The organism is Candidatus Tisiphia endosymbiont of Myopa tessellatipennis, assembly GCF_964031105.1.
In the GTDB taxonomy this organism is placed as follows: domain Bacteria; phylum Pseudomonadota; class Alphaproteobacteria; order Rickettsiales; family Rickettsiaceae; genus Tisiphia.
Genome location: NZ_OZ035005.1, coordinates 749,728 through 807,398 on the forward strand (window position 1 = coordinate 749,728; position 57,671 = coordinate 807,398).

Here is a 57,671-nt window from a genome sequence, read left to right on the forward strand (position 1 = left end):
AGCAAATTTATTCCACTATGTTACTTTTCGTATTGGACTTGCCATATTATTTAGTTTGACCCTTTCTTTTTTAATAGGGTCTAGATTAATTAGATTTTTACAAAATTTACAAAAATATGGTCAACCAATTCGTGACGACGGACCAGAAACGCACAAAGCAAAAGTAGGAACACCAACTATGGGGGGGATAATGATTATCCTCACCGTTTGTTTTTCCACTCTATTATTCTCTGACCTTACTAATAAATATATATGGATAGTGTTATTTGTCTTTGTTAGTTTTGGTGTACTTGGTTTTATGGATGATTATGCTAAAGTAACAAAACACCACTATAGAGGCGTTAGCGGAAAGAAGAAATTATTATTTCAGTTCACTATTTGTCTAATTGCCTGTTTACTATTAAGAGATTCCAATAGTCAGGGAAACAATCTTCTCACTATTCCATTTTTTAAAAATTTATTGATTGATTTAGGTTTGTTTTATATACCATTTAGCATGTTTGTTATAGTTGGTGCATCAAATGCGGTGAATCTAACAGATGGTCTTGATGGTCTTGCCATAGTACCTATTGCTATTACTGCAGGTTCTTTTACCTTAATTATTTACTTGGTTGGTAATAGTTTCTATGCAAATTATCTACAAATTATGTATATACCAAATATTTCTGAATTAACTATCTTCTGTGCTTCAATTGTTGGTGCTAGCCTAGGATTCTTATGGTTTAATGCACAGCCAGCAGAAATTTTTATGGGAGATACTGGAAGTCTAAGTCTTGGTGGCGTTCTTGGTGTTATTAGCGTTATAACCAAACATGAAATTGTACTAGCAATTATCGGCGGATTATTTGTTATTGAAACTTTATCAGTAATTATTCAAGTATATTATTTTAAAGCTACTAATGGTAAAAGAATTTTCAAAATGGCCCCGCTGCACCATCATTTTGAGAAACATGGCTGGCCAGAATCAAAAGTTGTGATACGCTTTTGGATTATAGCCATAATATTTGCTCTAATTGGTTTATCTTCACTAAAACTACGATAGAAAAGCTATAGTCAATTCAGGAGGATTGGGTAGCAGGAGCGATCGAAGACGGCACTACCTACTTCTCATCAATTGACTATATATATTAGACTTCTTTCGAAACTCTACTTCTGCTGGTGATTTGTACGTCGATGCGGTACTCGAATCCTCACGTACATTAGAGTACGCTACGGTTCTGCGTTCCGCGTCTCCTTCAAATCCCTCAGCATAAGCGAGTTTCGAAAGAAGTCTAATATCGTTGCCACTCAACAGTTTCACCTGCAGTAAATGATGTTGGTTCAGAAATTACCGTAAGATATAATTCGAAATTAAAAAAACTTATTGTTGATTTTAGCTAAGTGATAATTTAAAATTAAAAATGAAGTAACTGCAAAGTTACTTTGGGGTGTCGAAACCTCCATTTAAGAGCGGTAAGCATCAACCGATAAAATGATGCTCTTCGATTTGCCATGGTCGGGGAGATGCTAGCTATGTTCAAGGCTTGGGGTGTAAACTTCAAGCCTAAAGGCTATCATAACTGTCTCTTAAAGGTTTTTCGAACTCCCCGATCGCCAAGATATATATAACCTATAAAACTTTTTTTTATCATTTTATCTTTGGCGATCAAAACTCTTAATTATTAAAACATTAGAGAAGGGGGCGCATATGAACAACCAACAAGCCATTATCTTATTATATTCATCACATGCCCGTTTTGAACTAATAAGGCAATTTTTGTAAGGAAAATAATTTTACAATAATAAACATTATCGACGCACCAAATAAATACGATGACAGTATACTTCGCGAATTAATTTATACAGTAAGCAAACAAAACAATTATAATAGTTCTATCAATCTAATCATCGATGACAGTATATTTATTTCGTAACTTGGGTGGTAATTACTACTTTATTAGAAGCTAAGCTGATTAATAGGCTTTATATTCAAGAAAATATATTGCATACTGCCAATATTGAAAAAGATAATTCTTCTTGGAATGAAAATTTATGTTAAGTTACTATTTTTTTATTGACTTCTATTACGGATGCTCAGGTTATTTAAGAGGTATATTTTTAAAACCTAAAGAAGTAAGCATATGCATGGTTTCCAGTAGTGGTAATCCCATAATATTTGAGTAAGATCCATATATGCTAGGAACAAAGGCTTCGGCATATCCATGAATTCCGCAGCCGCCTGCTTTATTGATTCCTTCATCTAGGCTACAGTAAAATTCTATCTCTTGCTGGCTCAATCTTTTAAACTTGACTATGGTTTGCACTAATTTTTGTCGCAGTAGCACTTGTTCGAGAGTCTTTTTTATTATACAGATACCTGTATAAACCCTATGACGCTTTCCAGATAAAATATTAAGGCAATATCTAACATCTTCACTTGTTAAAGCCTTGGGTAGTATTTTTCTACCGTGAACCACAACAGTATCAGCTGCTATAATTATAGCTTCACCACTTATTTTTTTGGCAACAACCTCGGCTTTTTCCTGTGCTAATCTTGTTACCAATTGGTTTGGTAACTCTCGTAAGTACTCTGTTTCATTTATATTAGCGGGAATAATTTGTGTAGGAAATACCTTTATTCTTTTTAGTAATTCAAGCCTTGCAGGTGATTGTGAGGCTAGAACTATAGGTATATTCTGCTGTTCTAAAAAAGTGGATTCTATATTTGACATAAAATATGAAAGACTCTAATGACGGTGGATAACACGACCTTTTGTTAGATCATAAGGCGTCATTTCCACTGTGATTTTATCTCCGACAAGTATCCTAATACGATTCTTACGCATCCTACCAGAAGTATGGGCGATAATAAAATGACCATTTTCCAACTTCACTCTAAAAGTTGCGTTAGGCAAAAGCTCAAGGACAACGCCTTCAAAATTAATTAGCTCTTCTTTGCTCATTACAACTTAACTAAATTATAATTTTTAATTTCTAAAATGGCTTGCCATAGTGGACAATTTCAGAACCACGCTTGACATAAAATTATAATTATTCAAACGCTTATACACCAATATTAAAGAATCTACATTAATATAAAAAATTTGCAAGTAATATCAGGATCACCTCATGAAAAAAGATGTAGAAAATAAAGATTTATAAAAAACTACAATTTTTATTGAAAATATGATAAAGATTTAATCTTAAGAATTTTTCACATTTTAATAGTAAACTAAAGAGATTTTAAATGGCTTATATTATTGGTAATACAGGTAAATGGGAATATGTTATAGGTGTGGAGATACATGCTCAAATTTCTTCAAAATCCAAGCTTTTCTCTGCTAGTTCTGCCGAATTTGCTGCTCCTCCCAATTCACAAGTATCGTTGATTGATGCAGCAATGCCTGGAATGTTACCAGTATTAAATGAATATTGTGTCCATCAAGCAATTAAGACCGGTCTCGGACTTAAGGCAAAAATTAATCTTAATTCAAGATTTGATCGTAAGAATTACTTTTACCCTGACCTACCGCAAGGGTATCAAATCTCGCAATTCTATAATCCAATTGTCCAAGATGGTTATTTAGACATAGTAACTCAGCAGGGAGCAACCAAGAAAATTAGAATTAATCGTTTGCATTTAGAACAAGATGCGGGCAAATCTATCCATGATCAATCTCCGTATTATAGCTTCATTGATTTAAACCGGGCTGGTGTAGGATTAATGGAAATTGTTACTGAACCAGACCTTAGCTCACCGGAGGAAACGGCTGAATTTATTCGTAAACTCAGGACTTTGTTGAGATATATAGGAAGTTGTGATGGTGACATGGAAAAAGGCTCGTTACGTTGCGATGCTAATGTTTCAGTAAGGCTGCCTAAGAATCCACTTGGAACAAGGTGTGAGATTAAGAACATAAATTCGATTCGTAATATTATGCGGGCAATAGAGTTTGAAGCAAATAGGCAAGTAAGTTTAATCGAAAATGGTCAGACAATAATACAGGAGACTAGATTATTTGATGCCGAAATTGGTGAAACTAGGACAATGCGTTTAAAAGAAGAATCTCATGACTATAGATATTTTCCTGATCCAGATCTATTACCAATAGTTTTATCTGAGGAGCTGATAGAGCAATTAGCTCGGGAGCTACCGGAACTTCCGGATGCAAAAATTAAAAGATATATTGCAGAATATAGTTTAAATACATATGACGCTGAGGTTCTTGCGGCTGATGAACAGGTAGCATATTATTTCGAAGCAGCAGTGACCTTATGCAGTCCTAAGATACTTGCTAATTGGATTATTAGTGAGTTATTTGGTCAGCTTAATAAAAATTCCATTAGCTTAAATGAGTGTAAAATTACCCCGAAAATGCTTGCCCAAATGGTCAAGCTAATAGAAGATGGGGTGATTTCGGGAAAAATTGCCAAAGTAGTTTTCGAAACTATGTTTGAAACTGGTGAGCAACCGGAAAAAATTATTAAAGAAAAGGGCTTAGTGCAAATGTCAGATAGTGGTATACTATCTGCTATAATTGACGAAATATTGTCGGAGAATCCTGATTCTGTTGCTGCTTATAAAAGCGGTAAGGATAAGTTATTTGGCTTTTTCGTAGGACAAGTAATGAAAAAAACTGAAGGTAAGGCCAATCCTAGCCTAGTGAATGATTTATTAAAGGAGAGATTACAATAATTAAAATATTGGGTATTGAGTCAAGTTGTGATGATACTGGCGTGGCAATAGTCACCTCAGATAAAGAAATTTTGTCAAATATTGTTATTTCCCAATATCAAGAGCATAAGCTATTCCAAGGGGTAGTACCGGAAATTGCCGCTAGATCACATTTGCAGAATTTAGAAAAAGCAGTTAGATATGTTTTAGATGAAAGCCATCTTGAGTTATCTGATATAGATGGAATCGCAGCCACTTCAGGTCCTGGCTTGATAGGAGGAGTAATAGTTGGATCAATGTTTGCTAGGTCCATTGCTAGTGTCTTAAAGAAGCCTTTTATTGCAGTTAACCACTTAGAAGGACATTTACTTACTGCTAGATTAACCAATAAGGCTGAATATCCTTACTTACTTCTATTAGTTTCCGGTGGACATTGTCAATTTGTTGCCACTTCCTCCCTTGGCAAATATAAAATTTTAGGACAAACTATAGATGATTCGGTTGGAGAGTGTTTTGATAAAGTAGCTAAAATGTTGGGTTTGCCTTTCCCTGGAGGCGTAGAAATTGAGAGAAGAGCAAAATTTGGCGATCCGTCTAAATATATTTTACCAAAACCTATTATTCATCAAACTGGCTGTAATATGTCGTTTTCAGGTTTGAAGACTGCAGTACGCATATTAATATCCAAATTAGAACCTATAGGTGATCAAGAAATTAATGATATAGCAGCCAGCTTTCAATATGTGGTTGGAGAAATCTTGTCAGTAAAAATGCTTAATAGCTTTAGAATGTATGAAGAATTTATAGGTAAGTCGCTATTGCCACAAAAAACTTGCGTGCTTGCCGGGGGGGTTGCTGCTAATGATTATTTGAGGTCTATACTTAAGTATCAAGCTGCAACCCAAGGATATGCACTTTTACTACCCCCAGCACATTTATGCACTGATAATGCTGCTATGATCGCTTATGCTGGGCTAGAACGTCTACAAAACAATCTTACTAACCGACTCGATTTCTGTCCTAGAGCTAAATGGAGCTTAGAGGATTTATAAAAATGGGTAATCTATTAATTATTCTTCGCCATTTGCTGCTTATTAATAACAATATGAAACACTAACATCATACTAATTGAAGTGATCAGCATGAATAATGGTAATTGTGTCAATGATCCGTTATGCATATATCCCATTAATGCTGTAAAACTTGTGGCAATTACATAATATATAAAACCAAAAAGCGAAGCTGCTGTGCCAGCAAATTTGCCATAATTTTCCAAAGCTTGACTTAAGCAATTTGTAGCTATCATAGTTATACCAGTAATAATCATACCTAGCCATATTAAAGTTTGTACTAAAGACCCTGTCACATTATCTGTATTAATTAGATTAAAATAGCTAGATAAAAAGAATAGTAGAGATCCTAAACACATAACCTTAATAGCTGCAAAAATAATATTATCAGAGGTTCTTTGCAGTTTATGCATCTTTTTGGATATAAGCCCACCTAAAGCTAAGGGAATACATATAAAAAATGATATCATACCAAATGATGAAGTTAAAATATTTAGTCCTGAGATAAAATAAAAAGGTGCTTCAGTAAAATAGCCAAATAAAATACCATTCACTGCTCCAATTAAAAATGCTAAACCAAGCAATCTTGGATCTTTGATCATTTTACCAAAACATTCTTTATAAAGTGGAATAACCAAACGTTCAGTTCTAAGATTTAGGTTAGTTTCTGGAAGTCTGACTGATATTAATACCATGATAAATATTGCAATCATTATCAGAACAAGAAATACCGCCGACCAATGATAAAATTTTATAACAAAACCACCGATAACTGGTCCTATAGCAGGAGAAAACGCCATGGCAATAGATATCGTTGAGAACATTTTACCACGCTCTTTTGGTTTTACTGCATCTCTAGCTATGGCTTGCCCTAATACCGATCCAACACTAACTCCAAAAGCTTGCATAAATCTTGCAGCCAGTAATATATTAATATTATCTGCGAAATAACAAATGAAGCACGATAAAGCATAAATCAAAAATCCTGTAAGTAAGCAAGGTTTACGCCCATAACAATCAGATAAATTACCCCATATTAAAATACCAACAGCCAAGCCAAGCAAAAAAATAGTCAGAGTGTATTCTGCTAAATTAGCACTAATTGCTAAATCTTTGGCTAAGTCAGGAAGGGAAGGAGCATAAATAGTCTCACTTAATTGGGGTATTGCAATAATTAATATAATAATATATAGTGGCGCGACTCATCTTCGAGATAAATATGAGCAGAAATTATGCTATAGAACGTGAGTATTATGCGACGAGTGGAGTGTAGAATTAAATTCTCGTTACTGACTACATGTATGGACCTCCTGTAAAATGCAAGAAAAAAATAACATCTAATAGCAAAAATGCAAATGCATACATGTATCCGGCTTATAGTTAATAAATTATGTATAATTTATCCTACAGCCCTGATGGAATTCGCTGGCTTACAAACTATATACTTATCATTTTATCGGCTTCAAAGAGCCATTGTAGTCATCAGTTTCTTTGTAAGCTAAGGTTTGTCTTATTTACCATCAATATTATTATCTCACGCATATTCCGGGTTGGAATCTCTTACATATTCTTTGTTTACCTATTAATTAATAAACCACTATTTATTTTATGTTAATTATAATAGCTCTGTGCTACAAACTTTACTCTCTACATAATCATCCCCTGACCTTAGTACTGCAAACACCACTCTTGCCAGTTTATTAGCTACAGCAACTACTGTTTTATTATGTCCATTTCGCTCAGATAAATTAAACATCCACTGCGTAAATTTGCTAAAATCTTTTTTAGATTTTTGTTCTTCCGATGTAAATCTTATCTTGGCATTTAGTACAGCTCTAGCTCCTTGGATCAATAGAGTACGCAAGTAAACATCACCTCGCTTGCTAATTCCAAGCAACTTATCTTTCCCTCCACTGGAATGCTGCCTTGGCACTAATCCAAACCATGCCGATAATTGCCTGCCATTCTCAAAACTTGTAGCATTACCTATTGATGCTATTAAAGCAGTAGCAGTAATTAAACCAAGACCAGGTATAGCTGTTAATCGTTGATATTGAGTTAAGTTGCTAGCTATTATTTTTAATCTTTTTTCTATCTCTTTTATTTTTTTGTCATTATCCAAAAATTCCTCTTTCAGTTCACTAAATGTTTGGTAACCTAGCTGACTCAAATTTCCTTCATCTAAAATCTCAGTTAATTTTGTTACAACCTTATTGATCCCTTGAGGAATAATAAAACCAAATTCATGTAATAATCCTCTAATTTCATTCGCAAGTGCCGTACGGTTTTTTACCAATCTCTCTCTTACCCGATGAATTGACAAAATATCTTGTTGTTCTACAGTTTTAATTGGTACAAACCTCATATTTGGTCTTGTTACCGCTTCACATATAGCTTCTGCATCAGCTTGATCATTTTTATTAGTTTTAACATACGGTTTGACAAATTGTGCTGCCATTAGTTTTACTGTATGCCCCAATTTAGTTATTTCTCTTGCCCAGTAACTAGCTCCGCCGCAAGCTTCCATCCCTACCAAACATTTTGGTAAATTAGCCATAAATGTTAAAACTTGATCTCTCATTAATTTTTTCTTTAATACCGTCTTACCATTTTTATCTACACCATGAATTTGGAAAATTCTTTTTGCAATATCTATACCAATTGTGGTAACTTCCATCTTAGCCTCCTGATTGTTATTTTAATATTTAATATTAACTTTAGAAGATTAGCAACTGCTTTTCATTCTGTATATCAGGAGGTCCATACCATTATTTTTTCACCTGTGGAATTTTATAATAAAGAAATACTGATAAAAGTGTACTTTAATGACAAGAGTTTTTATTTGAAACAAAACAATGGTAATACACATAAGAAGCATTATGTTGACTAATTTTTAGTATGTCAAGTAGAAAAGTGATGTTTACATGACTACAAACTTCATGCCAAAACCACTGCGAACCTGATTCTTTAGACGTTTCAAGCACTTTTTCGTCTCGAAGATGAGGCGCGACTATGATATTCTCAATTTTATCTAGTTTCATTAATAACTCCCATTAGTTGCAGATATTGTCCTTTATACATTAAAATTTTGGAACATTACACAAAATTTTTGGATGCTAAATGATCTCAAATATTGATGTAAGATATTGGTTTAATAGCCTAGGGTGTCCCTGCACCTTCGGATGTCACCCCACAACTGTTGAAAGTTTACAAATACCTATACTACAGCGTCTATTAGCGAGCGTAAGCGACTCATCTTCGAGATAAATATGAGCAGAAATTATGCTATAGAACGTGAGTATTATGCGACGAGTGGAGTGTAGAATTAAATTCTCGTTACTGACTACATGTATGAACCTCCTGTAAAATGCAAGAAAAAAATAACATCTAATAGCAAAAATGCAAATGCATACATGTATCCGGCTTATAGTTAATAAATTATGTGTAATTTATCCTACAGCCCTGATGGAATTCGCTGGCTTACAAATTTACTATATACTTATCATTTTATCGGCTTCAAAGAGCCATTGTAGTCATCAGTTTCTTTGTAAGCTAAGGTTTGTCTTATTTACCATCAATATTATTATCTCACGCATATTCCGGGTTGGAATCTCTTACATATTCTTTGTTTACCTATTAATTAATAAACCACTATTTATTTTATTTTATGTTAATTATAATAGCTCTGTGCTACAAACTTTACTCTCTACATAATCATCCCCTGACCTTAGTACTGCAAACACCACTCTTGCCAGTTTATTAGCTACAGCAACTACTGTTTTATTATGTCCATTTCGCTCAGATAAATTAAACATCCACTGCGTAAATTTGCTAAAATCTTTTTTAGATTTTTGTTCTTCCAATGTAAATCTTATCTTGGCATTTAGTACAGCTCTAGCTCCTTGGATCAATAGAGTACGCAAGTAAACATCACCTCGCTTGCTAATTCCAAGCAACTTATCTTTCCCTCCACTGGAATGCTGCCTTGGCACTAATCCAAACCATGCCGATAATTGCCTACCATTCTCAAAACTTGTAGCATTACCTATTGATGCTATTAAAGCAGTAGCAGTAATTAAACCAAGACCAGGTATAGCTGTTAATCGTTGATATTGAGTTAAGTTGCTAGCTATTATTTTTAATCTTTTTTCTATCTCTTTTATTTTTTTGTCATTATCCAAAAATTCCTCTTTCAGTTCACTAAATGTTTGATAACCCAGCTGGCTTAAATTTCCTTCATCTAAAATCTCGGTTAATTTTGTCATAACCTTATTGATCCCTTGAGGAATAATAAAACCAAATTCATGTAGTAGACCCCTAATTTCATTAGCAAGGGCAGTACGATTTTTTACCAATCTCTCTCTTACTCGATGAATTGATAAAATATCTTGTTGTTCTACAGTTCTAATTGGTACAAACCTCATATTTGGTCTTGTTACCGCTTCACATATAGCTTCTGCATCAGCTTGATCATTTTTATTAGTTTTAACATACGGTTTGACAAATTGTGCTGCCATTAGTTTTACTGTATGCCCCAATTTAGTTATTTCTCTTGCCCAGTAACTAGCTCCGCCGCAAGCTTCCATCCCTACCAAACATTTTGGTAAATTAGCCATAAATGTTAAAACTTGATCTCTCATTAATTTTTTCTTTAATACCGTCTTACCATTTTTATCTACACCATGAATTTGGAAAATTCTTTTTGCAATATCTATACCAATTGTGGTAACTTCCATCTTAGCCTCCTGATTGTTATTTTAATATTTAATATTAACTTTAGAAGATTAGCAACTGCTTTTCATTCTGTATATCAGGAGGTCCATACCATTATTTTTTCACCTGTGGAATTTTATAATAAAGAAATACTGATAAAAGTGTACTTTAATGACAAGAGTTTTTATTTGAAACAAAACAATGGTAATACACATAAGAAGCATTATGTTGACTAATTTTTAGTATGTCAAGTAGAAAAGTGATGTTTACATGACTACAAACTTCATGCCAAAACCACTGCAAACCTGATTCTTTAGACGTTTTAAGCACTTTTTTGTCTCGAAGATGAGCCACGAAGGCAGAAATCTATAGTATTTAATAGCCTTTTAGGCTATTTTGATCCCTATTTCAAGAGTAGTTTGCTAAGTTTATTTTAGTTAACATAGTATCTGCCCTTTTTTCAAATGCATCAACCATTTTTTCAGTAGCATCAGTAAAAAATATATTAACTAACTTGTCAACTATTGCAAATTTCATCTTAAAATCAATAAAGAACTCTATCTTACTACCAGTATCTTCTTTAGAAAATTGCCATAAGTTTTTTAAATATTTAAATGGTCCAGAAACTGCTTCTACTTCAATAGAATAGCTTTGTTTCGTTAAATCATTTGAGTATATAATTTTTGATTGATATTTGTCTGTGAAACCTTTCAACTGAATTACTAATTCAGCTATAATTTGATTCTCGCTCTCCGAGATAATTCTAGCAGCCTTACACCATGGCAAAAATTCAGGATATGACTTTACATCAAGAACTAAGTAATATAATTCTTGTGCATTATATGGTAGAACTTTGATTTGATGAAAACTTGGCATAAATTTTTTAAAAATCAGTTACCCTACCTTTATGCTGCCAATCTCCGTGGATAGTGGGTTCTTGACCCTTGAAACCACCTATTTCCTTTGGCTTTTCTTTTTTATCTTCTAATAGACTTCCTGCATAAGTCAATCTAGTTGGTAATTTTGTCGTCGAAACTGGTCTTGCTCCGTAACAATCGTCTATTGTATACCCTTCGCCTTTCAAGTGTTGGCGTTGTGGCACGATGGGACTTCGCGTAGGAATAACGGTTTGACTACGCTCCGTTCGCTCGCCACTTGTACGCCTAGCCAACTCTTGAAATTCATCTAGTATACTGCTTACGGTATACGGCTTCGTTTCTTCTAAAAATCCCGGGGCTATCTTTGACTTATGCAGAAAGTCTATTATAGTATCTTTTTTGTTATCCATAAATGTACCTAAAATTATGAAATTTTCTCGTCTTCACAGAATATATACCAATATCAAACTAATTGAAAACTATTCGTTAAATCTTGCAGAAGATCATAGTCACTACCTTAAAACAGTATTACGACTAAAGGTTGGCGATCATTTTAGAATTTTTAACGGCACAGATGGTGAGTTTATAGCACAAATTACTGGTATGACAAAAAATAATTTACATGTTGGACTTACTAATATTTTAAGAAAAGCAACAGTTGAACCTGAACTTACTTTAGGAATATCCATTATTAAAAGTGATAGAATGTTGGATGCCATAGATATGGCTGTACAGCTTGGGGTAACAAAAATTATTCCACTAATAGCAGAAAGATCTCAATTTCGCACTGTTAATACTCAAAGATTGATGAAATGTATTATCGAATCTACAGAGCAGTCCGAACGTTTAATACCCTGCATTCTTATGCCAGTAGTATCACTTAGTCTTTTCCTAGAACAAACTCTAGGTAGTTCTATAATATATGCCAATGAAAATGAAGATGAAAATAATACTTTATTAAAAATCATGCCTATATACTCATCAGATATTTCGGCAAATCTTTCAGTTGTTGTTGGTCCAGAAGGTGGTTTTTCACAAAATGAACTCCAAATTCTTTCATTAAGACCCAATACTTTATCAATAAGTCTAGGGTCAAATATCCTCCGAACTGAAACGGCCGTAGCAACATGTCTAGCACAAATTAAATTACTCACAGCTAGTTGCGTTGCAACTAAACCAATCCTCCTAAATTGACTAATAGTAATGGTGATAGCCTGATGTCTTTATCAAACTCAGGTTATTTCAGTTGATATTTAATAGTAACATTTAAAGTTCCTCCACCAACTATTCCCACACAAGTATTAATATTATTTTTACCATTTTGTAAATGTGGCATAAGATTAAGTTGTGCTAGGTCATTAGCTCTACCTATGTCGGATGCTTTTACAAAATTGCCATTTTTAGAAATGTAAACATTACAGTGAGTACGGTCAGCATTGTAATTTCTACATTCCATAGAGTTAAAGTTATCAGGGTCAGTATGAATAAGCTGATTATTAACTTTAATCATTATGTAATCGTCATAATATGAGCCAGTACCACCTATGGTGAAAGAGCTTAGCATGTTAGTATTTGGTATATCAAACTCATAATTTACGCAATAAAATGTATTAACAGCATGTGCTGCAGAATCGTATGAACCACCAAGTACAAAAGTTCCAACCTTAGTGGCATTATCATAACTATTTTTAACAGGAAAATCTTTTTTATCGCTTGCATATTTAAAATTAAGACCAGTATTCTCTTTACATCCTACACCATCCGGTAAGCCTTCAAAGGCCACTGTTTTAGTATCGATATTTGATAGACAATAACGTTGTAGTGGTTTATTCGGATCAATTAGTACCCAACCAGGTTTACAAGTACCTAGTGCCAAATCACCTATTTCTGTACTAGACCATGTTGCGTTACCACTGGCATTAGTCGGGGTGGTAATTGCTTGACATTTAGGGGCAGGAACTGAAGTACAAAAACCTAATTCTTGTGGGGTTTTATCTCGGATTGCAGCAGTCTTTTCAATAGAAGTACCATCCTGATAAACAAGAGTACCATTCTTCTTATTGACAAAAATACCATTTTCATTGACAATAACATCATCCTTATCTACAGGGATCCCATCTTTATCGACAAAAGCACCATTCTTATCAATAAGAACACCATCCTTATTAAAAGTAGCAGTGTAATACTTTCCATCAGTGTTTATTGTAGGGCCTAGTGACGGGGAAGGATCGATTCTATTATTACTATCTACAGACACTTTACATACTTCAACATCTGGCTTACGATTATTTTTATAACAATACGCAGAGTTAGCACATTTATAAATCGTAATACCCTTTGTCTTAAGATCATCTATAGTCTCCGCAGAATTACAACCAGTATGAGTATCCTGACAGATTTGCAGGCCTAGGTATTGCATACTTTTTGTCTTAAATTTTGAGCAATCAACTGTATCTGATTCAAGTAGTTTTGCTAGTACACAGTTAGTATTATTTACTCCCGGAACACATTTGTCTATATCTTTTAATTGTAAACAGCCATGCGTTGCACCTTGAATATATTTACCATTTATATATTCAAGACCCTTTAAATATACCACACCTGTAGTAGGAATTCCTTTAACATCATAAGGGGTCTTGTCGTCTTTATAGTTACCATATATAGTTAAAGGATTCATAGATTTTTTGCCAGAAAATGGCATAGCAGTATATATAGTTGGGGGGGTATTAGAAATATATGCCATGAAGGAAGTAAAATTAAATCCTGCTAAATTTATTATTTCTTCTGTCTTATTGGCTATTGGTATTGGATTACTAGCAGATAACGGTGTAATAACAGTACTAGTTGAATCAACAATATTCCCTTTATCGTCTGACACTCGTATTGACGCAATAAATTGAGGGTTATAATAGCTATTATTATGGCAAGTAATTCTAGGAAATCCTTCACACTGGTAGGTTAGGATTTGGTAACCATCTGTTACCCTGTCTTCACAACCAACCAAGCTATCTCCTTCTGCTACACAAATAGATTTTGGATCACGACTAAGATGAGGGTTTAAGGTAGTATTTCTAGTAATTGAAGCAACAAAAGACCTGTCATCAACATTATCTCTGAGCTTAAAGGTTTTCTTGAGCGGTAGTAAACTTGTACCATCTTGACCTTGTATACTAGGAAATGCAAGATTAACATCAATAAACTCGCCAATATTTATGCCCCATATTTCTTGACAAGTAATCTTACCATTTGCTCCTTCGCTATCACAATCAGGTAAATCATCAACATAGTAACTACTTGGTGTAGAGATATCACCTACTTTTTGTGCGTAGACTATCCTAAATCCATCTTCGCAACCATTCTCAGTAATACTACATTTAAAGTCAATTTTCGTGTTAACGCAAAGTTTTGTATCACCAGCTGAGCATTTTTTTATTGCATCGCGTTGAGCGGTAGCAATATGAATTCCTTTAGCTGAAGAAAATGGATCAAGATTGTTTATTCTTACACATTTATCGGTTTTTTGAGGATCTTCATTTTTACAAAGAGGCACAAGATTGTCTAAACTAACACGTACGACATTATGAATAAGATTATTTCTTAATTTAGATACTACGCATGGTGCATCTGAAGATTGAACAAATAAACCATTTTTCTTTTTACTGCATACAAGCTTTGTAGTGGGAGTAATAATGAATTGTTCTAATTTAGGGCAATATGGTGGTGGAAAAGGACCAAATGGTAATTCAACGCAACCAAATTGGTAGTCATCAACAGAACGATTTAGTGCACCAAGTGCTTCTACTATTTTTTTTGCCACCTCATACATCCATTGTTGTTCAAAAATATATCCTATCCATTTAACTATTTCTTTTATAACATCAAGACTTGGTGTATTGTCAGAAGCAATCATGTCTAATAACTTACCTAATAGTACTGATATACTCATACTAGACTTAATGTCTATTAAAAACTTTAGAATTTTTGCAAAAGGGTGTAACTCATCTGTTTTATGAAGAGGTTGTCTTATTGGATTCCAGTCCATCGGATCTAAGTGAACTCCGGTAGCTGAAACAAGATTTACCAAGCCAGGATCACTATATGCGCATAGCTTTGGTCTATTAAACGGTTTTCCGTCATCTCCAACAATCGGTTTTCCATCATCTCCAATAATCGGTTTATCATCTTCTGTAGAGCCAACATCATTCAAATGTTTTCCAGGTGTATAACCAGGGTCTGCTGGCGTTCCTTTACTATTCAAGGCTGTTGGTGCAACTGCAGGAACAGCAACCCTAGCACAAATTCTGAGTAAGGGTAGGGCATAAGCCCTAGGCCATATTACACATTCACCATCCCAATTCAAAGTAGTGGATTGATTCCAGCATGCAAATGCATTACAACTTTGAGTTCTTATACGAATCTTTGGTGCAAAATAGGAACTTTCTGTGGTATGTTCTGCACAGTGATGAAGATAAAATCCAATAAAATTCTCAGGAGGGTTAAATTGAATCAAGCAATTATCTGTATCACGTCCATCCCGCTTATTCCATGGTGGGCACATAGGATTTGGCTCTATTCCTTTTCTTGCGCTAGTTCCGTTCCATATTTCATCTATCGTGTCATAACCACAATTGCAAGGGTTACTGAGACATTGTGCAACTCCATCCCAAAATGATGCATAACTCTTGCTAGAGTAAATCAACAAAAAAAATGCTAGATAATATTTTTTTAGCACCAAACTCCTCTTACAACTAAATATGATTTAATGCTATATACAAAGGATTAATCCAATTATCAGGATGTCCTGGATATTGTTGTAATATTTCTTGATATATTTTCAATTCCTCGGTTCTACAGGATAGAATCTTGATAATGCCAATTAAACTTCCTATACTTAACTCCAAATCAATAGATTGATTATTTTGATTTATTAAGAACATTCTAGAAGCAATTGTAAATTTCGATAATTTATTTATTTCTGATTCATTTAATCCTAAAATTTGTTCTAAATACTGTAATTTTATTTCTGATGGTAAAATTATTTTAGTGTCTGTTAAATCCAACCAATTCTGTAGCACCTTTGTTTTTATCGACTGTAGATAACTAAAATTAAAATTACTAACCATTATTCCATTATTACTCAGCAATCTATCAGAAATCATTTGTGATATGTTATCAAAATTTTCCGGTCTATACAAGGAATCTAGATTATCTATTACTAATATTTTTGGACTCTTCCCTATAATAGTTAAGTGATAATTAAAAGCATATATTAATCCTACACATAAACTATTATGCTTAGTCAAATTCATTGAAAAATCTTCTAGAAGTTTTCTATCTGTTGGATAAAAACGTTCTGTAAAAGACTTCTCAGAGAAAGGGTACAAATTAAATCCGATTATGCCACCTTCAGATAAAGGGAATTTATCACTATCAAATATACCATCATATAATCCTCCTTTTGTATAATCAGTCAACCTTAGTTTAATTAAATCTCCACCTTCTATAGAAAAGTCCATTGTTTTTAAAATGGAGGAAAAATTACGATCTTTATTATCTAAAGTCCAAATTTTATCAGCGAAGTTTTCTAGAAAAGCTAATTCTGCTTTGGTTAGAGGGTAAAAAGAATGATTACAAATTATCTTAAGAAATTCGGTAACGAAATGCCTTGACTCTAGAGTATCATCTAGTAGAAATGGATTTATTAGGTTCTTCTCCTTTTCAAACCACTGCCCTTCAATTGATTCAACAAAAATCTTTGAATTATTATTATTGGAAAGATATAATATTGTTGGCTTGTATTTAGTGGCTTCAGAAATTAAAAAATTTGTTAGTACAGTCTTACCAGTATTAGCTGTGCCAAAAATACAAGTATTCCCTCTATTATTACTTTTAGCATGAAAATTCATAAAGTAAGGAGTTCCTTTTTCTGTTCTAAGCAAAGTCACCGCTTTACCCCATATGTTATTTTGGCTTCCGGTCGGGAAATTATGTAATGAGGCCAAAGCGGCGGTATTTTCTATAATTGTGGGAGCGAGCCTCCTAACATAGGAAAAGTTCCCTGGGAGTTGTGCCCAAAATGTCTGCTCTAAGTTTATATCTTCTCGCACATGGACAATGCCAATTTTAGCAAGTTCCTTAGATGCTTGGGCAATTGATTGATCCAATTTTTCCAAGTCTGACCCTATAATAGCAATAGAAATTTGTTGTTTACAAAATTGGTTCGGGATTGAAGCATCAAGGTTCATTATTTTATCTATTCCTGTAATTTCAGCAAGTTTAGTATCCTTACTAACTTGTAAAATATATGCCTGTTGTTCAAATGTTTTAGATACTTCTTTTTTATCAACGAAGTAAAATATTTCTGTTGCTATTAATTCTACAGGTAATTGTAGGAATCCATCAAGTGCAGCTGATGATACTTCTTGATATTCCTTTATTGAAATAATGGATGCAAACTTTTTATCATGCCTACTTATTACTTCAATCTTATCGTTACCAACTGCATATTGATTAGAGGATAAAGCATTAGATAGATTTGCAATCGGTACTAGGCAATATTCTTCGTTGAGATGGATTATTCTACGATATAAAAACATCAGATCAGAGTAAGATTCTTCCCCTTCAAATCTTATTCCTAACTTTACTGCACCGAAATCTTGTAAATCCAAAAGTATTGTATCAACAGTGCTATTTAGTATTTCAAAAACACTACTTAAGTACTTATTTTGGAGACTGATAACTTTATCAAAAAACAAAGATGTTATTAAAGAGTTGAGATTTTTAACTTTAATTTCAGCAGAATCATAAATTATTGAGATATATAAGGTGTTAACAAATTTATCATCCCAGTAATTCTTTTTTTGCCATAAATTGTGAATATTAGCTGGTAACAATTTATTGTAAGGAGTTGGGTCATCTAAGTTTGTCTTACGTCGTACAGTATGTATCCAAAATGCAAAATTTTTATTACGAACATTTTTCTTAATCGCATTACGCACTACTTCTCGTAAATTGAATAACTTAGTGCTAATATTTTCTGCATTGATACCATTTATTTGGATAGTTTGGAGTAGTTCACCATTCTTAGTTAACAAAGTATTCTCATTATAATGACAAGCAATTGGAATGAAATCCTCTGCAGAATTATTATATAAATCCTTATCAACTTTTCTTGAGTTGCTAGCTATTTTGAACACCAATGATACCTATCAAATACATGTTATTTATACTACTTAGTGGTATGAATTCGCTCCAACCCACCCATATAACTCACCAAAACATCTGGAACTGTTATTGAACCATCTGCATTTTGGTAATTTTCTAGAATTGCGATTATTGTCCTACCAATTGGTAAACCAGAACCATTCAAAGTATGGACAAAAGTGGTTTCGTTGCTACCAAATTCTTTATATCTAGCTTTCATCCTTCTAGCCTGAAAATCTCCACAATTAGAACAACTTGAAATCTCACGGTATAGATTTTGACCAGGCAACCATACTTCCAAATCATAGGTTTTCTTGGCAGTAAATCCCATATCTCCAGTACAAAGCAACATAACTCTATATGGTAGATCAAGTTTTTTTAGAATGGTTTCAGCTGCATTAGTTATATATTCATGTTCACGCTGAGATTCTTCTGCAGTAGTTATTGTAACCAACTCAACTTTACCAAACTGGTGCATACGTATCATACCTCTAGTATCTCTACCACTACTTCCAGATTCTGATCTGTAACAGGGTGTGTAAGCAACATAACGTATAGGCAATTCTTCCCTAGCTATTATGGTATCGGCTACCATATTAACGAGAGGTACTTCGCCTGTTGGAATTAACCTGTAATTATTCACCGTTTCAAACGACTCTTCTGCAAATTTTGGCAATTGACCACTATTATACATAGCAGCTGGTCGCACCAAAGATGGAGGAGATAGTTCAGTAAAATCAAATTCTTGAGTATGTGTATCAATCATAAAATTAATCAATGCACGTTCTAGCTTTGCTAAATCTCCCTTTAGAGTCACAAACCTACTACCAGACATTTTAGCAGTACGGACAAAATCCATCATACCTAAACTTTCACCAAGTTCAAAATGCTGCTTAGGTAATGGAGGAGATGGTTTTGTTGTAATGTCTCCTACTGTTTTAAGCAGTTTATTCATACTGCCATCAGTGCCATATGGTACATCAGGATCAGGAAGGTTTGGCAATACCTCCAACATATCGTTTAACTGGTGATTACTATTTAATTTTAAATTCAGTTCTTCCAGTTTCTCATTTATGTGATCCACATCACGCTTTATTTCTTCAAATTCTTTACTAAATTTGTTAGGCATGTTGCCTAGATCCCTAGATTTTTTCCTTCTTGCATGCTGAAATTGCTGAATAAGATTAGTTAGCTGGCGCTTGCTTTCATCTAGTTTAGTAATTTTATCGGACATTGGGGAAATTCCCCTTTTGATAAGTAGATCATCAAATTCCTGCTTATTCTCCCTAATCCACTTTATATCTAACATTTAACTTCCTCGATTTTCTACAAATTTACACATAATAATTGAAGTTTCATATAATAAAAGCATTGGTATTGCAAGGGCAAATTGGCTAAGCACATCCGGTGGAGTTAAAATACCAGCAATAATAAAAATAATTACTATAGACGATCTTCTTTTGTCCACTAAGTCTTTTGCTGTTAATATTTTTAATAAATTTAATATTAACATAATAATTGGTAATTGGAAAGCTATACCAAACGCAATAATTAACTGAATTACTAAGTTTAAATATTCACTAATTCTAGCTTCTAGAATTAGTGGAATAATAGCGTTATTATCTTCAAAGCTTAGAAAAAATTGCCATGCACGCGGCATAACAAAATAAAATACAAAGATGCTCCCACACCAAAACAAAACAGGCGACATAAAAAGAATAAAAGCAGCATATTTCTTCTCACCTGAGTATAACCCAGGTCTTATAAATAAAAAACATTCTATAGCGATAATTGGCATAATCATGACAAAAGAAACAAAAGCTGCAAGTTTTATATAAGTAAAGAATGCTTCAGTAAGACCAGTATAGATCACTTTCCTTATATCAGCATGATCTAATTCTGCAAGTGGCTCTAATAAAATGTTATATATATCGCTACTAAAACAATAACAAATAATAAAACCAATAATGAATGCAGCAAATACTCGTAAGAACCTAGCCTTTAGCTCTAAAAAATGCTCTTTAAAAGTATATGACTTCATAAATTAACCAAATGTACAAGTTTAAGTAGGTATATAACCTTAGTTTGATGTAAGACATCGGTTTAATAGCCCAGGATGCCATATATGGACGTTCCTGCTTTCGTGAGGAGGTATTACTAACGTGGATAGTCAAAATAGGTTGTTATGAACCTAGAAATTGAATAGAATGATAAAAAACTCATCAAAAGTATAATCATAGTACCCTACATTTTCCTACAATCGTCATCGCGAGGCATCTTTAGATGCCGTGGCGATCCAGGTAAACAGCGAAGCTGTTTTTTCTAGTACGTTGCGTATCCTAGATTGCCGCGTCGCCGCTTTTTCGCAACTCCTCGCTAATAGACGATCAGCAGCCATTTTAATAGTGGCTATATAAAAAATGTAGGGTACTATGGTATATAATATACTCTAGAATAGAAAACCAAAAATTGCGTCGTCATTATCCAAGACTCTAGCGGTATACTCAAATGATCCTACGAGTAGTATACCATCTATAAAAAAGGTTCGTAACTGGAATGATTATAACAAAGCTTTAAGAAAAATGGGAGAAATAATCCTTAGTTTTAATGAAAATTATATTAGGAATCCTAGAAGTTTTGCTATTGTCTTTATCTTCAAAGCAAAATAGTATAATCCCTATAATATGTCATAAAAGTTTATTAGGGAAGGTTCTTCACCCAACAGTTCTAATGTACTCTCTGTTAACTGATCAAAGTTAGTCTGTATTTGATTTTCTTTTTGTTCTTGTGCTGCAACTATCTCAGAAGCCTCATTTAAATACCCAATACCCTCTTCTTCGGTAACATGTATCCCCTGCATACCATTTTCCTTTGCAATATCTACATTATTTTTATCATCATCTATTAAAACAACCTTCTTATTCTCAGAAACACCAAAATGACTCTTGGCTTCCTCTATATGCTCCTGTTTGCCTTCATAGCCATTTCTACGAGGATGCGACACTACATAAATTTTTTCCAATAGAGTAGACCTATATTCTGAAGCAAGTTGCTTAAGAGCGTATTCGATCCACTCAGGATATGAGCCAAAAGATACAATAGCTATATGGCATCCTATAGTTAATGCTTTTTGCAACAAGTCTACTAATAGCTCTTTATTTTTCCAATTTTTTGTTTCATCTGCTAGAAATTGATCTACACAATCCTGATAATTGAAAGTAGTACTAAGAGCATTGTGTAGGGAGCCTTTTACTATTGTTCCATCCCAATCAATACATAATAACATCTTATCAGATTGAGTTTCTTTCTCCAAAAAACCCTTTTGCTGTTTAACTTCTAGTTGTTCAGCATCCGGAGTATTCATTACCTGTTTATCTTTTGCTATGTTAAAATCTAAAGGGGGAAGGCTTAATCTTGCCTGTTTTATTTTTAACATCTGTTGTTCTCTTATATTTATTTTTTATTCTTCTTGAACCCAAAAACTCAGAACCTAATAAATTAATTTTAAAATTTTTGCAAGCAAATTATTAAGATTATTTAAGTAAAATGAAATAGATTCATCGCTGTTATTAGCGTATTGTATTGCTTATTAAAATATGATAAACTAGTTAAGTTAACTGGTTTATTAAAGAGGATTCATGAGAATAGTTGGTATGTTTAAAACAAAAACTCACTTAACGGAGCTAATAAAAGAAGTAGAAGCAGGTGAAGAATTATGCATAACAAACAGAGGGAAAGAGGTAGCTTTTGTTATATCTGTAGCTAAATATTATTCCCAAAGATTTGATGATCTATTTAAAAAACTTGCTGAACTTAAAAAACGTAGTCCTCTTGGCTCTACAGATGATGTTATTAAAATGAAAAATCTTGGTAGAAAATGAATTTAGTAGTAGATTGTTCATTCATCATGTCATCGATTTTACCGGATGAGCAGCAGCTTAAGGTCGATAACATTTACCATCATATTTCTAACAAAGTATATAATATATTTGCCCCTGCTGTCTTTTTTTTAGAATGTAACAATGTGCTTATATCATCCTTAAAAAAACAACGTATTACTAAAAGTAATTATGAAGAGTATTTACACCTCTTAAATACTCTTCCTATTAATATTGATAAATTTTGCTCTAGCCCTGAATCTCTACATATAATAGCAAGGATTGCAACTAAATATGGTCTAACGTCTTATGATGCTTCTTACCTTGAATTATCCCTACGCCTTGAAGCAAGCATTGCTACTCTAGATAGTAATTTGGCTAATAGCTGTAAGATAGCAAATATAGAATCTATAATTTAAAATACCAATTACTTCAAATATGCACTTATAGTTAATTCAGTTGAATTATGTCAAAGAAATCTCCACTCGAACTTTTAGGTTGTATTAAGTACTAGTATATTGTTACACTAATAGTTTAATTATTTTAGCCTACTATATCATTTTTTCTTGCTATTAATTAACCAAATCATCAATATTTATAGTACTATTAAAATTATAAGGTAAATAAATGATAGGATATCAGCAGGAACAAAGAAGCCTAACGAAAGAGCAAAAAGAAGCGGTTGGATTGCTGTCCATAGGGACTTTTTTAGAATCTTTTGACTTGATGCTTTACATTCATATGGCAATATTGATGAATGAGTTGTTTTTTCCTCAAAGTGATCCGCATACTACAGCAATTTACTCTGCTACGGCTTTCTGTTCTAGCCTTATTTTTAGACCTGTTGGAGCGTTAATTTTTGGCTATATAGGTGATAATATAGGGCGTAAGAATACCGTTATTATAACGACTTTTATAATGGCTTTATCATGTATTACCATGGCTAATCTCCCTACTTATGCCCAAATAGGTATTACAGCCTCTTGGTTGATCACCATATGCCGTGTACTACAAGGAATGTCCGTTATGGGAGAGACAGTAGGAGCAGCACTTTATTTAACTGAATCTATAAATCCACCAGCCCAATATCCAGCTGTTTCGTCAGTTGCGATTTTTAGTACTTTAGGAGAAGTTGGCGCTTTAGGAATAGCATCTTTAGTGACCTCCTATGGATTTAATTGGCGTATAGCCTTTTGGATGGGAGCAGGCGTAGCATTGATCGGCACAGCAGCTCGAAAGAGTCTTAGAGAAACACCAGAATTTGCTGATGCCAAACGTCAACTAAAAAAAACTTTTCAGCAGCCTTCAAATGTTGGCAGCATAGATCTCAAAAAACTAGAAAATAATCCAATATGGAAGGAAAAAGCTAATAAAACAACAATTTTAGCATTGTTTTTAATAGAATGTATGTGTCCCGTATGTTTTTATTTTGCTTATGTGCATTGTGGTAATCTTTTAAAAACTTCTTTTGGCTATAGTGCTGAACAGGTCATTCATCAAAATTTTATTCTCTCAATATTTTCCTTCTTAAGCACCTTGGTATTAACATATTTAAGTTATAAAATATATCCGTTAAAAATTGTAAAAACTTTGTTATTAACATTTTGTCTATTTGCTTTAGCTTGCCCTTATTTATTAAATAATCTTAATAGCTCATTTGATGTATTTTTAATGCAATTATTCGTTATGTTATTTGTACCTACCGGTCCTAGTCTAGGACAGCCAATATATTATAAACATTTTCCTGTCTTTAAACGTTTTAGCTGTGTTAGTCTTACCTTTGCCATATCTCGTGCCTTAATGTATGTAGTTACCCCTTTTTCAATTGTTTACTTAACTGAATATTGGCATCATTGGGGGATAATGATTATATTGCTTCCAGTTTGCATAGGTTTTGCATTTGGGATATTTCATTTTGAAAAGTTGGAGAAAAAGACTGGGAATTATCCACAAAAGCCCCGTGTAGACACATAGGCGTCAACTTAAGAGCGTAATGATTGAGCATGTATAAACAAATTAAACACAGCCGTCATAGCAAGGCTCGTTAGATGCCGTGGCGATCTAAATAAACAGCGAAGCTATTTTTTAGAGTAATGCTTCGCGTATCTTAGATTGCCGCGTCGCCGCTTGCAGCGGCTTCTCGCAATGACGTTTAGGTTTGATTTACTTATACCTGCTCAATCATTACGCTCTTAAGTTGACGCCTATGCGCCACTTTGTGGCTCGCGATGACAACTATTTATTTCTATAATTTAGTATTTTCTATCATTAGTTGGGACTTTTAAACTGCCCTGCGTGTAGAGGTATAGATAAATGTTGACAACATAATGTAATAATTTGTTTTGTTACTGTTGGTATTTTTAAATGCATAGCTAAAGTTAAAAAATGTATTACAGTTTCTTCTACTATTTTTTTAATTTTTTCAGGTGATTTAGTTCCTAGAGTTTCTAACGATGAGCAACGTTGTTGCTAATTCAACTGAATTCACTATAACACAAGAACTCTATTCCAATTTGATATATTTTGCTCTATAATGCACATCTAAAAATATATTAAAGGTTTTTGATGTTTGCTATTCGCAATATTGCCATTATCGCCCACGTTGATCATGGTAAAACTACTCTAGTTGATAATATGCTTAAACAAAGTGGGACTTTCCGAGAAAACCAAGCAGTAGCAGAACGTGCTATGGATTCAAATGACCTTGAACGCGAACGTGGTATAACTATTTTAGCCAAATGTACCTCCCTTATGTGGGAAAATATCCGTATCAATATAGTTGATACTCCTGGTCACGCTGATTTTGGTGGTGAGGTAGAACGCATTCTTACTATGGTAGATGGAGTTGTATTACTAGTTGATTCTTCTGAAGGTACAATGCCCCAGACAAAATTTGTGCTGTCAAAAGCTCTAAAACTTGGTTTGAAACCAATTGTTGTTATCAATAAAATCGACCGTCCTGATAGAAGAGTAAGTGAAGTAGTTGATGAAGTATTTGAATTATTTATGGCATTAGAGGCAACTAATGAACAACTAGATTTCCCAATTATCTATGCTTCGGGACGTAGCGGTTGGGCATCGCTCCATCTAGAAGATCAGCAAAAAGATCTTTCTCCTCTTTTTGATTTGATAGTATCTCATGTACCTGCTCCTGTTGCTGATAGCAGCCTGCCTTTTTCTATGCTTGTTACTACTAGAGAATATAACTCATATTTTGGTCGTGTATTTACCGGTTTAGTGCAGAGCGGTACGGTTAAGATCAACCAAAATGTTAAAGTACTTAATCGTGATAATATGGTAATTGAAAATGCTAGAATAAGTAAAATACTGTCATTCCGAGGATTGGAACGCGTAGCTGTCGATGTAGCATATGCAGGGGATATCATTGCTATTGCTGGAATTCAGAACGCTACGGTAGCTGATACTATCTGTGACCCTGAAATAATGATAGCACTCCCTTCCTTACCTATAGATCCACCAACATTATCTATGACCTTTGGAGTAAATGACTCTCCTCTTGCTGGACGGGAAGGATCAAAGCTTACATCAAGAGTTTTAGGTGATAGATTGATGAGAGAGATCGAAAGTAATGTGGCAATACATGTCAGTCAAACGGAAGAAAAAGATGCTTTTCAAGTTGCAGGTCGTGGTGAGTTACAATTAGGAATATTAATTGAAACTATGCGACGTGAAGGTTTTGAACTATCAATCAGCAGACCACGTGTATTATTCAAAGAGGATGAACAGGGAAAAAGATTAGAACCAATTGAAGAAATCCAAGTTGATGTTGATGATGATTTTGTTGGAGTTGTTGTTAAATCCTTAGCAATACGTAAAGCAGAAATGACTGATATGCGTCCATCTGGTGGCGGTAAAACTAGAGTCACATTTTTAGGACCATCACGCGGTCTTATTGGTTACCACGGTCAGTTTCTAACCGAAACTCGAGGTACAGGTGTTATGAACCGTGTTTTTCATAGTTATGGTCCGTATAAAGGGCTTATTGAAGGAAGACGTAATGGAGTGTTAATTTCTAATGGGGATGGTGAATCTGTTGCCTATGCTCTATGGAATCTTGAAGAGCGTGGAAAAATGTTTATAAACCCTAATGAACTAGTATACCAAGGAATGATTATAGGCGAACATAATCGGGATAATGACCTAGAGGTAAATCCTCTGAAAGCCAAACAATTATCAAATGTCAGAGCTTCTGGCAAAGATGAAGCTATGCGTCTTATCCCACCAGTCATTATGACATTAGAGCAATCTATCAGCTATATCCAAAATGATGAAAGAGTAGAAGTTACTCCTAAATCAATCCGGCTTCGTAAGGCAGTATTAAACCCTAATGACCGAAAGAGATCAGAACGACGTAATGAGGACTAATTGCTATAGTTAAATCTTTGCTAAAATAGCATGCTCTTTCGTCACTACTGGGAAAAATTGCTTATTAAAAGGAAATAATTCTACTTTTTTATTGCTGACAAACTCGATTTCAATGATATCGCCTGCTTTAAAATTAAAAACATTTGTAATTTTTCCTATAGCCACCAAATTGGTATCTAGTACCAGTAAGCCTCTTAAGTCTTCAATATAAAATTCATCTTCACTTAATGAAGGGAAATCGTGCCTATGACAAAAAAGCTTACATCCCTTTAATCCTTCAGCTAATGTCCTATTATTAATTTTGTTAAATCTACATATTATATCACCTTTAGAATTTTGACTAATGAGTTTAAGGATAATTTTTTTTCCTAATTCATCCACCAAATTCATTTTAATGATATTAGTATTTGGCATAGTAAAAGATTTGACGTAAACATTACCCTGCACTCCGTGTACTGATGATACTACACCAACAAAAATTAAATCTTTTTTAATAGACACCACCTAATTCATTAAGAGAAACCATTTTTTCTTTTTCGGATAGTTTCCAGCTGCTTTCTCTAATTTTTCAAAATGCAATATGCCAAAGCTATATCCTATCATGACTGGAATTATAATAATCAGCAATCCATAATTACCTAAATATTTTGTTAAATAAATAAGCCCAAAAGATGTGATAATATACATAATAGTATTAGATATAGCATATAAAAAACTAACATATGTGAAGCGTTTAAAAACAGGGAAATATATAAATAAAATTGAATGGGCTGGTGTTAAACTAGGTATAATCAATATAATAAATGCTTGGAACAGGAAAATATCAAAAGGTGTTTTAGCATGATTCAATAAGTATAGGCAAACTAGAATAAGAACCCAAAAAATTACTATTCTAATTTTTAAAATCATTAGGGGGTACACGTAATAACCTAAATATATCAATGATAAATTCCCTAACATTTCTACTATTGAAACAAAGAAATTTTGATAAATAACTTGTTCAACCGTATAACCAAAATTATTTCTAAGAATCTCTCCGCAATGAATAAATGCTAAATAAAAACATACTGGCCAAGCACAGTATATTAAAAACAAAGATAAAGCTGTTACTTTATTAACTTTTTCTATCCAAATAGGATTCTTTTCCAATATACTAGAATTCTCATTAATATCTGCAAAAATCATTTTCATTCGTCGTTTTGCGTCAGCAAATTCTAGTGTTTCTCGTAGAGTTGTTCTAGCTACTGAACCAATTAACGCAACCAATGCACCAAACCCAAAAGCATAACGCCAATTGAAGTTGCAAGAGGTAGAAATAAATGCTACGCCCAAAGCAAAGGTCCCCCCTAATACAGCAAAAAAACTTATTAATGCTACAGACATATATTGTTGTGGACGTTTTATAGTTTCAGTCAAATATAATTCTGCCCCTATTCTTTCTCCCATGGAACTCATACCTTGCACAATACGACATATTGACACAATCACAGCAGCAGTAATACCTATTTCAGCATAAGTTGGCAAACTAGCAATAATAATACAAGACAATGCCATCATAAAAGTGGTAATAATAACAGTTACTTTACGTCCTATAGTATCACCAATCCATCCAAAAATTAACGCCCCAATAGGTCTTAATAAATATGTGGTACAAAGAGCAAAGGCTGAAAGTAATTGTGCTGCATAGGGATCATATTTCGGGAAAAAAAGCTCATTAAGAATTACCGCCATATGTATATAGAGCATCAGATCAAAATACTCTAGAAATGTACCGATTGAAAGTAATCCGACAGCCTCTTTTTGTTCTCTAGTTAGACGAGTTTGAGACACCTCATCTGCTTGTATTAATCTATTCATATTGGCTTATATCTTCCTTATTTAATACCAATTGTCTTTTATGAAATAGCTTACATTTCAGATATTAGTACACATTTGCAGCACTTTAATTACTAAACCCTTAATACCTTTATGTATTTGTGTTAAAGGAGCATTTAACATAAAAGCAGGAGTAGTAACCAATCTATTATCTTCGTCCACGACTATATCTTGAGCATTACAAGTTTCTCCTGTTGCTCCTAGCTTATTTATCAGATCATTTGATTCTCCAAGGGTAACCTTAATTTTTGTATGATTTCTTAAGACTATAGCAAGTAAAGCAGGAGCAATACATATAGCTCCAATTGGTTTTGATAAATTATAAAAGTCTAATATTATTTCCTGTAAGTCTTTTGGTACTGTAGCATTTTCATTTTTAAGTCCTATATCAGACAAATTTAGTGCAGCACCAAACCCACCCGGTAATATTAAAGCATCAAAATCTTCAGCACGTATTTGATTTAATGGTTGGATTTTACCACGAGCAATGCGTGCTGATTCAACCAATATATTACGTTCCTCTAACATTTTTTCTTGAGTTAGATGGTTAATCACATAATATTGATTTTTATTAGGAGCAAAAATTTTTACATTTACATTATGCTTATCAAGTTCCAATAATGTAAAAACTGTTTCAAAGATTTCAGCCCCATCTAAATATCCACAACCTGAAATAATTACAGCAACATTTTTCATAATATTTCTATAGTTTTTTTCTGTTTCTTACTTTAAGATTTGTAGCAACTTTAGTTGATTTTGTTTTCTTACCATATGTTCTTGATGGTACTGTTGTCTTGACTATCAATTTATCAACCATAGTCTTATTATTTCTAGGCTGGTCAAAATGGGTATCTAATAGTTTTACCATTTGCATATTTCTAGACTCAGCAGATTTACCACCAGTAACAATAGCAACCAAAGATTTATTTTGTCTAGTTGCTGCAGTAATCAAGTTATAGCCGGCTGGAATGGTATAACCAGTTTTCAACCCTTCAACTCCTTCATAAGTTTCATTTACTTTATTATGTCCTCGTACAATATTGCCTCTAAAAACAAAGTTGTTTCTAGAGAAGAAAGCATAATATTTAGGGAAATCTCGCTTAATAGCTATAGATAGTTTAGCAAGATCTCTAGCCGTAGTTTTCTGACAAGGATGATGCCATCCAGAAGCGTTTTTAAAATAAGTATCTTTCATACCAAGTTGTCTAGAACGAATATTCATCAAACGAGCAAAATTTTCTTCAGTACCTTTAATATTTTCAGCTACTACCATAGCTGCATCGTTTGCTGATCTAATAATTAGAGCTAAAATAGCTTCTCTTACAGTAATAGTTTCTTTTTCTTTAAGCCCTAATCTGCAGGGCAACATTTTCTCTGCATTTTTTGAAACATATAATCTTTGATTCATTGATAACCTGCCAGATTCTACCGCTTCAAATAACAAATACAAGGTCATTAATTTTGTCAATGAAGCCGGATATATTCTAGTAGTAGAATTTTTATCGTGCAGTATTCTACCAGTATTGTAATCTACGACAAGACTTGTTTGAGTTGGCGAAGACACAAGTTTTTTTGCAGCATAAACAGGACGTAGGTTTGTACTGAATGTTATTACACAAGTAAAAAATAGCAATAATCGTATTAACATAATTTTACGTTTTAGAAATCTTTTTATTAAGATAGAACAATATTATAAGTCCTGGCAAGGCTAGAATTATTGTTAAGATAAAAAAATTATCCCAACCCAACATTTTTACTAGACTACCACCATAAACGGTGACTGTGTTATTAAATAAACTAGCACTACTGCTGAGCAAAGCATATTGCGATGCAGAATATTGTTTGTTACACAATATGCTAACATACCCAACAAGAGCAGTAGTCCCCATAGCTCCAGCAAAATTTTCTATAGTAATAGCAATGAAGAGAGCTTCAGAACTTACTGGTTGATGATTTAACCAAATAAATGCGAAATGCGTGATACTTTGTATAATTCCCGTTATAATCAGTCCTCTAAAATTTCCAAGTTGGTATACAACTATTCCACCAGCAAAAGACCCAGCAAGTGTAGCTAGTACCCCATAAAATTTAGTAATCAGTGCTATCTGTCCCTTTGTATAACCAAGTTCCATATAAAATGGCATACATACTACACCAAGCATAGCATCGCCTAATTTAAAGAATATTACTGCTAGTAAAATAGTAACGGCATATTTCCTAACAAGGAAGTCCTTAAAAGGGTTAATTACTATTTTTGTTAGTGACAATAAAGATAAAATATCAACACTTTCTCGTAATAATGTAGGTTCATTGACAGTAATTATAAAAATTGTTGCTACAACAAAAATTATACTCATAGCCACAAATGTAGCTGACCAATCACTTGTGGCTTCAGCAAAATACAAAGCCCCAGCTCCAGTAATCAGCATGCCAAGTCTATAGCCTAATACTGCCGTAGCACTCGCTATAGCTTGGGTTTCCTGATCAAATTTATCTATCCTAAGTGCATCAACACTAATATCAAATGTTGCTGACAAGAAACCAAGGCAGATAGTAAGAAAATATAGTAAAGTTAATGATTCATTAGGTAAAATTGTACTCATAGTGAATAGTACTAAAGATATTAGTATAGTACAAAGTATCAGCCAACTTTTTCTATGACCAAATTTCTTTAATAATGGTATATTAAAATAATCTACCAAAGGAGACCAAAAAACTTTTAGCGAATAGGATAGTCTTGCAACGGCAAAAGTGGTAATAATTGCAATATCAATATTAGAATCTTTAAGCCAAGCAACTAAGCTAGTGAATAATATAGCTAGTGGCATGCCACTAATTGCCCCAAGAACCAATATTTCGAATAGCCTATAATCTTTTAGAATTCTTAATAATAACATTTATTCTCCTTTAATTGTGGATTTTCTTCTGTTCTCTAAAGCCTTTCTTAGTTCAGTCTCATCTGACGTTTTTATGGGATCTAATATAGTGCCTGAGGTTTTTATTGTAAAATTTATAGGAGTATTTTGATTACTAGAATTATTTATATTAGGATTTAAGTCTACTATATAGAAAGATAATATTGAAGATAATACCATATCCAAATTATATATATTTATAGCTAATGATGCAACTCCGCTAGCATATTTTGTATTAAATACTAAGTCTTTCATTGTAACTATTCCATTTTTTAACTGAAGATTACCACGCAAACTATTCAATTCAGTTTGCCCCTGATACATAGATTTTGCTAAATCATCTTTTAAATACTTTAGACTATAGTCTTTATTATTAATTTTTTCTATCAATGAATCAACAGAGAAGTTACTAATCTTGGCATTTTTTACTACAAATTCTGATTGAGTGTTAAGCTCATACAATAATTCTTTTAAACTATTGCCATGAGTAGCAACTGTTCCATTTATGCTCATTCCACCGTAATTGTCTAGTAATCCTCTTGGCAAAACATTAGATAATTGAGCTAAATCAATAGAATTAAGTGCATAAACAAAGTTCAGAGTATATGGATTTAATAAAATATTACCTTCTGCTTTTAATTTACCAGAAAGTAGATTTGCTTCAAGGTTATCGATCTTAAATAAAGCATTATTATTTGCTAAAGCAAGTTTAACATTTTGTAATACTAGATCATTCTGAATTATTTTTGATAATGCACAATTTAATTTTAACTCTATTTTTTTTTCTACGTCAAATTCATTCAATAAGTTATTTCGCAGATTAAGTAAAGATTTAGGGGTTAAAAAGTTAACATTAAGAGAGCCATCATTTATTGTAACTGTTAATTGCGGTTTAATGTTACTTGCTAACAAACTAGCACTAAGATTGATGTAATCACTATTGCTTCTTATATCAAGATTACTAATTCCAATATTACTTGGTGAGACATTTGCTAAAATATATGCTTTGCCAAATGAATTATTTCCTATAAGCAGATCATTTATAGTAATATCAAAATTACCTAAATAATCAGCTGTCCTAATTGGAATATATTTAGTTAAGTATGAGTCATCTTTCATATTCTCTGACAAACTTTTAGCAAATTTGATCATTGGTGAGATTATCGGGTAATCGTCTCTATTTAAATCAATCGAGGAAAAGTCAAGGGTCGCTATAAAATGCGGCATAGAACCAATAAATCTAGCAGTAATATTACCTGTAACTTTAGTGTTGTCAGTTTTTAACATAAGATTTTGTAAATAGACATCTATTAAAGTTAGTTTTAAATCTGAAGATAAAATAAAAGCTGTAGGTTTTTTACTAGCTGCTTGTTTGTAACCTAAAGTATTTAACACAGAATTAAGGTCATTATGTTGCAAGTGAATTGTGCCATCAAATATACTTCGTACTGAGTTTTGGGTTACATTACCTATCAATTGAAAATTTCCTCCGGATTTTATTGTACCAGAAAAATCATTGACCACTAATACCCCTTTATCTAAATTAAATGAAAGTTTAGTATTATTTAATATCTCATCGTTACCTAATATTATTTGGTCAACTAAAACATTCGTCATGATTGATTTATTATCAAAGATAAGTCTTAATCCAAAAACTGAATCACTAAATTGGTTAATATTGTTTGATGAAGTGATAAGTGATTTTACGTCTATTTTAGGGAAATATAATTTTATTATACTAGTAACATTGTCACTTCTGCTCAAATATACCCCTCCATTACCTACAAGCGAATTAGAGTCTATGGTTACATTTTCTAGCTTGAGCAGTTGTCCAGTAGGTAAGATATCAAATTTTATATTTACCTTTTCATTCTGATTAAATCTTCTAAATAAAGAATCTAAATCTGGCACTAGAATATGTAATATATCAGCTAAATTTTGTATTAAATATTCTGCTTTGCCATTTATTAGTTTAGAGTCTATATAGGTTTCTAGCAAGTGAAAATTATAATCATCATTAGAGATAGTAAGATCGAAATTTATTTGGTTGGTCTTTTTTTCAAAAAACCCAAATAATTTTCCTACATATCCTCCATCCCCTTTGAATGAAGTGCTATTAGCAATAGAGTTATTTTTAAATAAAGAGCAATTATTTAAAGTAAGAATAGGTTGGTTATTTTTATTTAGAATACTCAGATTTTTAACATTAAAATTTATATCCATTATATCATTTGTTATAAATGCACTAACTAGCCTATCATGGTTTATAATGTCAAAATCTTGTTCATCTGAATATATTGTGGCACTATATACGGTTACAGCACTAATTCTTGGTCTGAAAATTAATAATGACCATGGGATAAAGTGAATTTCTATATTTTCTAATTCTAATTTCCCTTCCTCTTTTATGTGATCAATAATCAAATAAGGTATGGGAAATTTAATTATTTTAATTTTTTTTAGATTCTGAGGAGAAATTTTTAATTCATTAACAAGACTATTACTAGCGGAACTATAATCAACAAAGTTCACCGCAACTACTATAGTACATACTAACAACGAAATAGCAATAACAGTAAATATAATTACTTTTCTTATCATAAAATTATTATCTTCCAAGAACCAATATTACTAGGTATATATCAAAAACGTTAAAAATAAAAACTATATAATAAATATCTAACACGACGGGGGTAACAAACTAAGGGGTAAGGGGACTAGGTGTATATTTTAACACTTTTGTAACATTTCCTCCCTCAAAACACTCGTTAAAGAGAGAAATTTTTTATACTCGTATTCCGGCAACTTTAGTGAAAAAACGGCATGCGACGGGAATACAGACTTTTTATTGCAATTTATTGCAATGATAAAAACCCTGAAATCCGAGAGATATATGGTGGGCGATGAGAGACTTGAACTCCCGACCGTCCCGGTGTAAACGGGATGCTCTACCAACTGAGCTAACCGCCCCTTCTTTCAATTTAACGCAGATAATGCCCTATCTCCCCAAAAAAATCAAGTTATTTCTGTAAATTATTTAGATTCTATAGCTAACCTAAAGTAAGGTCTATCTATTAGAGTATCTTAGATAGACCTTACTTTAGGTTAGCTATAGATGAACTACATGAGGTACAAGTACGTACATTCTTCGCAAGTATTTGTGATAGCTCTTCTTCAAAGCAGAAGAGTATATATTAATCTTCAAAATTACTATCTTTAATCTCTTTCCAAGCCTCGAGAATTTCTTTTAACACTTCTTTATTTGTTTCAATTTCGTGGTCATCAAAATCACTCAATGATTTTATTAAGTCCTCAAGATCTTTTAGTGTTAATTCAGATATATCCTCATCGGAATAATTTTTTTCTAAACTTATAGCAATTTCGTCAACATCATGCCAATGCATTATTTTTACCTAATTATTTCCATAGGCAATTACTATTACCATCTAACTATCCCTCTACCAATTAAATAATATATTAGTGCAGGCTTATATATAGTATATTATTAAAGGGGGTGAGATTATTATGCAACTATATCTGTAAATTAGATATATAATTGATTTGTATAGACTTGTTTTTTCGTTTAAGATGATAGTCATTAGATATGATGACTTTGGAGTATGTATGGCAAAAACAGGTAAAAAAGAAAATAAGGTAAGGTTATTTAATATTAATGGTCATGTAGGTCAAGATACTCAGCAAAATATTATAGTGGCTAATTCTGACTTAAACATACCAACTAGGGAACTTAAATATAACATTCAAAATGGCAAACTAAATAAGGATAATATAATAAGTGAAATATTGTATGAAGTTAAACAAGGAGAAACGCCTATACTTAATATTCAATATAATTCAAACATGGAAAAACCTATAGTTGTTACAGATGATTTAGCAGCATTAAAAAAATCAGGTATTCAAACTTGTTTTACCTTTGGTAATTATAATGCACATAATCAAACTTTGCCATATTATAACTACTGGTCACCTCTTCTTGCACAGGTCAATCACGTGTTTTTTGCAAATGCTAACGACCGAGCTAATGCGGTAACTCACAGACATGTAGAGCAAAAAAGAACTTCTTACATTCCCTATATCCCAGTTACAAATTTAATAGAGTCGAAAATTCTAAAAAGGTCTCCTAACATATTAATGTCAGGGAAATTGCCTAATAAAGAAAGATTGACTGAGGTTATGCTTGCTACAAAAGAACTAGGCAAAAATACTAGAGTTATAGTAGCCAGCAATCCTTCATCTGTAGATGATGTGGCTAATATTATTGCGACCAAATTTGGTATCAACGACCCAAACCAACAATTAGGTATTAAGCTGGAAGTTGAGGAAATTTTAAAAGATAAAATTGGTGGGGCTAAAAAACTAGAGCATTACGTGTCACAATTATCTCAACAATTCAAGAAAGATCTTAATACAGCAGAAATAAACCCTATTGATATATATTTTGATCTATCTGATCCATTGAGACTTCAGAATATTGCCAAACAGGCTAAATATACTATAACTCAAGGAGGCTCGGTCGAAAATTTGACTAATGGTTGTATCCCATTAGCTCAAGGTCATGGGAAAAGGGCTGATATTGTTGCTGAAGTTAAACAAAGGGGAACTGTTCTTGGAATCAACAGCTTAACTATTAAGGATATGCAAGAGAATTTAAATGAGTATAAACAAGAAAATGCTAAAAGAATTACTAATACCCTTCAGCAAGTAGCAAATGAAAGGGGGGTATCAGCTAGACAAAATAAGGTAGAACATGCATTGCCTGAGGGTAGCAAATTAACTAAACTAGATTATTTATATGACGAAGATGATATTAGCAATGTATTAAAAGCGGCTGTAGATCAAACAAAGGTTTCTATTATTACTCATGCTTCTATAGAAGAAGAAAGTTTATTAAAGGAAACTCTTGATCAAGCTGTATATAGTGATTTAATAGCAAATAACAAGGAAGCGGTTATTATACCCCTTAATACTGGACACGAACATTGGGTTAGTTTAGCAATCACTAAAGACAAGGAGGGGGGTATAGTGTTTACCTATAATGATCCTATGGGAACAAATATAGATCCAAGAGTGGATTTAGTAAATATGATTAAAGAAGTTTGTCCTAGTGCTAAAATAGTAGATTTACACACTAAGCAACAACAAAATGGTAAAGATTGTGGAGCTTTCGTTGTGGATAATTTAATTAAAATGGCAAAAGGTGAGGCAATTCTTACCGCTGAAGAATCTAAAAACATAGGAACAACATTACGCCAAGCTCATGCAAAAACAATGGATCTTGAGGAAGTCAAGCAAAAAGTTAATACCATTAGAGAATCAATAAATACCTATCCATCTCGTCCTGCTATTAGGAACAATAGCCGTCCTAGAGAAGTTTGTCCTATCAGATAGTATTAAAGTTTTGGGGTCATACCCCATCAGGATAAGAATTAGTTAATTCTTATCACGAATTGGCTTTAATATAAGGAAAAATGCATTCTTAAAGTGCTTTTGCGAATGCATTTTAAACCTTTCTAAAGCTAAAAACATGATTTTAAAAGATTAAAATCATGTTTTTAGCAAAATGGATTGCCACGCTCACATACGTTCGCTCGCTAATAGACATATACGTCTATAAAACGTCATTGCGACTCATCTTCGAGATAAATATGAGCAGAAATTATGCTATAGAACGTGAGTATTATGCGACGAGTGGAGTGTAGAATTAAATTCTCGTTACTGACTACATGTATGGACCTCCTGTAAAATGCAAGAAAAAAATAACATCTAATAGCAAAAATGCAAATGCATACATGTATCCGGCTTATAGTTAATAAATTATGTATAATTTATCCTACAGCCCTGATGGAATTCGCTGGCTTACAAACTATATACTTATCATTTTATCGGCTTCAAAGAGCCATTGTAGTCATCAGTTTCTTTGTAAGCTAAGGTTTGTCTTATTTACCATCAATATTATTATCTCACGCATATTCCGGGTTGGAATCTCTTACATATTCTTTGTTTACCTATTAATTAATAAACCACTATTTATTTTATTTTATGTTAATTATAATAGCTTTGTGCTACAAACTTTACTCTCTACATAATCATCCCCTGACCTTAGTACTGCAAACACCACTCTTGCCAGTTTATTAGCTACAGCAACTACTGTTTTATTATGTCCATTTCGCTCAGATAAATTAAACATCCACTGCGTAAATTTGCTAAAATCTTTTTTAGATTTTTGTTCTTCCGATGTAAATCTTATCTTGGCATTTAGTACAGCTCTAGCTCCTTGGATCAATAGAGTACGCAAGTAAACATCACCTCGCTTGCTAATTCCAAGCAACTTATCTTTCCCTCCACTGGAATGCTGCCTTGGCACTAATCCAAACCATGCCGATAATTGCCTACCATTCTCAAAACTTGTAGCATTACCTATTGATGCTATTAAAGCAGTAGCAGTAATTAAACCAAGACTAGGTATAGCTGTTAATCGTTGATATTGAGTTAAGTTGCTAGCTATTATTTTTAATCTTTTTTCTATCTCTTTTATTTTTTTGTCATTATCCAAAAATTCCTCTTTCAGTTCACTAAATGTTTGATAACCCAGCTGGCTTAAATTTCCTTCATCTAAAATCTCGGTTAATTTTGTCATAACCTTATTGATCCCTTGAGGAATAATAAAACCAAATTCATGTAATAATCCTCTAATTTCATTCGCAAGTGCCGTACGGTTTTTTACCAATCTCTCTCTTACCCGATGAATTGACAAAATATCTTGTTGTTCTACAGTTTTAATTGGTACAAACCTCATATTTGGTCTTGTTACCGCTTCACATATAGCTTCTGCATCAGCTTGATCATTTTTATTAGTTTTAACATACGGTTTGACAAATTGTGCTGCCATTAGTTTTACTGTATGCCCCAATTTAGTTATTTCTCTTGCCCAGTAACTAGCTCCGCCGCAAGCTTCCATCCCTACCAAACATTTTGGTAAATTAGCCATAAATGTTAAAACTTGATCTCTCATTAATTTTTTCTTTAATACCGTCTTACCATTTTTATCTACACCATGAATTTGGAAAATTCTTTTTGCAATATCTATACCAATTGTGGTAACTTCCATCTTAGCCTCCTGATTGTTATTTTAATATTTAATATTAACTTTAGAAGATTAGCAACTGCTTTTCATTCTGTATATCAGGAGATCCATACCATTATTTTATCATTTTGCAGATTTTGTCATTTGGGGCATCGTTAAATCAAATAAATTGAATAAATTTTGTTGAAACTCGCTTAATTTTGGTAATCTTGCAACTTTGCAACCCTTGATTGTGTAATATAAAAAACATACTTTATCCAGCTCTCTTAATGCTTCCTCAATGGTCACATTATATTTACCATCCTTGGTTACGCCACAACCTTGTTTCAACTTATTTTTCATATAGTGCCATATTTTTAATGCCAACATGCAAACAAATACATGTCCCTTCGTTCTGTTGCTTTTCCTTAAAAAGATCGGTCTTACCTCGAGTAATCCTGTCTTCATACTGCTAAAATTCAATTCTACTTCATGTAAATTATGGTAAGCTTTATCAACCAATTCTTTACTCATCAGTTTAATTTCAATCTGTGTTTCAATCGCATAACAACCATCAAGAGCAAACAACTCTTTTTTCTTATCTTGATCAATTTCAACCACTATTTGGTTGCCGTCTAATTTTAGGTTGATAAATTTATCTATCCGCCATTCTTTGGCAATTTTTTGAATATTATTTAAACCAAGTTCTAGCTTTGCTTTCTTATGGGTTGATACATATATATTACGCTCTTCAATCTTTGCAACCAATTTTTCAACTCGGTTATTCCTATCAAACTCAACTTTTCGGGCTATAGAACCATTCTTCCTTAAAATATATCTTTTGCCATTATTGGTTACTTCGCATAGCTGTTCTTCAAAAAAACTATATTGCAAAACTCCGCTTTTCTTTAAGCTTTCAATCTCAACTTTACTTAAGGTTGTAATATAGTCCCATCCTTCTTTGCCTGTCCTCTTAATCATTCCTTTATCACCAACAAAGACTATATTCTTAATACCAAAATTAGATTTTACTAGCTCAATCTGCTCATAAATGGTAGAAGGATCAGCACTATTACCCTTAAAAACTCTAACAGCCAAAGGTTCGCCATGATCATCAGTTAATAGACCAATCACTATTTGCTTTTTACCCTTCTTTTTATCCCGATTGTACCCATATTCCGCAAGTTCATTCTCTGTTCCTTCGAAATAGCTGGAAGTGACGTCATATAAAAGCATAACAGGCGGCTTGTTATTTTTCTTTTGATAAGTTTTAAATAATTTTAATTCGATCTTTTCTTGGTTCTCTTCTAACCATTCTAGAGCCTGATATAAATGGGTTTCATCAAATGAATCGACAGATAATACATCAGATATCGCATGCGATTTCGCCCATTTCACGCTGGAAAGTCTAGACCCTTGGTGAGCAAAGCGTGCTAAAACCAAAAATAGACTCAATAAAGCTTCTTTGCTTCTAGTACCAAGAGCCTTAGTAATACCAATTTCATCAGCAATTCTTTTTAGTAGAAAAATAGTCCCAAAACTTTCACCAACCTCAGGAACACCATCTAAACCATCAAATTCACCTTTCAGCATCTTCTTAAAAGCCTCAATGCGTAAATCATCCCAGTTAGTTAAGTTAGCTAGGGTTTTATTTAATACTTTCCCGTCTTCGCGATAAGAGGTACGAAGCAATATTGCAGGACGAGAATTTCTATTTGGAACAGTTGTAATATACATGAAAGAGATTATATCTCTAAATTCCAGCATTGTCAAATAAAAAATATCATTTACATGACTACAAATCTTATAGCAAAATCCTTATAAACCTTACTTTCCTACCTCTTCAAACACTTCTCCCTCTCGAAGATAAGTCGCGAGGAGCTTTGTAAGCCCTAAACCGTCATTGCGACTCATCTTCGAGATAAATATGAGCAGAAATTATGCTATAGAACGTGAGTATTATGCGACGAGTGGAGTGTAGAATTAAATTCTCGTTACTGACTACATGTATGGACCTCCTGTAAAATGCAAGAAAAAAATAACATCTAATAGCAAAAATGCAAATGCATACATGTATCCGGCTTATAGTTAATAAATTATGTATAATTTATCCTACAGCCCTGATGGAATTCGCTGGCTTACAAACTATATACTTATCATTTTATCGGCTTCAAAGAGCCATTGTAGTCATCAGTTTCTTTGTAAGCTAAGGTTTGTCTTATTTACCATCAATATTATTATCTCACGCATATTCCGGGTTGGAATCTCTTACATATTCTTTGTTTACCTATTAATTAATAAACCACTATTTATTTTATGTTAATTATAATAGCTCTGTGCTACAAACTTTACTCTCTACATAATCATCCCCTGACCTTAGTACTGCAAACACCACTCTTGCCAGTTTATTAGCTACAGCAACTACTGTTTTATTATGTCCATTTCGCTCAGATAAATTAAACATCCACTGCGTAAATTTGCTAAAATCTTTTTTAGATTTTTGTTCTTCCGATGTAAATCTTATCTTGGCATTTAGTACAGCTCTAGCTCCTTGGATCAATAGAGTACGCAAGTAAACATCACCTCGCTTGCTAATTCCAAGCAACTTATCTTTCCCTCCACTGGAATGCTGCCTTGGCACTAATCCAAACCATGCCGATAATTGCCTGCCATTCTCAAAACTTGTAGCATTACCTATTGATGCTATTAAAGCAGTAGCAGTAATTAAACCAAGACCAAGTATAGCTGTTAATCGTTGATATTGAGTTAAGTTGCTAGCTATTATTTTTAATCTTTTTTCTATCTCTTTTATTTTTTTGTCATTATCCAAAAATTCCTCTTTCAGTTCACTAAATGTTTGGTAACCTAGCTGACTCAAATTTCCTTCATCTAAAATCTCAGTTAATTTTGTTACAACCTTATTGATCCCTTGAGGAATAATAAAACCAAATTCATGTAATAATCCTCTAATTTCATTCGCAAGTGCCGTACGGTTTTTTACCAATCTCTCTCTTACCCGATGAATTGACAAAATATCTTGTTGTTCTACAGTTTTAATTGGTACAAACCTCATATTTGGTCTTGTTACCGCTTCACATATAGCTTCTGCATCAGCTTGATCATTTTTATTAGTTTTAACATACGGTTTGACAAATTGTGCTGCCATTAGTTTTACTGTATGCCCCAATTTAGTTATTTCTCTTGCCCAGTAACTAGCTCCGCCGCAAGCTTCCATCCCTACCAAACATTTTGGTAAATTAGCCATAAATGTTAAAACTTGATCTCTCATTAATTTTTTCTTTAATACCGTCTTACCATTTTTATCTACACCATGAATTTGGAAAATTCTTTTTGCAATATCTATACCAATTGTGGTAACTTCCATCTTAGCCTCCTGATTGTTATTTTAATATTAACTTTAGAAGATTAGCAACTGCTTTTCATTCTGTATATCAGGAGGTCCATACCATTATTTTTTCACCTGTGGAATTTTATAATAAAGAAATACTGATAAAAGTGTACTTTAATGACAAGAGTTTTTATTTGAAACAAAACAATGGTAATACACATAAGAAGCATTATGTTGACTAATTTTTAGTATGTCAAGTAGAAAAGTGATGTTTACATGACTACAAACTTCATGCCAAAACCACTGCAAACCTGATTCTTTAGACGTTTCAAGCACTTTTTCGTCTCGAAGATGAGTCGCGATGACGATTTTTAACTTTCAACAGTTGTGAATGTTACCCCTGCGTAGGTAGGGGCTGACAATTAGCCCTAAGTTTTTATTGACATTTACGAGTAAGTGTTAGTCAATGTTTTATTGCTAAATAACATTGATTAACTTAAATAATCTTAATATTGTTCAGCTTAAAGTATTATATTTGATATATTACAATAACCTATATGGTTAGATTTTTTTAGGATAACTATAGTAATCACTTTACTCAAATCCCTTGACTTCTCCTGTTTTTCCTGTCAATAAAAACTTAAGGTTAATTGTAAGGGTAGGGGTGACATCGTTTTTGGTTCTGTAAGTACCATATTAACGTTGGTGTTTTTGATCCACGCAATAAAGCCTTCCTACCTACGTAGGAATAACATCGATAGTAGCTAAATGTATGTTAAGTTACTATTTTTTTATTGACTTCCATTACGGATGCTCAGGTAATCTTACAGCACTCATTGAAATCGAGTCTTGGTAGCCGTGGGAAAGGGGCATCACCATCTTTGTAACCAATATTACATATGAAATTTACTTGATAAGTTGAATTGCTAAAGAAAGTACTATTTATAGCGTCTTTATTAAACCCCGACATAGAACCACAAGCTAATCCCTTACTTCTCGCAACAATCATCAAGTAAGCTGCTTGCAATGATGAGTTGCGAATTGCGGTATCTAGGGCAATCTGCTCAAAAGAAGCAAAATAATCTTTTATACTTGCATCATGAGGAAATAACTTGGGCATTAATTCATAAAACTTAGTATCAAAAGCAAAAATGGCTGTAACAGGTGCTGACTTAACTTTTTCAACGTTACTTGGAACTAAGCATCTGTACAATTTATCTTTTTCAGCTGAACTCTGAACAAAAACAATTCTCAAAGGGCAGCAATTAGCTGAAGTAGGACCAAGTTTTGCTATATTATAAATTTCTTCAAGTAATGCTCTATCAACTGGCTTATCCAAAAATTTGTAACAGGTTCTATCTGAAAATACTTCCTGAACATTTTTCATAGTAATACCCCCTTAAATTTACCATTAATTCGATATAACAAGTTATCCTCGATAATCAAGTTTTTTTCTGAAGGCTACAATTCATGGTAGTTTATGTCATTCCCGCACAGGTAGCGAAATCTAGAATGTCTAAAGCACCTTTTCTGTCTGTTTCTTTAGATTCCCGCCATTGCTCATAGGTGTCAACTTAAGAGCGTAATGATTGAGCATGTATAAGTAAATCAAACCTAAACGTTATTGCGAGAAGCCGCTGCAAGCGGCGACGCGGCAATCTAAGATACGCGAAGCGTTACTCTAAAAAACAGCTTCGCTGTTTATTTGGATCGCCACGGCATCTAACGAGCCTTGCTATGACGGCTGTGTTTAATTTGTTTATACATGTTCAATTATTACGCTCTTAAGTTGACGCCTATGCACCATTGCTAGAATGACATTAGTGATCCACGTAGGCAAAGCTTACGCGGGGATGACATCTTCTCGACTTCTTTTCATGATTTTTAAACTGCCATGAATTATATAACTCAATAAAAACTTGATTATCGAGTTATATCGAACTCTTGTTAACTTTCAGTGTTGTTCTCTTCTATAGCCTCATCTACTTTACTATCCTCTAGTTTAAACTCAAGCAAATTAATTGAACCTATATGTATACCATTATCAGAAAACTCAATATCAAATTTCACCTTTTCATAAGTTGCTAATTCATTATCATCTGTCTTAACTACTCCAGATAAAGAAGAATCAACAGCTTTCTCAATGATAGTTTTGACCATTTTTTTAGGTAATAACAAATTGTTAGGAATCAATTTATCGATGATATCATGGTAATTAGTTAATTCAAAAGATAATTTACCTTTTGGTAACTTACTATCAGAAAATTGTAAGAACCCTACCAAATCTACTTGGGCATTATCATCACAAGAAAAAACTAAACGATCGATATTTAAATTTCTGATAGAATTTGTATCTTTACCTTGGTTAGTAGCAATATTGATCAGTGTAGCTAAATCAAGCTGTGCTGTTTTGAAATTAAAAAAATCTTCCCCCGCAGAGTACAACAAACGTAATTGTAGAGCTATATTTTCACCGTTCTGAGATTTTGCCTTATTGATTAGGAAAACTAAATCAGCAATATTAAAAATTTCCTTATCTTCCTGAATGAAGGATAATAATTTATTGTTAACTTGCAGAAACTTTACGATAGATTTAAAACTATCTCCATGGGATAATTTATATATAGGTTTATTAAATTTAACTAGTGCTGTAATATATTCCTTGGACTGAACACTATACTCTATTAATTTACCATCAAAATTCTCTTGTTGTTTTATCCCTTGTTCTCCTAAAATCAATCTAGCCTTTTTAAAACTAAAATCAAACAAAAATGTCATTTCCTCAGTAGATATTTCTTTAGAATTAACATGATCGATAAATTTTATTTTTGGCTCGACTAAACGAATTTGAAAGCGAATAGGAAAGCCAGAAACTTTGATTTGGCTATAAGATATTTTAGTATTATCTGTCTCTGAATTCTTTATAGTATTTACTATATTGCTTTTGATAGTATAAGCAATGCCAAACCATATTATGGTGTAAATTAAACAAATAAAAAACAAAATTTTACGTATCACTCTATATACTCAATTATAAGTTAATATTACGGGTAGCAGATGGCAAGCGAACCCTTATACCGTCAAGTTCTTCACTAACAATAATCTGACAACCAAGTCTTGAAGTATGGGTAAGACCAAACGCTAAGTCAAGCATATCTTCTTCTGCTTCAGAAGGATTTTTTAATTTGTGGTAAAATTCCTCATCTACAATAACATGGCAAGTGGCACATGCTAGTGATCCTTCGCATGCACCTTCAAGATCAATGTCGTTTTGATGAGCAATTTCCAAAATAGACAATCCGAGAGGGGCATCCACTATTTTTTCCGTACCATCTTTGTCTATAATAAAAATTACTTTAGGCATTAATTATCATTCCTCTTTTTTAAAACAATCATCTTATTTTATCAATATGCTTACCTTTCAGTAAGTCTAAAGTAGCACTATTTAATCTTTCATAAAAGAAATGCTCTGTTATAGTCTCGAAAGTTTTGCTACATTCTATAATGTAATCACGATCATTTGAATCTATTGCTTCTTTCAGAGTGTTAATTGCAGTATCAATTTTTTCCATTTCATTCTTTGCAAGAATATTCGGCGTTTCTCTAATAGCATTTTCTATATTATAAATCAAAGATTTTGTATGAATAATTGTTTCTTGCAATAATTTCTTATTATGATCACTAGCAGCATTTTGATAAGCATTTTCTAGAATTTCGGTAATTTCACTTTCGTTTAAACCATAACTTGGTTTTAACGAAACAGCATGTGATATACCACTATTTCTTTCTAGAGCTGACACTGACAAGATGCCATCTGCATCAATAGAAAATGTTACTTCTGCTCTCACTCCTCCTGCTTTCATCATTGGTAATTTTAGTTCAAATTTTGCCAGTGACCTACAATCTTCTACCATTTCTCTCTCTCCCTGTACCACATGCAGCTTCATAGAAGTTTGGTTATCTACATAAGTGGTGAACTCCTTAGTAACCGATATCGGTATGGGGCTATTACGAAGAATGATTTTCTCAGTAATACCACCATTTAATTCTATACCGAGTGACAAAGGAACTACATCGATTAATAAGGAATTAACATTTGCCGAAGTTAGGTTCTCTGCTTGCAGGGCTGCTCCCCATACTACCGCTTTATCTGGGTTAATATCCGAGAAAATAATAGTATTAAACGTTTGTGCTAAACTTCTACTAATTAAGGGTATGCGAGTTGAACCACCAACAAGGATGATACCTGAAATATTAGGATTTCCTGCATGTTCTAGCGTATCTTTGGTAATATCTATTGTACGTTCTACCAATGGTAATATTAACTGCTCAAAATTCTCTAGATCTAACTCCAATAGCGTCGCCTCCTCGTATATCATAGCACATTTATTTTGACCACTAAGTGTTTCTTTAGCTTTTTTTGCTAATTTTATTAACTCGCTAGATTCTAGTAATTTATATTTATCACAAAAATGCCTCATCACTAAGTGGTCAATATCATCACCACCTAAAATATTATCTCCACCAGTGGCAATGACCTGAAATACGCCCGTTTGCATATTTAGAATTGATACATCAAAAGTACCACCGCCTAAGTCATACACTAAATAACACCCCCTACTATCTTTATTTAAACCATATGCATAAGCTGCTGCTGTTGGTTCTGCAATTAACCGTAATACCCTAAACCCTGCAATTTTTGCAGCCAGCATTACTTCTCCTCTAGCAGCATCGTTAAAATGTGCTGGCACGGTTATTACAGCTTTTTTGACTTCCGAATTCAATTTTTGAGTAGCCTGTTTCTTTAAGTACAAAAAGATTTGTCCGGCAACTTCTGGAATCGTCAGTAATTTTCCAGCAAACCTTATTCGTAAAATTTCACTATCTAAATCAATATAGTCTTTCACTAGAGTAAAAAGAACAGGGTTGTTGCGTATATCAGATAGTTTTTTACCAAAAAGTCTTTTAATAGAACGAAAATTGTTAATTATATTATCATTGCCCACAATAAAGTCTTTACCATGAAATGCTATAACTGATGGTATAAGTTCTCGGCCATGATCATCTATGATAATTTGTATTATTTGTTTATTTGATAAAGCAATCAATGAGTTGGTTGTACCAAAATCAATACCAACTGCTATATCCTTATCATGTTGGTTAGAAGAGCCAGCTTCGCTAATTTCTATTATTTGCATGACTTGATTTTTAGTTGAATATTATTAATTAAATTTTTAAGGTATTTAAATTTTATGGTAATATCAAGAGCGTCTTGCATATTTTGATCTTGAAATGCAGTAGTTAGAGATTCAATAAGTTGTTCTTTTTCAAGGATTTTGTTATTTAGCATATGCTCTAACTTAGTTAATTCTTGAGTAGTTTCAACAAGTTCTAATTCACTCCACACAACATTTAATTGTTCCTTTGAGATACCTTGCCTAACCGTTATTTCATCCAAGACTATATTGTTTAAAAGTAGAAGATACTCAGCTCGTGCTAAATCATCTTTAAGAATTGAATAAGCTTTATTTATATCAATAGAGATAGCCAAATTTTCTTGCCTCGCATTGTTAGTTTTAGCTCTATCTGGATGATATTTTGACTGTGCAGCAAAATATTGGCGATCCAATATATTTAAGTCAATATTATATTTTCGTTCTACATCTAATAACTCAAAATAACTGCTCATAATCACTTCTAGTAACGTGAATTTGGGATAAGAATTTGTCAACTCTTGAAATCATAGACAGTATAGCATAGTAAAGTATCAAATCTATTAAATCTTACGTATCCTTAAAAAGGCTGGTACAAATAACATGCTAAATAACGTAGTCAATAAAAAAAGTTGAGGCCAGTCCATATAATTTGCACAAATACCAGATAAAAAGGATAAAATAATCCGGACGAAGGAGCCAAAAGAAGATATAATTGAGTATTGTGTGGCTATCAATTCGCTACTACATAAACTAGAAAAATAAATAAGAATCGCTGTATTACCAAGCCCGCAACAAAAATTCTGTACAGTAATTGTTATAGTAAATATAAGCATATCATGACCTACCATAGATAAGAACACAAACATTAAGGGTGACAGTAATTGTAGACTACCACATATTAGGATGCTTCGGGATATTCCTATTTTTGCAGTTAAAATGCCGCTAATGACTCCTCCAGAGATCATTAGCATGAATCCATATGCTTTTGAAATAGAAGCAATTTCTTGAGAGGTAAAAGACAAGTCAATAAACACTGGCGAACTCATTGCCATAGGAATTGAGTCGCTTGCTTTATATAGAAAGACAAACAGTATAATGAACATCCAGTTAGGATGATTTCGTTTTAACAATAGTAAGCTATCACCAATGACTTGAAAATATTGTGCAGGTGAAATTAAATCAGTAGAGATGTGTTGAGTTTTTTTTGTAATAGGTTCTTGCATATATAAGGTTATTATAGGTGCAGCCATTGTTATAAGAAAGATACATAGATATACAAAGTACCAATTAAAGAGGCAAGATAAATACAACGCCCCTGTACTATTAATAAGTATTCCTATGCGAAAACCAGTTGAATTAAAAGTTGTGGCAATTGAGAGATCTTCTTTTTTTGTAGTCCGTTCTATACGGTATGCATCTAAGACAACATCTTGAGTTGCTGCACAACAGGAAATAATAAAAATTAAAATTGCGGTAATAATTATGTTAACAGGGGGATCTATAATTAAAAACCCACTAATAGTGACTAATAAACATGCTTGGGTAACTAGTGTCCATCCACGACGTTGACCAAATTTTCGACATATAACAGGTATAGAATATTTATCAATAAACGGTGCCCATATTGGTTTTAAGCAATATGGAATAGATGTTAGAAACATTGCACCAATAATATCAGTTGAATATCCCGCCTGTGATAATTGGTAATGAATAGTAAATGATACTAAAGAAAAATTTACCCCTGCAACTATTCCTAGCAAGAATAAGCAAATAAAATAAGAACGTGTATGATTAGTTAGCATATTCAGGAGTGATATCCATCTTTTCAAACAATTATCTAGACATTACACCCCAATTCGGGATAAGAATTAGTTAATTCTTATCCCGAATTCGTGTATTACGTATATTTATTTAGTAATACAGCTTTTTTAATAATTTCATATAGTTAATATGCTAACCTCATGCAGGGCAGTTTAAAAATCCCAACTAATGATAGAAAATACTAAATTATAGAAATAAATAGTTGTCATCGCGAGCCACAAAGTGGCGTGGCGATCCAAATAAACAGCAATTATCTTTTTAAAAAAATTAAATATTTTTTATCTGTATTTTATATAAATAAAAAATATTATTGATTAACAACAAATACACGTTTTTGTTGAATAAGCTTATGGCAAACTTCCAGTAATTTACGCATACAAGCTACTGTCGCAACTTTTTTAGGTTTAAAATTATTAATAAGTCTGTCATATAAAGCTTTTAAATATTGAAAGCCATTTTTACCTGTTAGTACTGCCATATATAGTGCATCTCGTGGTATCTTTCTGCCTCCTCTAATGAATCTTCGACCTTGTTTATTACCACTATCTCGAGCATATGGCGCTATTCCAACCATAGCTGATAATTCGTTGCCGCTATAATTTTTATTTCCCAACTCAGGTAAAAAACTAATTAATTTACTAGCTAGACATTTGCCAATGCCAGGTACAGTTTCTAATATTTTTGTTTTTTCTTGTAGTTCTTCTGATCCATCTATTATCTCATTTAATTTATCATCAATTTTAGATATTTCCTTTTGTAAGCATCCCATCAATGTTTCTATGCTTTCTTTGTCAATACCATCGACACTATTATGCAACCTCTTTTTTTCATTACTAAGCATCAATACTAAATCTTCCCGTCTTTGCTGATATCTCTTCAAATTTTCTGATTCAATTTGATGTATATAATTTGCTGTAAGTTGCATCTTATCACCGTAATACGCTAATTTAAAAGCATCTTGCTTGTCCGTTTTACAAAAATTTACTGACTTACTAAATGAATTAAAACTATAGGTATTTACCTTATGAATCCGTTGCTCATTACTATATAATTTTTGGCAAATTTCATCCTCGTAGCCTCCTGTGGGTTCGCACACTATTAGCTCAATTTTTTGCTCTTTTGTTAATTTTATAAGCTCTTCATGACCTAAATTATCATTTGCAAAACGATGATATTCCGGTTTACTGTTTGAAATATATATACATACATCAAGCCATTTTTTACTTACATCTAGACCTATTATTTTTTTCATAGTATAATCTCCTTCATCTTATTGTGCAAGGCTACTGTACTGCAGTACCTTCTGCAATTTGTTCAAAGCAAACTTAACGATAGAGGGTACTTATTCTGTTCACGACTATTTCAGTCTAGATTGCTTCAAGTCACCCTCTTACAACTACTTATAACATGTTTTTAAGATATAAGCTCGCTGTTTTATTTTTTGCCACTGCAACTTTTGGATTGCCACGTCGCCGCTTTGTGGCTCCTCTCTAATAGACATTTATGCATTTTAAAAAAACAAACTTTTCTATCATTAGTTAGGACTTTTAAACTGCCCTGCCAAAATATTTGCAAAATTGACTTGCAATAATGCTTAAAAATATTATACTTACGTCTATTAGCAACGTGGCTTTGGTATGCCTAGTTTTTGCTAGACTGATCTTAAAATACCAAATAAAGGAATTATAATGCCTAAATTAAAAACAAAATCAGCGGTAAAAAAGCGCTTTAAGCTTACTGCTACTGGCAAAGTCTGTGCCACTCAAGCTGGAAAAAAGCACTTTATGCGACGTCGTACAAAATCTCAGCTTCGTAACCTTAGAGGAACAACAATTCTCTGCGATCAAGATGCAAAGAACTTGAAAAAATTCTTTCTTCCATATGGAATTTAATAATTTAAATAAGGAAATAGGTGAGATATGTCACGAGTAAAATCAGGAAAAGTTTCAAAAAATCGTCATAAAAAAATTCTCAAACTTGCTAAAGGTTATAGGGGAAGATCGAATAATTGCTTTAGGGTAGCAATTGAAAAAGTTGAAAAAGCTCTACAATATGCTTATAGAGATCGTAGAAATCGTAAGCGTGATTTTAGAGGGCTTTGGATACAAAGAATCAATGCAGCAGTACGCGAGCATGATTTAGTATATTCACAGTTTATGGGTGGGCTGAAAAAAGCTGCCATAGATATCGATCGCAAGGTGCTAGCTGAATTGGCAGTTAACAACCCACAAGGTTTTGCAGATATAGTGGTGCAGGTAAAGACTCATCTGCAATAGACTTATTATACCATTTCCGAAAATTAATCATCACGTCGTCGTACTTCATGATCTCCGCTCCTCACATACTAGTTGTACGCGAAGGTAGCCGACACTCGTACTCCGAGTAGCAATTTAATTTTGGGAAATGGTATTAAACCTCTTGGATCATTCTACTTTTGCTGGTAATTTGGGCGTTGGGATTAGACTCAAATCCTCACGTATATTTGTTATACTGCTTGCGGGTTAAGGTTTCGGCTCTCCTGCAAATTCCGCAGAAGAGGATTCTATAAGAGGTCTATTGTTGCGTGCAATTTAGAAATACAACTTAGAAGTAGTTTTGTCATCAAAGTAATGATAGTGTTGTGAACGGATTCTTTGTGATAATTTTGTCGTCAAAATTTGCTTCCGTTTCTCACATACATCTGCGTACTGCTTGCGGTATTCAGCTACATTTTTCCTAAAAATTCCTCAAAAATTATTCAGTTTAATTGGCAACTGGAGATAGTAATTTATTGCATGTATCTTTGTACATTTAGTATAATCTTACTTATTAATTCATTCTTAAATTTTATTAGCAATATAAAAATAATAATTTTATGATTCTTATAATTGCTTCTACTATTTCTAGTTGTGGTCGGAATCTTGCGGCAAATACATATACTAGTGATTCAACATTAAATATTGTATTGGAAGGAAAGCTTCTTGCCAAAAGAGATATCAAAATCACGGAGGATGAAAGACTTGGTGATAATGCAGTTGGTGGTCTAACTGGTGCTGTCGCTGGTGGGGCGGTTGCTGCTAGCGGAACTAATAACGCGGCTATAATTGTTGGTGGTGCTATTGTTGGAGGTGTTACTGGTGCAATAATGCAATCTGCTTTGGGGGCATCAAAAGGTACAGAATATATCGTACAGGTTAATAGATCGAATTTGAAAGACGATTATTACGAAGGTAGCAGACTTCTAAGAAATGCTATAGCAGCTGTACGTGCAACAGGTATTATCACCATTGTGCAGGCTAGAGAAGATAAAACTAATCCTGTGATAAATGAGGGGCAAGATGTTCTAGTTATTCTTTCTGAGAAGAGATCTAGAATCATTCCAGCTACATATAAAAATTAATAAAAATACATAGTTAATGGTCAGAATTTTCTTTATAATTTTACTGTTTTTTTCTACATCGGCTTGTACTAAGACGACTTTTGTTAGATCTGCACCTGATTATTCGCAATCACTAACTAAGTCCAAAATTGTTTTGCTTTTACCACCAATAGTTGAAGTAAATCAAATTGATGCTTTTAACAAAAAAACGAGAGTTTATAGTTATGAGGATCGCCTTGAAGAAAATATTGTAGATACATTCATAACCAAAATGCAGGACAAAGGGTATAATATTAAACTTTTCTCTAGAACAGAAATTGGTACTAACAAACTGTCAAAATACGTCGTTGACATTAAGGATAATTTTGATGAAACTCTAAATATACTCTATGCTAGTGGAGCTTGGAAAGAGGATGCGGCATATTCTATTGATGAAAAAATTTCTTCTGCAGTTGATCTTGGTGAGAAAGCTGGAGCTGATTTATTAGTTGTAATGAATTTCTATGCGGAGAGTAAAACATCTAGTGCAGTAACTAAGGATTTTTGTACAGAGATTTTGAAGGGATGTATAACTGGTAGAGTCAATTTAGACCCATCAGAATTTTCGCGAGTTAGATTAGCTATTCTTGATGTACCAACTGGTAGGGTACTATGGACACACTCGGTAGGACTGTCTAGTGATATGATTGACACCACTATTGCTAGTTTTTCTGATAATGACAAAGTGGATAAGAAAAATCTTTCTATATTGTTTAATTCAGCACTTGCAGATCTTCCTGATGCGAAATAGGTTTGTTATACCTTCTTATATTCATCCACAGATGGCTGGTTGAATGGATCGATTTTTAGGTGATTTGCAATTAGGATAGTACTCAACATTACGTGAATAATTTGATCTACAATTACCTGTTCATCGATATGTACAAAATTCTCTAGCATTACTGGTCGTTTGACTTGACCTAATGCATTATATATATTATTAGCATGAGTAGATAGAACTCTTTCAATATCTGAGTTTGCTTTGTTAGTAATAACTTGATAAAATTTATCATCCGGACCTTCTAAATAAAGCTGCAATTGACTGTGTTGATCAAATGTTCCTTTTGCTATTATAGGAGTTATACCAAAACCATTCTTACCAAGTGATTCAGCTATAATCTGTTGTTGCCATCTACATAGACCATCTAATTGATAACAATAATTAAACATAACTAACATATGTCTATTTAAAGAATATTGATTAAGGTAATACTCCGCTATCTCACAAATATTAAATCCATCAAGAATAATATCTGATATTTTTTTTGAAGCAGCTAGTACGACTTTATGTACATCAACTCCTGCAACTGCGGTTGGGAGCAAAGATGCATTAGAAATTACGCCAAATCTTCCACTACGAATGTTATCATGTTCTAGACAATTTGTACCAAAAGACTCTGCTAAATTACGTAATAAATTATTACTAAACGGTACTATTACATAAATATTTTGAGGGGGAACGTGTAAAACTTCTAAAACATACTTAGTTAATAAATAGGTTTCATTTGTGTTCCCAGATTTACTCAATGAGAAAAAGACGACTTTACTTAAATCAACTAATGCAAGTTTCTCATCAATTTCCAACTGATCTAAACTATCAAGATATATTAGCCTTTTAGTAGCTACTGCCTTTATACTTAATAATGCTCTAACATTTAGAGAAGACGCACCAAAACCTATAACTACCACAATATCATATTTTAAAGCAAGCTGAGCTGCGAGATCCTTTATGGCATCTTGCTTAATCAGATCAAACCTTAGAAAATCATATTTATTAGCTTTAATCTGTAAAATAAGATCGTTATATACCTTGCTAAGCATTTAATCTCCAGTTATGCTAATTCAGGTTATCATAATTTAAATAAGTTGCCTATACCACTACGCATTAGGCTTTTGGGATTCATATTGCTTGCCTTTTTCATGAAACCACTTATTTGTTTAAATTGCTTCAATAGACTATTCACTTTTTGGACTGATGTTCCAGAGCCTTCAGCGATACGTTTTCGACGTGAGGCATTTAGCAAATCTGGGTTTTTTCGTTCTTTTTGGGTCATAGATAAAATTATTGCTTCTTGGTGGTCTATTAATTTGCCACTTAATTTCGATTGATCGACTTTATCGATAATTTTATTAATACCAGGCAACATACTCATCATACTGCTGAATCCACCTAGTTTCTTTATACTCCTCATTTGCGTTAGATAATCTTCCAAATCAAATTTACCCTTTTTAAGTCTAGCAGTCGCTCTTTCTGTCTCTTGATTGTCTATTATGCTTGCTGCTTTTTCAACGAAGGAGATGATATCTCCCATATCTAATATTCTTGAAGCTATGCGTTCTGGGTCAAATAATTCTAGAGTTGTCAATTTCTCGCCAGCGCTTAAGAACTTAATAGGTTTCTTGGTAACATGTTTAATGCTTAGAGCCGCCCCACCTTTGGCATCGCCATCAATACAGGATAAAATTACGCCGGTAATCCCTAATTTTTGATCAAAATTGCTGGCTATAAGCACCGAATCTTGCCCAGTCATTGCATCAACCACCAAAATTATCTCTTTTGGATCTATTAAATTTTTTATATTTGATGCTTCTTTCATCATTTCATCATCGATTTGCGACCTACCTGCTGTATCATAAATAACGACGTCATAGGCAGATAATTTTGACTCGTGTAAAGCTCTTTTCGTAATATCTATAGGAGTATGGTTGGGGACAATAGTTAAACAATCTACCCCTATAGATTTACCAAGGATAGTTAACTGTTCTTGAGCACCTGGTCTATAAATATCAAGAGAGACTAAAAGTACCTTTTTATTTTGATTTTTTAGCCTAAGTGCTAATTTGGCACTTGCTGTAGTTTTTCCACTACCTTGCAGACCAACCATTAAAATATTTACCGGCGGTTCAGATTTAAGCTGTAAACTACTTTCATCTAGAGACGAGGATAATATATTGATTAACTCATTATGGACAATCTTTACTATCATCTGCCCTGGGGCTACTGATTTTATGACTTCCTGCCCTGTAGCTTTTAATGTTACTTCAGCAATAAAATCCTTAACTACCGGTAGTGCAACATCTGCTTCAAGAAGGGCAATCCTAATATCACGCATAGTATCGTTTATTTGGGACTCCGATAAAGTACCACTTCTTTTGATACGATCAAAAATTTTCGTTAGATTTTGAGTTAATGTTTGAAACATAAAATGTAATAAATTACTTGAATTCACCGCATTGTAGCATATTTACTAATAATCACTAAGCATATTAGCAAAAAAAATAGTAATTAATTTGTGAAATAAAATTTTCAGATTCTATTTAGAACTAGTGATATTATTACAACCAAGAATTTATTATTTCAATTTTCTATATTATTTTCTCTTGCTAATCAATAAACCAAATCAGCAATATTTTTACTAAAAAATAGATATATAAAATATAATGGTAAAAAAGAATAGCTATATTTTGGCAACTGGCAATGAAACGGATTATAGGCTTAGTATTCTGAATAAAATATATGGTAAATATACTAATATTCTATTAGACAGGTTAGAACTTCGCCCTAGTATGAAAGTAGCGATTATTGGTTGTGGATCGGGGGAGTCTATTGATGTAATATATCAGAAAATTGGACAAGATGGCAAACTATTATGCCTAGATATAAGCCAGAAACAGATAGAGCTTACTAAAAGTAAGTTAAGTAGTAAAAACATCGATATTGTTGAATACCAAGTTGCAGATATACAAGATTATCAGGGTAATGAGCAATATGATCTCGTATATTGTAGGTTTGTACTCATACATCTAACACATCCTCAAAAAGCCTTAAATAATATGTTAAGTTTATTAAAGCTAGGCGGAACTATTGCATGTGAAGAGCATGATTATAAAGCCATATTTAATTATCCATATGCTCGTTCAATAGAACAATATAAAGAATTATTACATAAAATTGAAAAAAGACTTAGTGTAGATTATTCTTATGGTAGAAAGCTATTTAATACTTTGTGTAGTCTTCAATTAACAGATGTAAAATTTGATTTTCATCAACCAGTTTTTAATGGGGCTGAAGAAAAATTATTATTAAAATTATCTCTGTTAGAAGAAAAAGAACATTTTATTAAGCATAAATTGATCGATAATTTAGAAATAGAAAAGATGCTAAAAGAAATGGATCAGATTATTCAAGATAAGACGATTATACAAAGTGCAGGTGGGGTGTTTCAATCTTGGGGGAGAAAACTCCAATAAGCATAATTTACTCCCTCATAAATATATTTCAATGAACGCAAATGCGAGGCAAATACAAATATATGTTAGAGTATCAGCAAGAACAAAGAAGTTTAACAAGAGAACAGAAAGAAGCAGTTGGATTGCTGTCCATTGGCACATTTTTAGAATTTTTTGATTTTATGCTTTACGTACACATGGCTACATTCCTTAATGAGATATTTTTCCCAAAAACAGATCCTAGTACTGCCACTTTGCTCGCAGCAGCTGCTTTTTGTTCATCATATGTGCTTAGACCTATAGGAGCATTAATATTTGGATATATAGGAGACAATATAGGGAGTAAATCAACTTTCATTATAACTACTTGTATTATGGCTGCCTGTTGCTTCACTATGGCTAATCTCCCAACTTACGCTCAATGGGGTTATACTGCTTCTGTATGTATGGTTATATGTCGTGTTATGCAGGGGCTCTCTTCTATTGGGAAAATAGTTGGTGCGGAGGTTTACGTCACAGAAATGACGAAACCGCCTGCTCAATATCCCGCTGTAGCAACTATTGAAGTAATGGGGCTTTTAGGCACAACAATTGCCTTAATTGTTGCAAGTTTTGCAACTTTAGGAAATGTAAATTGGCGGATAGCTTTTTGGTTTGGAACAATAATAGCCATAATTGGAGGAACTGCTAGAAGAATTTTAATAGAAACTCCGGAATTTGCTGATGCAAAACTTCAGTTAAAAAGGGTATTTGAAAAAGCTAATATGGATATTAAAAAATTAAATAATAACCCCATTGTTAATGAAAAGGTGAATAAGAAAACAGCCTGTGCTTATTTCTTATTAGATTGCTCTTGGCCATTAAATTTCTACATTGCGTATTTTTTTTGTGGTACTATTCTAAAAAATTCTTTCTGTTTTAGTACAGAACAAGTGATTCATCAAAATTTAATGCTCTCAATAATACAAATTTTTCCTTGGTGCATGTTAGCTTGGCTAAGTT

Annotated in this window: 49 protein-coding genes, 1 tRNA gene and 1 pseudogene (2 of these 51 only partly in view); 15 read left to right on the forward strand and 36 right to left on the reverse strand. The window is 33.0% G+C overall.

Annotation, left to right across the window (positions count from 1 at the left end; translation table 11 throughout):
• Positions 1–1,042, forward strand: partial view of a phospho-N-acetylmuramoyl-pentapeptide-transferase gene (gene mraY / locus AAHN03_RS03730; protein ID WP_342279145.1) — the 3' portion only. Its footprint begins 44 nt before the window's first position; the window shows 1,042 of its 1,086 coding nt (coding positions 45–1,086); its start codon lies beyond the left edge, outside the window; it ends in the stop codon at positions 1,040–1,042.
• Positions 1,043–1,096: 54 nt separating this feature from the next.
• Here mraY and AAHN03_RS03735 read toward each other — a convergent pair whose 3' ends face one another.
• From AAHN03_RS03735 to infA, 3 genes are all read right to left on the reverse strand, one after another.
• The gene (locus AAHN03_RS03735) at positions 1,097–1,291 is read right to left on the reverse strand and encodes a palindromic element RPE1 domain-containing protein (RefSeq protein ID WP_342279146.1); all 195 of its coding nucleotides are present in this window, start codon (positions 1,289–1,291) and stop codon (positions 1,097–1,099) included.
• Positions 1,292–2,078: 787 nt separating this feature from the next.
• Positions 2,079–2,711 (reverse strand): Maf family protein, encoded by a 633-nt coding sequence (locus AAHN03_RS03740; protein WP_342279147.1) that lies wholly within the window; start codon positions 2,709–2,711, stop codon positions 2,079–2,081.
• 15 nt (positions 2,712–2,726) lie between these two features.
• The gene (gene infA, locus AAHN03_RS03745) at positions 2,727–2,942 is read right to left on the reverse strand and encodes a translation initiation factor IF-1 (RefSeq protein WP_341748261.1); all 216 of its coding nucleotides are present in this window, start codon (positions 2,940–2,942) and stop codon (positions 2,727–2,729) included.
• Positions 2,943–3,226: 284 nt separating this feature from the next.
• Between infA and gatB the strand changes: the two genes are divergently transcribed.
• Together gatB and tsaD are read left to right on the forward strand one after the other, a co-directional pair.
• A complete protein-coding gene (gene gatB, locus AAHN03_RS03750) occupies positions 3,227–4,675 on the forward strand; it encodes an Asp-tRNA(Asn)/Glu-tRNA(Gln) amidotransferase subunit GatB (RefSeq protein ID WP_342279148.1) in 1,449 nt (482 codons plus the stop codon).
• The gene (gene tsaD, locus AAHN03_RS03755) at positions 4,672–5,706 is read left to right on the forward strand and encodes a tRNA (adenosine(37)-N6)-threonylcarbamoyltransferase complex transferase subunit TsaD (protein ID WP_342279172.1); all 1,035 of its coding nucleotides are present in this window, start codon (positions 4,672–4,674) and stop codon (positions 5,704–5,706) included. Before gatB ends, tsaD begins: the two co-directional genes overlap by 4 nt.
• A 14-nt stretch (positions 5,707–5,720) precedes the next feature.
• Here the strand turns inward: tsaD and AAHN03_RS03760 are convergent, their stop codons facing one another.
• The 7 genes from AAHN03_RS03760 to AAHN03_RS07655 all read right to left on the reverse strand — a co-directional run bounded on the left by AAHN03_RS03760 (position 5,721) and on the right by AAHN03_RS07655 (position 11,725).
• Positions 5,721–6,911, reverse strand: a complete 1,191-nt coding sequence (locus AAHN03_RS03760) for a multidrug effflux MFS transporter (RefSeq protein ID WP_342279173.1) — start codon at positions 6,909–6,911, stop codon at positions 5,721–5,723.
• Positions 6,912–7,339: 428 nt separating this feature from the next.
• Positions 7,340–8,401, reverse strand: coding sequence for an IS110 family transposase (locus AAHN03_RS03765; protein ID WP_342278373.1), 1,062 nt, complete (start codon positions 8,399–8,401; stop codon positions 7,340–7,342).
• A gap of 145 nt (positions 8,402–8,546) precedes the next feature.
• Positions 8,547–8,708 carry a hypothetical protein gene (locus tag AAHN03_RS03770; protein ID WP_341761540.1) on the reverse strand — a complete coding sequence of 54 codons (162 nt, stop codon included), beginning with the start codon at positions 8,706–8,708 and terminating at the stop codon, positions 8,547–8,549.
• 690 nt (positions 8,709–9,398) lie between these two features.
• A complete protein-coding gene (locus tag AAHN03_RS03775; protein ID WP_342278263.1) occupies positions 9,399–10,460 on the reverse strand; it encodes an IS110 family transposase in 1,062 nt (353 codons plus the stop codon).
• 145 nt (positions 10,461–10,605) lie between these two features.
• Positions 10,606–10,767 (reverse strand): hypothetical protein, encoded by a 162-nt coding sequence (locus AAHN03_RS03780; RefSeq protein ID WP_341761148.1) that lies wholly within the window; start codon positions 10,765–10,767, stop codon positions 10,606–10,608.
• Between the two features lie 78 nt (positions 10,768–10,845).
• A complete protein-coding gene (locus tag AAHN03_RS03785; protein WP_341762669.1) occupies positions 10,846–11,313 on the reverse strand; it encodes a type II toxin-antitoxin system RatA family toxin in 468 nt (155 codons plus the stop codon).
• Between the two features lie 7 nt (positions 11,314–11,320).
• Complete coding sequence (locus AAHN03_RS07655; RefSeq protein WP_410521321.1) at positions 11,321–11,725, reverse strand: DUF1674 domain-containing protein; 405 nt, start codon at positions 11,723–11,725, stop codon at positions 11,321–11,323.
• 16 nt (positions 11,726–11,741) lie between these two features.
• On the opposite strand from AAHN03_RS07655, the gene AAHN03_RS03795 reads away from it, so the two are divergent.
• Positions 11,742–12,509, forward strand: coding sequence for a 16S rRNA (uracil(1498)-N(3))-methyltransferase (locus AAHN03_RS03795; RefSeq protein WP_342278195.1), 768 nt, complete (start codon positions 11,742–11,744; stop codon positions 12,507–12,509).
• A 43-nt stretch (positions 12,510–12,552) separates the two neighbouring features.
• On the opposite strand, the gene AAHN03_RS03800 is transcribed toward AAHN03_RS03795, so the two are convergent.
• The 5 genes and pseudogenes from AAHN03_RS03800 to AAHN03_RS03820 form a co-directional block, all read right to left on the reverse strand.
• Positions 12,553–16,047 carry a hypothetical protein gene (locus AAHN03_RS03800; RefSeq protein WP_342278196.1) on the reverse strand — a complete coding sequence of 1,165 codons (3,495 nt, stop codon included), beginning with the start codon at positions 16,045–16,047 and terminating at the stop codon, positions 12,553–12,555.
• Between the two features lie 16 nt (positions 16,048–16,063).
• On the reverse strand, positions 16,064–18,502 hold the full coding sequence (locus tag AAHN03_RS03805; RefSeq protein WP_342279174.1) for a VirB4 family type IV secretion/conjugal transfer ATPase: 2,439 nt from the start codon (positions 18,500–18,502) through the stop codon (positions 16,064–16,066).
• Positions 18,503–18,543: 41 nt separating this feature from the next.
• The gene (gene serS / locus AAHN03_RS03810) at positions 18,544–19,827 is read right to left on the reverse strand and encodes a serine--tRNA ligase (RefSeq protein ID WP_342278197.1); all 1,284 of its coding nucleotides are present in this window, start codon (positions 19,825–19,827) and stop codon (positions 18,544–18,546) included.
• Positions 19,805–20,559, reverse strand: a pseudogene (tatC, locus tag AAHN03_RS03815) (twin-arginine translocase subunit TatC). Before tatC ends, serS begins: the two are co-directional and overlap by 23 nt.
• Before the next feature lie 636 nt (positions 20,560–21,195).
• Positions 21,196–21,954, reverse strand: a complete 759-nt coding sequence (locus AAHN03_RS03820; RefSeq protein ID WP_342278198.1) for a hypothetical protein — start codon at positions 21,952–21,954, stop codon at positions 21,196–21,198.
• A 202-nt stretch (positions 21,955–22,156) separates the two neighbouring features.
• Between AAHN03_RS03820 and AAHN03_RS03825 the strand changes: the two genes are divergently transcribed.
• The 4 genes from AAHN03_RS03825 to typA all read left to right on the forward strand — a co-directional run bounded on the left by AAHN03_RS03825 (position 22,157) and on the right by typA (position 26,782).
• Complete coding sequence (locus AAHN03_RS03825; RefSeq protein ID WP_342278199.1) at positions 22,157–22,399, forward strand: type II toxin-antitoxin system Phd/YefM family antitoxin; 243 nt, start codon at positions 22,157–22,159, stop codon at positions 22,397–22,399.
• Complete coding sequence (locus AAHN03_RS03830; protein WP_342278200.1) at positions 22,396–22,815, forward strand: type II toxin-antitoxin system VapC family toxin; 420 nt, start codon at positions 22,396–22,398, stop codon at positions 22,813–22,815. Before AAHN03_RS03825 ends, AAHN03_RS03830 begins: the two co-directional genes overlap by 4 nt.
• A 208-nt stretch (positions 22,816–23,023) precedes the next feature.
• The gene (locus AAHN03_RS03835) at positions 23,024–24,370 is read left to right on the forward strand and encodes an MFS transporter (RefSeq protein ID WP_342278201.1); all 1,347 of its coding nucleotides are present in this window, start codon (positions 23,024–23,026) and stop codon (positions 24,368–24,370) included.
• A gap of 591 nt (positions 24,371–24,961) precedes the next feature.
• Positions 24,962–26,782 (forward strand): translational GTPase TypA, encoded by a 1,821-nt coding sequence (gene typA / locus AAHN03_RS03840; protein WP_342278202.1) that lies wholly within the window; start codon positions 24,962–24,964, stop codon positions 26,780–26,782.
• A gap of 9 nt (positions 26,783–26,791) precedes the next feature.
• Here typA and rimM read toward each other — a convergent pair whose 3' ends face one another.
• The 8 genes from rimM to iscX form a co-directional block, all read right to left on the reverse strand.
• Entirely contained in the window at positions 26,792–27,283 is a 492-nt protein-coding gene (rimM, locus tag AAHN03_RS03845; protein ID WP_341761628.1) for a ribosome maturation factor RimM, read from the reverse strand.
• 3 nt (positions 27,284–27,286) lie between these two features.
• Positions 27,287–28,639, reverse strand: coding sequence for an MFS transporter (locus AAHN03_RS03850; RefSeq protein ID WP_342278203.1), 1,353 nt, complete (start codon positions 28,637–28,639; stop codon positions 27,287–27,289).
• A gap of 57 nt (positions 28,640–28,696) precedes the next feature.
• Positions 28,697–29,353, reverse strand: a complete 657-nt coding sequence (elbB, locus tag AAHN03_RS03855; protein ID WP_342278204.1) for an isoprenoid biosynthesis glyoxalase ElbB — start codon at positions 29,351–29,353, stop codon at positions 28,697–28,699.
• A 7-nt stretch (positions 29,354–29,360) separates the two neighbouring features.
• Positions 29,361–30,305 carry a D-alanyl-D-alanine carboxypeptidase family protein gene (locus tag AAHN03_RS03860; protein WP_342278205.1) on the reverse strand — a complete coding sequence of 315 codons (945 nt, stop codon included), beginning with the start codon at positions 30,303–30,305 and terminating at the stop codon, positions 29,361–29,363.
• Positions 30,306–30,309: 4 nt separating this feature from the next.
• Positions 30,310–31,554: an AmpG family muropeptide MFS transporter gene (locus AAHN03_RS03865; protein WP_342278206.1), complete on the reverse strand. Its 1,245-nt coding sequence runs from the start codon at positions 31,552–31,554 to the stop codon at positions 30,310–30,312.
• Complete coding sequence (locus AAHN03_RS03870; protein ID WP_342278207.1) at positions 31,555–34,173, reverse strand: AsmA-like C-terminal region-containing protein; 2,619 nt, start codon at positions 34,171–34,173, stop codon at positions 31,555–31,557.
• Positions 34,174–34,466: 293 nt separating this feature from the next.
• Positions 34,467–34,542: transfer RNA gene (locus AAHN03_RS03875), tRNA-Val, on the reverse strand.
• Between the two features lie 224 nt (positions 34,543–34,766).
• Positions 34,767–34,976: a Fe-S cluster assembly protein IscX gene (gene iscX / locus AAHN03_RS03880; RefSeq protein WP_341747867.1), complete on the reverse strand. Its 210-nt coding sequence runs from the start codon at positions 34,974–34,976 to the stop codon at positions 34,767–34,769.
• Positions 34,977–35,196: 220 nt separating this feature from the next.
• Here iscX and AAHN03_RS03885 point away from each other — a divergent pair, with 220 nt between their 5' ends.
• Positions 35,197–36,981, forward strand: coding sequence for a Ulp1 family isopeptidase (locus AAHN03_RS03885; protein WP_342278208.1), 1,785 nt, complete (start codon positions 35,197–35,199; stop codon positions 36,979–36,981).
• Between the two features lie 658 nt (positions 36,982–37,639).
• On the opposite strand, the gene AAHN03_RS03890 is transcribed toward AAHN03_RS03885, so the two are convergent.
• The 11 genes from AAHN03_RS03890 to AAHN03_RS03940 all read right to left on the reverse strand — a co-directional run bounded on the left by AAHN03_RS03890 (position 37,640) and on the right by AAHN03_RS03940 (position 50,294).
• Entirely contained in the window at positions 37,640–38,701 is a 1,062-nt protein-coding gene (locus AAHN03_RS03890) for an IS110 family transposase (protein WP_342278209.1), read from the reverse strand.
• Between the two features lie 99 nt (positions 38,702–38,800).
• Positions 38,801–40,393, reverse strand: a complete 1,593-nt coding sequence (locus tag AAHN03_RS03895; RefSeq protein WP_342278210.1) for an IS1634 family transposase — start codon at positions 40,391–40,393, stop codon at positions 38,801–38,803.
• Positions 40,394–40,979: 586 nt separating this feature from the next.
• On the reverse strand, positions 40,980–42,041 hold the full coding sequence (locus tag AAHN03_RS03900; RefSeq protein ID WP_342278211.1) for an IS110 family transposase: 1,062 nt from the start codon (positions 42,039–42,041) through the stop codon (positions 40,980–40,982).
• Positions 42,042–42,179: 138 nt separating this feature from the next.
• Entirely contained in the window at positions 42,180–42,341 is a 162-nt protein-coding gene (locus AAHN03_RS03905; protein WP_341762078.1) for a hypothetical protein, read from the reverse strand.
• 478 nt (positions 42,342–42,819) lie between these two features.
• Entirely contained in the window at positions 42,820–43,392 is a 573-nt protein-coding gene (locus AAHN03_RS03910; protein WP_342278212.1) for a malonic semialdehyde reductase, read from the reverse strand.
• A gap of 560 nt (positions 43,393–43,952) precedes the next feature.
• Positions 43,953–45,023 (reverse strand): hypothetical protein, encoded by a 1,071-nt coding sequence (locus AAHN03_RS03915; protein WP_342278213.1) that lies wholly within the window; start codon positions 45,021–45,023, stop codon positions 43,953–43,955.
• Positions 45,024–45,036: 13 nt separating this feature from the next.
• A complete protein-coding gene (locus AAHN03_RS03920; protein WP_341751628.1) occupies positions 45,037–45,369 on the reverse strand; it encodes a ferredoxin family 2Fe-2S iron-sulfur cluster binding protein in 333 nt (110 codons plus the stop codon).
• Between the two features lie 28 nt (positions 45,370–45,397).
• The gene (gene hscA / locus AAHN03_RS03925; RefSeq protein ID WP_342278214.1) at positions 45,398–47,203 is read right to left on the reverse strand and encodes a Fe-S protein assembly chaperone HscA; all 1,806 of its coding nucleotides are present in this window, start codon (positions 47,201–47,203) and stop codon (positions 45,398–45,400) included.
• Entirely contained in the window at positions 47,194–47,694 is a 501-nt protein-coding gene (gene hscB, locus AAHN03_RS03930) for a Fe-S protein assembly co-chaperone HscB (protein WP_342278215.1), read from the reverse strand. The genes hscA and hscB overlap by 10 nt, the downstream gene beginning before the upstream one ends.
• Positions 47,695–47,781: 87 nt before the next feature.
• Positions 47,782–49,023, reverse strand: a complete 1,242-nt coding sequence (locus AAHN03_RS03935; RefSeq protein WP_342279175.1) for an MFS transporter — start codon at positions 49,021–49,023, stop codon at positions 47,782–47,784.
• Positions 49,024–49,349: 326 nt separating this feature from the next.
• Positions 49,350–50,294 (reverse strand): IS110 family transposase, encoded by a 945-nt coding sequence (locus AAHN03_RS03940; protein ID WP_342278216.1) that lies wholly within the window; start codon positions 50,292–50,294, stop codon positions 49,350–49,352.
• 436 nt (positions 50,295–50,730) lie between these two features.
• Here AAHN03_RS03940 and rpmI point away from each other — a divergent pair, with 436 nt between their 5' ends.
• The 4 genes from rpmI to AAHN03_RS03960 all read left to right on the forward strand — a co-directional run bounded on the left by rpmI (position 50,731) and on the right by AAHN03_RS03960 (position 53,190).
• Entirely contained in the window at positions 50,731–50,934 is a 204-nt protein-coding gene (gene rpmI, locus AAHN03_RS03945) for a 50S ribosomal protein L35 (RefSeq protein WP_341747956.1), read from the forward strand.
• Positions 50,935–50,961: 27 nt separating this feature from the next.
• Entirely contained in the window at positions 50,962–51,318 is a 357-nt protein-coding gene (gene rplT / locus AAHN03_RS03950) for a 50S ribosomal protein L20 (RefSeq protein WP_341747957.1), read from the forward strand.
• 578 nt (positions 51,319–51,896) lie between these two features.
• Positions 51,897–52,421 carry a hypothetical protein gene (locus AAHN03_RS03955; RefSeq protein ID WP_342278217.1) on the forward strand — a complete coding sequence of 175 codons (525 nt, stop codon included), beginning with the start codon at positions 51,897–51,899 and terminating at the stop codon, positions 52,419–52,421.
• A gap of 16 nt (positions 52,422–52,437) precedes the next feature.
• Positions 52,438–53,190: a hypothetical protein gene (locus AAHN03_RS03960; protein ID WP_342278218.1), complete on the forward strand. Its 753-nt coding sequence runs from the start codon at positions 52,438–52,440 to the stop codon at positions 53,188–53,190.
• A gap of 5 nt (positions 53,191–53,195) precedes the next feature.
• Here the strand turns inward: AAHN03_RS03960 and AAHN03_RS03965 are convergent, their stop codons facing one another.
• Both AAHN03_RS03965 and ffh read right to left on the reverse strand, forming a co-directional pair.
• Positions 53,196–54,260 carry a hypothetical protein gene (locus tag AAHN03_RS03965; protein ID WP_342278219.1) on the reverse strand — a complete coding sequence of 355 codons (1,065 nt, stop codon included), beginning with the start codon at positions 54,258–54,260 and terminating at the stop codon, positions 53,196–53,198.
• A 29-nt stretch (positions 54,261–54,289) separates the two neighbouring features.
• Positions 54,290–55,642 (reverse strand): signal recognition particle protein, encoded by a 1,353-nt coding sequence (gene ffh / locus AAHN03_RS03970; RefSeq protein ID WP_342278220.1) that lies wholly within the window; start codon positions 55,640–55,642, stop codon positions 54,290–54,292.
• A 238-nt stretch (positions 55,643–55,880) separates the two neighbouring features.
• Between ffh and AAHN03_RS03975 the strand changes: the two genes are divergently transcribed.
• Complete coding sequence (locus AAHN03_RS03975; protein WP_342278221.1) at positions 55,881–56,690, forward strand: class I SAM-dependent methyltransferase; 810 nt, start codon at positions 55,881–55,883, stop codon at positions 56,688–56,690.
• Positions 56,691–56,731: 41 nt separating this feature from the next.
• On the forward strand, positions 56,732–57,671 hold the 5' portion of the coding sequence (locus AAHN03_RS03980) for an MFS transporter (RefSeq protein ID WP_342278222.1). The gene runs 371 nt beyond the window's last position; only the first 940 of its 1,311 coding nucleotides appear in the window; its start codon is at positions 56,732–56,734; the stop codon falls past the right edge of the window.

Coding starts and splice junctions, on each gene's coding strand:
- AAHN03_RS03740 (WP_342279147.1), bottom strand. CDS start 2,711: ATGTCAAATATAGAATCCACTTTTTTAGAACAGCAGAATATACCTATA.
- infA (WP_341748261.1), bottom strand. CDS start 2,942: ATGAGCAAAGAAGAGCTAATTAATTTTGAAGGCGTTGTCCTTGAGCTT.
- gatB (WP_342279148.1), top strand. CDS start 3,227: ATGGCTTATATTATTGGTAATACAGGTAAATGGGAATATGTTATAGGT.
- AAHN03_RS03765 (WP_342278373.1), bottom strand. CDS start 8,401: ATGGAAGTTACCACAATTGGTATAGATATTGCAAAAAGAATTTTCCAA.
- AAHN03_RS03775 (WP_342278263.1), bottom strand. CDS start 10,460: ATGGAAGTTACCACAATTGGTATAGATATTGCAAAAAGAATTTTCCAA.
- AAHN03_RS03785 (WP_341762669.1), bottom strand. CDS start 11,313: ATGCCAAGTTTTCATCAAATCAAAGTTCTACCATATAATGCACAAGAA.
- AAHN03_RS07655 (WP_410521321.1), bottom strand. CDS start 11,725: ATGGATAACAAAAAAGATACTATAATAGACTTTCTGCATAAGTCAAAG.
- AAHN03_RS03795 (WP_342278195.1), top strand. CDS start 11,742: ATGAAATTTTCTCGTCTTCACAGAATATATACCAATATCAAACTAATT.
- serS (WP_342278197.1), bottom strand. CDS start 19,827: ATGTTAGATATAAAGTGGATTAGGGAGAATAAGCAGGAATTTGATGAT.
- AAHN03_RS03820 (WP_342278198.1), bottom strand. CDS start 21,954: ATGTTAAAAATAAAACAGGCAAGATTAAGCCTTCCCCCTTTAGATTTT.
- AAHN03_RS03825 (WP_342278199.1), top strand. CDS start 22,157: ATGAGAATAGTTGGTATGTTTAAAACAAAAACTCACTTAACGGAGCTA.
- AAHN03_RS03830 (WP_342278200.1), top strand. CDS start 22,396: ATGAATTTAGTAGTAGATTGTTCATTCATCATGTCATCGATTTTACCG.
- AAHN03_RS03835 (WP_342278201.1), top strand. CDS start 23,024: ATGATAGGATATCAGCAGGAACAAAGAAGCCTAACGAAAGAGCAAAAA.
- typA (WP_342278202.1), top strand. CDS start 24,962: ATGTTTGCTATTCGCAATATTGCCATTATCGCCCACGTTGATCATGGT.
- AAHN03_RS03850 (WP_342278203.1), bottom strand. CDS start 28,639: ATGAATAGATTAATACAAGCAGATGAGGTGTCTCAAACTCGTCTAACT.
- elbB (WP_342278204.1), bottom strand. CDS start 29,353: ATGAAAAATGTTGCTGTAATTATTTCAGGTTGTGGATATTTAGATGGG.
- AAHN03_RS03860 (WP_342278205.1), bottom strand. CDS start 30,305: ATGTTAATACGATTATTGCTATTTTTTACTTGTGTAATAACATTCAGT.
- AAHN03_RS03865 (WP_342278206.1), bottom strand. CDS start 31,554: ATGTTATTATTAAGAATTCTAAAAGATTATAGGCTATTCGAAATATTG.
- AAHN03_RS03870 (WP_342278207.1), bottom strand. CDS start 34,173: ATGATAAGAAAAGTAATTATATTTACTGTTATTGCTATTTCGTTGTTA.
- iscX (WP_341747867.1), bottom strand. CDS start 34,976: ATGCATTGGCATGATGTTGACGAAATTGCTATAAGTTTAGAAAAAAAT.
- AAHN03_RS03885 (WP_342278208.1), top strand. CDS start 35,197: ATGGCAAAAACAGGTAAAAAAGAAAATAAGGTAAGGTTATTTAATATT.
- AAHN03_RS03890 (WP_342278209.1), bottom strand. CDS start 38,701: ATGGAAGTTACCACAATTGGTATAGATATTGCAAAAAGAATTTTCCAA.
- AAHN03_RS03895 (WP_342278210.1), bottom strand. CDS start 40,393: ATGTATATTACAACTGTTCCAAATAGAAATTCTCGTCCTGCAATATTG.
- AAHN03_RS03900 (WP_342278211.1), bottom strand. CDS start 42,041: ATGGAAGTTACCACAATTGGTATAGATATTGCAAAAAGAATTTTCCAA.
- AAHN03_RS03910 (WP_342278212.1), bottom strand. CDS start 43,392: ATGAAAAATGTTCAGGAAGTATTTTCAGATAGAACCTGTTACAAATTT.
- AAHN03_RS03920 (WP_341751628.1), bottom strand. CDS start 45,369: ATGCCTAAAGTAATTTTTATTATAGACAAAGATGGTACGGAAAAAATA.
- hscA (WP_342278214.1), bottom strand. CDS start 47,203: ATGCAAATAATAGAAATTAGCGAAGCTGGCTCTTCTAACCAACATGAT.
- hscB (WP_342278215.1), bottom strand. CDS start 47,694: ATGAGCAGTTATTTTGAGTTATTAGATGTAGAACGAAAATATAATATT.
- AAHN03_RS03935 (WP_342279175.1), bottom strand. CDS start 49,023: ATGCTAACTAATCATACACGTTCTTATTTTATTTGCTTATTCTTGCTA.
- AAHN03_RS03940 (WP_342278216.1), bottom strand. CDS start 50,294: ATGAAAAAAATAATAGGTCTAGATGTAAGTAAAAAATGGCTTGATGTA.
- rpmI (WP_341747956.1), top strand. CDS start 50,731: ATGCCTAAATTAAAAACAAAATCAGCGGTAAAAAAGCGCTTTAAGCTT.
- rplT (WP_341747957.1), top strand. CDS start 50,962: ATGTCACGAGTAAAATCAGGAAAAGTTTCAAAAAATCGTCATAAAAAA.
- AAHN03_RS03955 (WP_342278217.1), top strand. CDS start 51,897: ATGATTCTTATAATTGCTTCTACTATTTCTAGTTGTGGTCGGAATCTT.
- AAHN03_RS03960 (WP_342278218.1), top strand. CDS start 52,438: ATGGTCAGAATTTTCTTTATAATTTTACTGTTTTTTTCTACATCGGCT.
- AAHN03_RS03965 (WP_342278219.1), bottom strand. CDS start 54,260: ATGCTTAGCAAGGTATATAACGATCTTATTTTACAGATTAAAGCTAAT.
- ffh (WP_342278220.1), bottom strand. CDS start 55,642: ATGTTTCAAACATTAACTCAAAATCTAACGAAAATTTTTGATCGTATC.
- AAHN03_RS03975 (WP_342278221.1), top strand. CDS start 55,881: ATGGTAAAAAAGAATAGCTATATTTTGGCAACTGGCAATGAAACGGAT.